Source organism: Myceligenerans cantabricum (assembly GCF_054777735.1).
In genome coordinates this window covers 1-57671 of the sequence record NZ_BAAHAJ010000013.1, presented here as the reverse complement: position 1 = coordinate 57671, position 57671 = coordinate 1, and the positions used below count along the sequence as shown (strand labels likewise).

Below are 57671 nucleotides of genomic sequence, written 5' to 3'. Positions count from 1 at the left end.
GGATCACCGTGCTGCGCAAACGCCCTGCGTTCCGCGAGGTGTTCCGCGCATTCGATCCCGTAGCGGTCGCCGCGTTCGCCGAGCAGGACGTGGAGCGGCTGCTCACCGATGCCCGCATCATCCGGAACCGGATGAAGATCGAGGCGACGGTGGCGAACGCGAAGGCGCTCGTCGCGCTGCACGCCGATGGCCGCACCCTCGACGAGCTGTTCTGGTCGTTCGCGCCCGACGGCGCCCGCGAGCGCCCGCCCCGGTGGACGGACGTCCCGTCCCAGACCGCGGAGTCGAAGGCGCTGAGCAAGGCCCTGAAGAAGGAGGGCTTCCGCTTCGTCGGCCCGACGACGATGTACGCCGCCATGCAGGCCTGCGGCCTCGTGGACGATCACCTGGCGACCTGCCCGGTGGTGGTCGAGCGAGCCGCCGGCCCCGCTGCCGTCAGTCCGCCCGCTCCTGCCCGCTCAGCTTCTGGATCGACGTCATGACCTCTTCGGTGAGCTCGCGCCGCGCCTTCGCGGGCTTCGTCCCTGCCTCGATCTGGCGCGACGGGTCGATCGGCGTCCCGAAGTGCACCTCCACCCGGCCCAGCCGCGGCATCTTGCCGATCGGCTTCACCTTGTCGGTCCCCCGCAACCCCACCGGGATCACCAGTGCCTTCCCGTGGAGCGCCAGCCAGGCCGCGCCGGTGTGCCCCTTGTGCAGCTTGCCGTCCCGGGACCGCGTCCCCTCCGGGTAGATCCCGAAGGCCCCGCCGCGCTGGAGCACGTCGAGCGCGTCGTCCAGCGACCGCTGGCCGGCGCGCGGGTCGTCGCGGTCCACCGGGATGTTCCCCATCTTCGTGAAGAACCACCGGGACAGCGCACCCTTGAGCCCTTTCCCCGTCCAGTACTCCTTCTTCGCCAGGAAGGTCACGTGCCGGGGCGTGGTGATCGGGATGAGGAGCGAGTCGATGAACGACAGGTGGTTGCTCGCGATGATGACCGGCCCACGACGCGGGATGTTCTCGAGCCCGGTCACGCGCGGGCGCAGCAGCACCAACGCCGCGATCGACAGGATGAGTTTCAGTACCCGGTACGTCACGACCACATTGTGCCCTGCGGACCCGGATCCCCAGACATCGGGCGATCCCGTCAACAGCCGGCAACACTCCGTCCAGGCCTCGTCAGCGTGCGGTCACCAGGTAGTCGTCCGCGTCGTCGTCCCAGGCCAGGTCGACCGCGCCGGCCACCTGCGCGGCCTTCGCGAACTGCAGGAACCCCCGGTAGCCGAGCGCCTTCTCGGAGAAGTCCGGCCGTTCCTTGCGCACCGCGTTCTTCAGGCCGGACAGCACGGCGTTCCCACCCGCCCCCTGCACCACGGACCGCAGCAGCGTGAACGCGTCGTCGGCGTCCCCCGCCTCGGGGAGGGAGATCTCGGGGTCCCCCTTCGAGGGCCCGTCGGACAGCACCACGAACTCCCGGTCCGCCAGGAACCGCAGGAACTCGCCGAACGTCCGGAACCCGTAGTCGGACTCGCTGAACGTCGGGTCCTTCCGCACCAGGGTCCGCTTGAGCATCGAAGCGGTCACGGAGTCGGACGACGACGCCTGCATGTCCTTGAGCGTCTGCGCCACCCGCACCTCCATGGTGGGCGACTCGGTGGTCGGCTCGTCGTCGCTGTCGTCCTCCGGGCCGGCTGCCGGCTCGGCGGGCTCCGGCGGGGGCGTCTCCTTGGCCTTCCGCTTCTTGGCCGACGACGTCGCGGTGACCTTCCCCGTCTCGGCGACCTCCTGCTTCGGGCTGTCCGCGGGCTGTGCGCTCGTGGCGGACCCGGCCGGGGGCCGCCGCCGGGCACGGGACTTGGGCGCCTTCGGCGCATGGTCCTCGTCCGGGACGTCGACGCCCTCCAGGCGGTCGTAGAAGAGGAACTCGTCGCAGGCGGCCGGCAGCAGGCGGGACGTGGACTTCTCCACGCCCACCCCGATGACGCGCTTGTTCAGCTCGCGGAGCTTGTGGACCAGCGGGGAGAAGTCGCTGTCGCCCGTGCACATGACGAACGTGGAGATGTAGTCGCGCTCGAAGGCCATCTCGATGGTGTCCACGACCATCTTGATGTCCGCGGCGTTCTTCCGGGAGGCACCCATGCGTTGCGGCATCTCGATCAGTTCGACCTGGTGCCGCGTCAGCGCGCGGCGGTCCTCGTCGAAGTACGACCAGTCCGCGTACGCGCGGCGCACCACGACCCGCCCGCGCACGGCGAGCGCATCGGCGATGGGGCCGAAGTCGAACTGCATGCCGCCCAGGTGCTCCCGGGCGCCGAGCGCCAGGTTCTCGTAGTCGATGAAGACTGCGAGGCGCTCTTCGTTGTCCATGACAACCACCCTACGGGCTACCGCTGACATTGCCGCTGCGCCGAGGTGTGACGACGGTCCGACCCCCGCGCACGACACCCGGCCAGACCTGCCCGTGACCTCGACCCGGCCCCGCCGCCCACCACCCGCGCTCCGCGGCGAACCGCCCCGCCGGACCGGATGTCTCAGCAAGTGAGCACAATTCGGATCGCATCGCGGGCATGTGTGACGATGAAGGCCGTCCATCAAGAGCGGTCGAGAGTCCTGGCTCGTCGACACCGCAGCAACCTGCCACGCCGCACCCGGCGTCCGGACAAGGTGCTAACGCCAGGCGCGATGGGAGCATCATCCATGACTGTCGAGACGCCGCACCCGAGCCGGCCGACGATCTCCTTCGAGCTCATGCCGCCGCGTCGCCCCCACCGCGCGCCGAAGTTCTGGGAGACCGCGCGGCGGCTCGTCGCGACGCAGCCCGACTTCATCTCCGTCACCTACGGCGCGGGCGGCGGCGACCGCGCCACCGCGCGCGACGTCGTGAGCAAGCTGCTGGAGGGCACCCCCGTGCTGCCGGTAGCCCACCTGACCTGCGTCGGCGCGTCCCGTGAGGACGTGTCCGAGGTGATCGGCGACTTCTTCGACGCCGGCGTCCGCACCTTCCTCGCCCTGCGCGGCGACCCACCCAAGGACCAGCCCGACTGGCGTCCCCCGGACGACGGCGTGCACTCCAGCATCGAGCTCGTCCGTCTCCTGCGGGACATCGAGGAGCAGCGCTGCGCCGCGAGCCCGGCGACGGCGATGCGAGGTGCGGCCAAACCGCTCACCATCGCGGTGGCGACGTTCCCGAACGGCAACGCCGACGCCGGCACCACGCGGCAGCAGGAGGTGGCCCGCCTGCTGGAGAAGCAGGAGGCGGGCGCGTCCTTCGCGATCACGCAGCTGTTCTACGAGGCCGATTCGTACACGGGTTTCGTGGAGGCGGCACGGAGGGCCGGCGTCACGATCCCGATCCTGGCGGGGATCATTCCCGCCACCGATCCGCGCCGCCTGCGGCGCGTGGAGGAGCTGACCGGCGTCGTGCCGCCGCCCGACCTGCTCGCGCGGCTCGACGGGCTGCGGCTCGACGACGGCTCGCCCGACACCGAGGCCCAGCACGCCCTCGGCACCGAACGCTCGGTGCGCCTCGCCGAGGCGGTCCTCCAATCCGGCGCACCCGGCATCCACGTGTACACGTTCAACAAGCACCGCCCCGCGCTGGACCTGCTGTCCGGCGTGGGCCTCACGACCGCCTCTGCCTGACGGTCGCGCGGGCGCCTGACGGTCCCGCGACCACGCCGAGGTCCCGCCTCCCCGGAGGCATGTTCACCCATCCAGAGCGGCCGAGAGACCTGGCTCGACGACGCCGCAGCAACCACCCCCGTCCCGGGGGCACGGTGCTCAAAGCCAGGTGCGATGGAGCTCAGATGACTGACAAGACCCTGCCTGACTTCCCGCGTGCCACGGTGCTCGGCTACCCCCGGATCGGGCGGCGGCGCGAGCTCAAACGTGCTCTGGAGTCGTACTGGGCGGGTACGACGACGGCGGACGACCTGGAGCGGACGTCCCACGACCTGCGCCTCGCCACGGTGCGCCGCCTGGTGGACCTGGGTCTGGACCCGGCCGCGGGCGCGGTCCCGAACTCTTTCTCCCGCTACGACCAGGTCCTGGACATCACGACCACCCTGGGTGCGGTCCCGTCCCGTTTCCAGACCGCGGGCAGCTTCTCCGCGGCGGAACCCGCTGCCTCGGCGTCCGGGGCCCGGGGGGTGTCCGGTGAGGTGTACTTCGCGCTGGCGCGGGGGACGAGCGATCAGCCGCCCCTCGAGCTGACCAAGTGGTTCGACACGAACTACCACTACCTCGTGCCCGAGATCGGGCCGGAGACGCCGATCGGCTTCGCCGACGACCGGATCGTCCGCGAGTTCACCGAGGCGGCCCGCCCGACCGACGGCGGCGCGCCCGTCGTCACGCGCCCGGTCGTCGTCGGCCCGGTGACGTACCTGCTGCTCAGCAAGCCGGAGGACGGCTCGCCGGAGAACTTCTCCCCGCTCGACCGGCTGGACGACGTCGTCGCCGCCTACCGCGACCTGCTCGCCGCGCTGGCCGCCGCCGGTGCGCCATGGGTGCAGCTCGACGAGCCCGCGCTCGTCAGCGACCTGATCGGCGTCCCGTTCGACCAGGTGTCCGACGCCGTTCTCCGGGCGTACGCCACCCTCACCGCCCCGGCCGCCGGGGCGGAGCGCCCGCAGATCCTTGTCGCGGCGCCGTTCGGCGACCTGCGGCGCGAGTCCGGCGACGGGCTGGAGCTGCTCGCCGGGACCAGTGTCGAGGCGATCGGGGTGGACCTGGTGCGCGGCGCCGCGCCGTCGGGCAGCCTCGCCGGCCTTGCGTCGAAGACCCTGGTCGCGGGCGTGATCGACGGTCACAACATCTGGCGCGCCGACCTCGCCGCCCGCCTCGGCCTCCTGCGGTCCCTGCGCGGGACGGGCGCCGGAGCGATCGCCGTCGGCACGTCCACGTCCCTGCTGCACGTGCCGCACGACGTCGAGGACGAGCCGCGGCTGGACCCCGCGCTGGCCGGGTGGCTGGCGTTCGCCGACCAGAAGGTCGGTGAGGTGGTCACGCTCGCACGCGGGCTGCACGAGGGCCGCGAGGCGGTGGCGTCGCAGCTCGCCGAGGCGACCGCGGCGGTCACGGGCCGGGCGGACGCGGCCGGCGTCGTCGTGGCCGAGGTACGGGAGCGGCTCGCACGGTTGTCCGACGGCGACTTCGCGCGCGCGCCGTACGCCGACCGGGCGGCCGCGCAGCGGACCCGGCTGAACCTGCCGCCCCTGCCGACCACGACCATCGGTTCGTTCCCGCAGACCACGGAGATCCGCACCACCCGCGCCGCCTGGACCCGCGGCGACCTCCCCGACGCCGACTACCAGGAGCGGATCCGCGCGGAGATCGCCCGGGTCGTCGCGTTGCAGGAGGAGCTGGGCCTCGACGTGCTCGTGCACGGCGAGCCGGAGCGCAACGACATGGTGCAGTACTTCGCCGAGCAGCTCGCCGGGTTCGCGACGACCGTGCACGGCTGGGTGCAGTCCTACGGGTCGCGCTGCGTGCGCCCGCCGATCCTGTGGGGCGACGTGTCCCGGCCGGAGCCGATCACGGTCCCGTGGACGCAGTACGCGTCATCGCTCACGACGAAGCCGGTCAAGGGCATGCTGACCGGCCCGGTCACGATCCTGGCCTGGTCGTTCGTGCGGGACGACCAGCCGCTGGCCGACACGGCGAACCAGGTCGCGCTCGCCCTGCGCGACGAGGTCACCGATCTGGAGGCGGCCGGGATCGCCATCGTGCAGGTGGACGAGGCCGCCCTGCGTGAGCTGCTGCCGCTGGACGCCGCGGCGCAGCCGGCCTACCTCGACTGGTCGGTGCGGTCGTTCCGGCTGACGACGTCGGGCGCCGCGCCGTCCACGCAGGTGCACACCCACCTGTGCTACTCGGAGTTCGGCGACGTCGTCGGGGCGATCGACGACCTCGACGCGGACGTCACGTCCGTCGAGGCGGCGCGGTCGCGCATGGAGATCGTGCCGGGGCTCGCCTCGGCCGGGTACGCACGCGGCATCGGCCCGGGGGTGTGGGACATCCACAGCCCGCGCGTCCCGTCCGACGGCGAGGTCTGCGACCTGCTGAAGCTCGCCGTGGCGGAGATCGACCCGCGGCTGCTGTGGGTGAACCCGGACTGCGGTCTGAAGACCCGCGGCTACCCGGAGACGAAGGCATCGCTGACCAACCTGGTCGCGGCGGCGCACGAGGTGCGCGCGTCCCTCTGACCCCCCCCGGCAGCCATCACGTCCACAGGATGACGTAGAGATCGCGCGGGCAGGACGTGGCGAGGTGAGGTAGGTGCAGGTGCTCACGTAGGGCCGTGGGGAGCGCCCCCTGGCGCCTACCTGGGCACTCGCCCCTACCTCGCCTCGCCGTCGTTACCCCGTGATCGCTCAGGCGCTCAGGCGCTCAGGCGGGATGTATCGGGCGCCGGAAGGTCGCACACGGCAGCGGGGCGCAGCCCGGCAGGATCAGGCTGCGAGGGCGATCCTCACCGTCAGCGTTCGGTGGCGCCCATCATCGGGAGGCCGAACGACACGCAGATCAGGAGGACGCCGCCCACGAACGCGACCGCGGCACCCATGTCCTCGGCCTCGGCGCCGTAGGCTCCGACACCGATCAGGGCGAGGCCGCCCACGAACAGGGCGAAGCACACGATCACGCGGACCAGGAGGGCCGCCGTCGGCTCCTGCTTGTCCCGGTGGGCAACCTGGAAGTTCGTCATGGCCCCAGCCTAAGAGATCTCAGGGGTGGTCGGTGTCGCCTGGTGCTCCCGCGCGCCAGTACGCTGTCCCCACAACTGAATCTACGGCCCGGGCCTCGACACGTGCGTCGCCCGGACCGTGCCGCAGGAGTCGCGACGGGAGAGTCCGGCACGTGGCGCCGTCGCCGGAAGCGGACGACGACGCCGGAGTCGGCGCCGAAGGAGCAAATCCTCCCCAGGAATCTCTCAGGCCCCCTGTACCGTCGCGGCGAGGCAACTCTGGAAAGCGAGCCCCCACGCGGCCCGGTCACAGCCGGGCCACGAGGACTCCACCGACGGTGCAAGCCGGACCCTGTCCCGCGAGGGCGGCGGACCGGCAAAACTCTCAGGTCGACGCCCGCCCCGCACAGGGGCAGGGTGTCCGATGACAGAGCGGGGAGGGACCCAGCTCTGTCCCTCACGCCCTCGGACCGCAGGAGCCCGCCCGTGAACCAGCACCACCCGGCCCCGGCGGTCTTCGCCGACCGGCACCTCGGCCCCCGTGGCGACGAGACGGCCGCGATGCTCGACCAGCTCGGCTACGACCACGTGGACGCCCTCGTCGAGGCCGCCGTCCCCAAGTCGATCCGTACCGAGCGCCCGCTCGGCATCCCCGCGGCCCGCAGCGAGGCCGCGGTCCTCGCCCACCTGCGCGACATCGCGGGCAAGAACCGGTTGAACCGCCAGATGATCGGGCAGGGCTTCTACGACACGCACACCCCGGCGGTCATCCGCCGCAACGTGCTCGAGTCCCCCGCCTGGTACACGGCCTACACGCCCTACCAGCCGGAGATCAGCCAGGGACGCCTCGAGGCCCTTCTCAACTTCCAGCAGGCGGTCGAGGACCTCACGGGCCTGGAGATCGCCAACGCGTCGCTGCTCGACGAGGCGACCGCCGTCGCCGAGGCCGTCGCCCTGATGTGGCGGGCGTCGCGCGCCAAGGCGGGCTACGTCGTCCTCGACGCCGACCTCTTCGGCCAGTCCCTCTCGATCGCGCGCGGCCGCGCCGAGGCGATCGGTCTCCCGGTCGTCGTCGCCGACCTGAGCGACGGCCTCCGGGCCGGCCTGGACGCGTCGGTGCCCGACGGCGGCACCCTGCCCGAGGGCGACCTCGTCGGCGTCGTCGTCCAGCAGGTGGGTGCGAGCGGCCGCGTCCTCGACGCGCGCGACGTCGTCGCCGAGGCCAAGGAGTCGGGTGCCCTTGTCACGGTCGCCACGGATCTCCTCGCCCTCACCCTCCTGGTCAGTCCCGGCGAGCTCGGTGCCGACATCTCGGTCGGCTCCGCGCAGCGCTTCGGCGTCCCCCTCTTCTACGGCGGCCCGCACGCCGCCTACATGGCGGTCCGCAAGGGCCTGGAACGTCAGCTCCCGGGCCGCCTGGTCGGCGTCTCGGTCGACGCCGACGGCGCCCCGGGCTACCGCCTGGCCCTGGCCACCCGCGAGCAGCACATCCGCCGCGAGCGCGCCACGTCGAACATCTGCACGGCCCAGGCCCTCCTCGCCGTCGTGGCGAGCATGTACGCGGTGTACCACGGCCCGCAGGGTCTCCGGGCGATCGCGGAGCGAGTCCGGGGCCACGCGGTCACGATCGCCGGGACGCTTCGCGCGGCGGGCGTCGAGATCGAGCACGAGACGTTCTTCGACACCGTCCGCGCGGTCGTGCCGGGCAGGGCCGCCGAGCTCGCCTCCGCGGCGGCGGAGGCAGGCTACAACCTCCACGTGGCGGACCCGGACCACCTCCAGCTCGCCTGCGACGAGACGACGACCGCGGCGGACACCGACGCCGTCACCCGCGTCCTCCTCAGCGCCCTGGGCGGGGACGCGCCCGCGGAGTCCGGGAGCCCGCGCACGGACCTGCCCGTTCCCGGGGCGGAGAACCCCTGGGAGCCCGCGACCGGGTTCGAGCACGACGTCCCGGAACTTCCCGCCGGGCTCGGCCGGACGACGTCGTACCTCGACCACCCGGTCTTCCGCACGCACCGCTCCGAGACCAGCATGATGCGGTACCTGCGGCGCCTCTCCGACAAGGACCTCGCCCTCGACCGCACCATGATCCCGCTCGGCTCCTGCACGATGAAGCTCAACGCGGCGGTGGAGATGGAGGCCATCTCCTGGCCGGAGTTCGCGAACATCCACCCGTACGCCCCGGCCGACCAGACCGCCGGCTACGAGGAGCTCATCTCGGGCCTCGAGTCCCAGCTCGCCGACCTCACCGGCTACGCCGCCGTCTCGGTCCAGCCCAACGCAGGATCCCAGGGCGAGTTCGCCGGCCTGCTCGCGATCAAGGACTACCACCGGTCCCGCGGCGAGCAGGCCCGCGACATCGTGCTGATCCCGGCGTCCGCGCACGGCACGAACGCGGCGTCGGCGGCGCTGGCGGGCCTGCGCGTGGTCGTCGTGAAGACGGCCGACGACGGCGAGGTCCTCCTCGACGACCTGCGCGCCAAGCTGGAGCAGCACCGCCCGCAGGTCGCGGCGATCATGATCACGTACCCGTCCACGCACGGCGTCTACGAGGAGCACGTGCGTGAGGTCTGCGACCTGGTGCACGACGCCGGCGGCCAGGTGTACATCGACGGCGCCAACCTGAACGCGCTGGTGGGCCTGGCCCGGCCGGGCGAGTTCGGTGGCGACGTGTCGCACCTGAACCTGCACAAGACGTTCTGCATCCCGCACGGCGGCGGGGGCCCCGGCGTCGGTCCGGTGGGCGTGGCGGAGCACCTGGTCCCGTTCCTGCCGGGGAACCCGGTGGCGCCGTCGGACAGCACCGGCGACGGGCCCGGCGGCACGCCGATCAGCGGCACGAACCACGGTTCGGCCGGCATCCTGCCGATCTCGTACGCCTACCTGGCCCTGATGGGCCCGGACGGGCTGACCGAGGCGACCAAGGCCGCGGTGCTCACCGCGAACTACGTGTCGTCCCGGCTCGCGGACCACTTCCCCACGCTCTACACGGGCCCGAACGGCCTCGTGGCGCACGAGTGCATCCTCGACCTGCGCGACCTCACCGCGCGGACGGGTGTGACCGCGGCCGACGTCGCCAAGCGCCTGCAGGACTACGGGTTCCACGCGCCCACGCTCGCGTTCCCGGTGGCGGGGACGCTCATGGTGGAGCCCACCGAGTCGGAGGACCTGACGGAGCTGGACCGGTTCGTGGACGCGATGATCGCGATCCGCGCGGAGATCGACGACGTCGCCGCGGGCCGCTGGACCGTCGAGGACTCGCCGCTGCGGGGCGCCCCGCACACGGCAGCGTCGGTCACCGCGACCGAGTGGGACAAGCCGTACTCCCGCGAGACGGCCGCGTACCCGCTGCCGGGCCTCCGGCACGACAAGTACTGGCCGCCGGTGCGGCGCATCGACGACGCGCACGGCGACCGCAACCTGGTGTGCTCCTGCCCGCCGGTCGAGGCCTTCGAGAACTGACCACCCCCGCGCGGCTCGTGACGGCCCGGGCCACCGGTGGTCCGGCCCGTCGCGACCTGGCACTCCGCGAAGAGGAGAGATGGATGTCCGACAAGAAGACCCCCCTGCACGACGAGCACGTCGCGCTCGGCGCGAACCTGACAGGGTTCGGCGGCTGGCTGATGCCGCTGCGCTACACCTCGGACCTGGCGGAGCACCGCGCCGTGCGCGAGGCCGCCGGGCTGTTCGACCTGTCCCACATGGGTGACGTCACCGTGCACGGGCCGGACGCCGCAGCGTTCCTGGACCATGCGCTGGTCGGCGCGATCTCGCAGGTCAAACACCTGCGCGCCCGCTACTCGATGATCTGCGCCGACGACGGCGGCGTGCTGGACGACCTGATCGTCTACCGCACGGGCGACTCCGAGTACTTCGTCGTGGCGAACGCCGCCAACACCGACGTCGTGCTCGGCGAGCTGGAGCGACGGGCGGACGGGTTCGACGTCGAGGTGCGGCTCGTCCCGACCGCGCTGCTCGCGGTGCAGGGCCCGCGCGCGGAGGAGATCCTGCGGGCCACCGCCGGGTTCGAGGAGGACCCCGAGGCGTCCGGCGGCGTCACGCTGGAGAACCTGAGGTACTACGCGTGCGCGCCGATGAGGTTCCGGGGCGAGGCCGTCGTCGTCGGCCGCACCGGGTACACCGGCGAGGACGGGTTCGAGATCTGGGTCTCCCCCGAGCGCGCCGTCGAGCTGTGGCGGGCGCTGCTCGCCGCGGGCGAGCCGTGCGGGCTGGTGCCCGCCGGGCTGTCGGCGCGCGACTCGCTGCGTCTCGAGGCCGGGATGCCGCTGTACGGGCACGAGCTCGACACGACGACGACGCCCTTCGAGGCCGGCATGGGCCGCGTGGTGCGCCTGGACAAGGAGACCGCGGACGGCGAGCCGCTGCCGTTCGTCGGGCGGGACGCGCTCGTGTCGCGCAAGGCCGCGCAGCCGGCGCGGGTGCTGGTCGGCCTGCGCGGTGAGGGCCGCCGCCCCGCCCGCGCGGGCTACGACGTCGTGCGGCGCACCACCGACGGGTCCGCCGGAGCGAGGCTCGGTGCGGTGACGTCCGGCCTGCCGTCGCCCACGCTCGGCTACCCGGTCGCGATGGCGTACGTGACCCCGGAGGTGTCCGCCGAGGGCACCGAGCTGGCGGTGGACGTGCGAGGCCGGGCCGAACCGTTCGTGGTCGTGCCGCTCCCGTTCTACCGTCGTGCCCGGCAAGACGACCGCTGAGCGCACGGTGCCGGCAGGGCTCGAACGTCGGCACCTCACCAGTACCCGCCCGGCGGCCCCCCTTTCGACCTACCTGTAGTGAGGAGTTCTTGTGGCTGACTATCCTGCCGCGCTGAAGTACACGAAGGAACACGAGTGGGTGGACGGCGAGTCCCCCGCGACGGTCGGCATCACGCCGTATGCCGCCGAGGCGCTCGGCGACGTCGTCTTCGTCGAGCTGCCCGAGGCCGGCGCGACGATCGCGCACGGCGACGTGATCGGCGAGATCGAGTCCACGAAGTCCGTCTCGGAGCTGTACGCGCCGGTGAGCGGGACGATCACCGAGGTGAACCAGGCCGTCGTCGACGAGCCGGAGCTGCTGAACTCGGCGCCGTTCGCCGCGGGGTGGCTCTTCAAGGTCGACGTCACCGAGGAGGGCGAGCTGCTCACCTCCGAGCAGTACGCCGAGCACGCGGGCCTCTGAGCCCTCGGACGCAGCGCGGGGCCTCCCGCGACGACCGGACCGGACCCGGCCCGTCGTCGCGGGAGGCCTTATGTCGAACCAGCGGTACCAGGTAACCTCTTTTGTTGCGGAAAGGTCACGGTTCCAGATTCCCCCTCAGAACCGCGTCACGATCCGTGGCGTGCGGCGTCTCTCTCTGTAGCAGCTCCCGTTGAAGGCCGTGACCCCAGACATGGCCGCTGCACAGAAGGAGAGCACATGAGCACCGTTATGGCCGACCACCCCGCCCTGACCCGTCGTGAGCGGGTCGTGCTCGAAGGCCTGATGAACAAGGAGGAGACGCTCGAGCAGATCGCCGAGACGCTCTTCGTCACGCGCAACACGGTGAAGTCACAGGTGCGCAGCCTCTACCGCAAGCTCGGCGTGTCCAGCCGGGCCGCCGCCGTGGAGCGCGCGGAGCGCCTGGGGCTGACCGTCTGAGCCCCCCTCTCTCTACGACGGCGTCCGCGCACCCAGGGCGGACGCCGTCGTGCGGGATCACCGGCCGTGTCAGGATGCTCCGCATGGCTGCTCCGATCCTGGTGGTCGCCGCCGCACTGGTGGACGACCTCGAACGTCCCGCGCACCTGCTCGCCGCCCGCCGGACCCGCCCGGCGATACTGGCCGGCCGCTGGGAGTTCCCCGGCGGCAAGGTGGACGCCGGCGAGACGCCCGTCCAGGCCCTGCACCGTGAGCTGCGCGAGGAGCTCGGCATCACCGCCGAGCTCGGCGACGAGCTCTCCGGGCCCGGCGACGACGCCAGCTGGCCCCTGACCGACCGTTACCGGATGCGCCTGTGGCTCGCGCGGATCACCACGGGCAGCCCGGAACCCCTCGAGGACCACGACGAGCTGCGCTGGCTCGCGACCGCACAACTCCACGACGTCGACTGGATCGAGGGCGACCTGCCGATCGTGACCGCCCTCGAGGAACGCTTCCGCGGCCGCGCGAGCGAGTAGCGCTCGCCTCCCGGACGGGGCGCCGCTGCCCCGCCGAAGGCCAGGGGTGGCCCCGGAGGCCGGTGACGGCGTCGCTCAGGCGACAGGGACCGGCCGGGCCCGCCGGGCGGCCGCGATCCGGTGGCCGAGCGGCACGAACGCACCGTCCATGAGCACGGGCACGACGTCGGTCGAGTCCACGTCCGCCGCGATCGTCACGTCCTCGTCGAAGCCGGTCTCGACCAGCTCCCGTCCGCTCGCGGAGCCCCGCAGCAGGTCGAGGTGGCGTGACGTGCCCTGCCAGAGCCCCGCCGCGGCGCGCGTCTCGGCCGACGGCCGGATGACGTCGTCGGACAGCATCCCCATCAGTCGCGACGCGATCGCGCCGGCGCCCAGCTGGTCCTCCAGCGCCGGGCGGATCGCGCCGTCGGGCCAGTGCTCGCCGGCGGGCACCAGGACGACGTCGTGCGCCGGGTGGGCGTTCAGGTGCGCGGCGGCCAGCCCCGCGACGGCGGTCGCGTTGCGGAGGCAGCCGACGATCATCAGCGCGCCCCGGCTGCCGATCGTCTGGGCGATCATCGATCCGTTCGGCGAGGGCAGCACCACCCGCTCCGCGTTCAGGCCGCGCAGCGACGCGGGGGACAGGCTGATGCCCTCCTCGACGCGCGGGCCGGCGAGCACGGCGCGCATGGTGCGGGCCAGCCGCGCCGCCCCCGCCGTGTCGTGGTACGGGAAGGGGTAGACGCCGGCGCCGGACTCGCAGGCGACCGTGACGCCGGTCGAGAACGACAGGACGTCGATCACCACGACGAGGGATCTGCGCGCATCGGAATCGGTCAGTGCGCGTGCGCCCGAGAGCCCCCAGTCAGTGCGGACCCGGGCGGGGCGCTGGTCGTGTGGTGAAGCGGTCACGCACGCATCGTAGAGCCTCGGAGAGGGCTTCAGATACGCCCTGCGACGAATTCGCCCACGATCGGACGGCGAGTTGGTCAATGTTGCCGCCGACGGCGTCGAGCCGAGCGCCGAGCCGCTGTCTCAGGCCCGGTCCGCGAGGGCGTGCGGGGGTGCCTCCGCACGATGCGCGACGGCGAGCTCACGGCGTCATGTCGCGAGCGGCCTCGACCATCTCGTCCACCACGGCACGGACCGCCGGGCTGGGCTCGTGGCGCCCGACCCGGTGCCGCACCACGAGCCGGCGGGACCCGAGGCCGGTGAGGCGGACCACGGTGATCCCCTCGGGCACGTCCTCCTCCTGCAGCGCGAGTCCGGGCAGCATCGCGACGCCCTGATCGGCGGCGACGAGCGCGAGGGCCGTGTCGAAGTCGTAGTACGCGTGCCGGGTGGCGATCTCGGTGCCGAGCGTGCGGGCGAGGCGGCGCAGGGCGCGGTCCGCGGCGGTGCCGGCGAGCGGCCCGACCCAGGGCAGGCCCGGCAGCTCGTCGAGCCGTTCGGGTGCGGCCATGCCTGGCGGCACGACGATGCACCACGACTCCTCGAGCAGCGGGATCTCGTGGACGCCACGGGGAGCGGGGCCATCCATGTCCACGTCGCGCTCGAGGATGATGACGTCGAGGTCACCCGCCCGGAGCCGTCGCGCGGACTCGACCGGATCGTGCTCGTTGACGTTGACGTCGATCCCGGGGAACTTCTCCGCCAGCGGCGCGAGCATGGGTGCGACCACGGCGCGGATCGCGGTCTGGAACGAGCCGATCATCACCCGGCCGGTGACCTCCTCCCCCAGCGCGGCGATCGCCTGGCGGGCCTCGATCAGCTCCGACTCGATCCGTTCGCCCGCCTCGGCGAGGACTCGTCCGGCGGGCGTGAGCGTGACACCGCGGGGGCCGCGGTGGAGGACGGTGATGTCTTCCTCGGCCTCGAGCCGGGCGATCTGCTGCGACACCGCGGACGGTGTGACCCGGAGCAGGTCCGCGGCGGCGAGGACCCCGCCGGCGCGGTGTACTGCCAGGAGGAAAGCGAGTCTGCGAGGGTCGGCGGCCATGTAGTGATGCTACACCCCGGAGTCCACAAACATTCGATTGTGCTGAAGGTGCATCGGGGTCCAGGATAGTGCTGCGGCACCGACCGGAGGACCTCTCCGATCGGCTGATACCGCTGGCTCACACGTACCCGCCAGTCGGCGTTCAGCTCCGCTCCCCGGCGTCTCTCGCGTGGGGACAAGTCCGCCATTTTCGAATCGATTCGGGAGGTGCTCTGTGCTCTCACTCATGACTGTCGTCACAGCCTTTGGCTGGGTCGGCGCTGTTGCTGGACTCGTTGCTTACGCCATGGTGAGCACGGGGAAATGGCGGCCGGACTCGATCGCCTTCCAGGCGACCAACATGGGCGCTGCGACGATCCTCATGGGGGTCGCCGCGCTCAACGGTGTGTGGCCCGCGGCGGCGTCGAACATCGCCGCCGTCGTGATCGGCGCGAACGCCCTGTACATGGTCACCCGCTCGCGCGAGCGTGGCCGCCGGGCCCGCGACTCGGCCTCGGACGTCTCCGCCCTGCCCGTCGCGCAGGCGACGGCCGTGCTCCAGTCGACGTTCCGCTGACCGCGGCACCCGTCTCACCACGCCCCAGCGGACAGGTGACCGGTCCCGTCACGACCGGCCCGGCACGTGATCGGTCCGTCGTCGAGTGGTCGGCCGTTGGAACGGCCGACCACTCGACGACGGACCGGTCACTCGTCCGCTCGGCGCGGCCGTCCCGGTCGGGCCGAGGGTGACGTCGACCACCACCGCGCGGTGGTCGGAGAGCGTCATGTCCAGCGCGCGGGACTCTCCCGCCGGGCGGACGGCGTCGTCGGCGTCGTCGAGCAGTACGTGGTCGATCTGGAAGCGCGGCTCGCCGACCGGGAACGAGCGGGACACGGCCAACGGCCGCCAGCCGGTCACCGACGCCGGTTCCGCGTCGCGCAGGTTCAGGTCGCCCATCAGCACGAGCGGCCGGGGCGCACCGGCGAGGGCGTCCCGCAGCCACGGGAGCTGGGCCCACGCGTTGCCCAGCCGCGCGCTGAGGTGGGTCGCGCACACGGTGATGCCGCCCGACGGCGTCTCCACCTCGGCCGCGAGCGCCGCGCGGGGTTCGTCGATGCCCAGCTGCACCGGCCCGACCCACCGGCTCGCCATCGGCAGCCGCCACCTGCGCCACGCCCGCACGGAAAACCGCGAGGCCAGGGCGATGCCGTACGCGGGGTACCGCTCGTGCCCCCGCGCCCGCCACCGCAGGCCGGGCGCACTCATCCAGCCGGCCACGGTAGGCACGTAGCGATGCTCGACGGCCCCCATCGCCTCCGCGCAGATCCGCGCCTGGTCCGCGAACCCGCTGCGCGGCTGGAACCTGTCGACCTCCTGCAACGCGAGGACGTCCGGATCGAGGGCGCGCACGGCGTCGGCGAGCCGCTCCCGGTCGCACCGGCCGTCCGGACCGAGTCCGTGCTGGATGTTGAACGTGACGAGGCGCATCGGGCACATCGTGCCGTGGTCCGACGACGAACGCCCGCCGGGGGCGTGTGCCCCGCCGGGTCCGGCGTCGCCGGACCTCGTCTCACAGCGTCTTGTGCCACGCCGCGATGCGGTCCACCGCCTCGGTGACGACGGCGGGCGCGGACGCGAACGACAGCCGCACCCAGTCCCGGCCGCGGACCCCGTCGAAGTCCGAGCCCGGCGTGATCGCGACGTTCGCCTCGGCGAGCAGCCGTTCGCAGTAGGTGACCGAGTCGAGGCCGAAGCCGGCGATGTTCCCGTAGAAGTAGAACGCCCCGTCCGCCGGGGCCACCGGGTCCCAGCCGAGCTCCGCCTGGCGGTCCAGCAGCAGGGCACGCGAGTCGGCGTAACGGGCGACGTTCTCGGTGGCGGCCGCGTACCCCTCCGGGGAGAACGCCGCGATCCCGGCCTGCTGCGCGAGCGCGGGCGGCGACAGCGCCACGTTCCCGGCCAGCGCGCCGACGGGCGCGACCAGCTCCTCGGGCAGCACGAGCCAGCCGAGGCGCCATCCGGTCATCGCCCAGTACTTGGAGAACGAGTTCACGACGACGGCGCCCTGCTCCGCGTACCGCGCGGCCGTGGCCTGCGTGACCTCGCCGGAGTACGCGATGCCGTGGTAGATCTCGTCGCTGATCAGGCGGACCTCGTGCGCGGCGCACCACTCGGCGACGGCGTCCAGCTCGTCCGGTGTGATCATCGTGCCGGTGGGGTTGGCCGGGCTCGCGACCATGAGGCCGTCGAGACCGCCACCGTAGTACGCCTCCATGAGCTGGGAGACCGTCGGCTGGTAACGGGTCTCGGGCCCGCAGTCGAGCTCGATCACCTCGCAGCCGAGCGCGGACAGGATGTTCTTGTACGCGGGGTAGCCGGGGCGGGCGAGCGCCACGCGGTCGCCGACGTCGAACGCGGCGAGGAACGCGAGGAGGAACCCGCCGCTCGAGCCGGTGGTGACGGCGATGCGCGCGGGGTCGACGTCGACGTCGTACCACCGCCGGTAGTGCGCGGCGATCTCCTCGCGGAGGGCCGGGACGCCGAGCGCCTCGGTGTAACCGATGTCGCCGGTGCGCAGCACCTCGGCGGCACGTTCGCGGACGACCTCGGACGCGCCGGTGGCCGGCTCGCCCGCGCAGAGGTTCAGCACGTCCTCACCGGCGGCACGCCGCGCGTTCGCGGCGGCGAGGACCTCCATGACGGCGAACGGGGGCACGGCGGAGCGGCGAGAGACCTTCATGAGGGCAATGATGCCTGCTCGACGGCGAGTCAGGTGGACAGCGAGTCAGGTGGGCGGTGGGCCGTGCCACCGGTGCTGCGCGTCACGCGGCCGGTCTGCCGCCCCGGCGGGACGTGGTGAGGCCGGCGAGCAGCCTGCGCCACCACGGACGGGGTCGGGCCACCTCGCCGTCCGGGTCCCGGGGCGTCGCCCCGGCCCCGACGTACCCCCGGAACCAGCGCGCCGTCTCGCGCCACACCACCTCGCGGACCGGTGCCACCGAGAGGACGACGTCGTGCAGCGCGCCGTCCAGCCGCACCAGCGTGGTCACCGGACCGAGGTTCGGGACCCGCCGCGCCACGCCGATGACGTCCAGCACCGTGTCGGTGCGCCGCGTGTCGTCGGTCCATCGGGTCGGGATGCTGGACCGCGCGGAGAGCAGGGTCAGCACCGGCGCGTCGATCGCCAGCCCGCGTGCCACCTGCTCGTGCCCCTTGAGGATGGCGGCCATCCAGGCCTGTGTCGGGGGTCGGCCGTGGTCGGCCCGCCAGACGCCGTCGTAGGTCCATTCGCCGTCGAGGTTGGCGGAGGTCGCCCGCGAGTACAGGCCGCGGTCGTAGTAGATGATCGGTCTGCGCGGGTTGATGGCGGCGGCCGCCCGCAGCCCGGGCTCCAGGACCCGTCGGCCCGCCTCTCGCCCCTGCAGCTCGAGCCACGGTGAGTTGAGCACGAGGCCGGCCGCCCGGCCGGGAGAACGCGATGCCCAGAGGCTGAGGATCAGCCCGCCGGCGGAGTGGCCCATGAGGAGCAGCCGCCGGCCCCCGTGGGCCGCACCCGGGCCCCCGGCACCCGCGCCCGTGCCGCCCTGGATCTCCGCGAGCGCCGTCTCGATGTCCTCGTCGTAGGTCTCCAGGTCGGTGACGTAGTTGAGCGTCTGCCCGTCACGGATGGATCGTCCGTACTTGCGCAGGTCGAGGGCATGGAAGCGGACGCCGAGCTCTTCCCAGAAGTCGGCGAGGTGGGACTGGAAGAAGTAGTCGTTCCACCCGTGCACGTACAGCAGGTCGACGCCGGCGTCGGTGCTGCCGGGCTGGACCCGCCGGACGAGTGTGGCCACCACCTCGCCCTCCTCGTCCGGTTTGAGGTCCAGGGTGAGCTGCTCGAAGCCGTCGAGCACGTCGGGCGTCCACATGGGGCGAATCTAGCTCCCGCGGGAGGGCCGGCGGAGGGCCGCCCACTCACCGGGGTAGTCGTCGAGCCAGCCCCGGAACGTGCGGCCGGGGCGCCCGGCGAGCCGGGCGACGGCGTCTCCCGGCTCCTCGAAGACGCCGCCGGCGACGGCGGCGCAGCAGGAGATCCAGCTGTCGAGGTCGTGGACCCAGGGCACGGGGGTGGCGTAGGTGTCCCGGGCCGACGTCGGCTCGTAGCGCACCTCCCGCCCGACGACGGCCGACAGCGTCCGGGCCACGTCCATCCCGCTGAGCGCGCCGGGTCCGGTGATCCGGTAGGTGACGCCGTCGTGGGCGTGGAGGCGTTCGTCCAGGAGGACGGCGATGGCGGCGTCGGCGACGTCGGCGTGCGAGACGGCGGCGATCCGGCCGTCTCCCGCGGGGGCGCGGAGCGCGTCGTCGTGCACGGCGCGGACGAGGGTGGCGAACTGGACCGACACCTGGAGCACCGTCCAGGTCGCGCCGGAGGCGCGCACCGCTTCCTCGACGCGCCAGTGCCTGCGGGCGTAGGTGGCGAGCGACTGCGGGCCGGCACCGATCTGGGACAGGTGCACGATGCGCCGCACGCCGTGGCCGGTGGCGGCCTGGACGAGCCCGACTGGGTCGGGGGCGGTGGCGCCGATACCGGCGATCACCAGGGTGTCGGCGCCGTCGAAGGCGACCTCGAGCCGGCGTGCGGTGGGGGTGTGGCCGAGGACGACGGTCTCGGCCTCGGGGAGCCCAGCGCCGCCGGGCAGGCGAGGTGCCCGGGCCTGGTCCTGCACGACGAGCCGCTGTTCCGTCGCCTCGGCGGCGAGCCGGAACGCGAGCTGGGTACCGACGGTCCCGTCGGCACCCGCAAGGACGACTGCTCCACCTGCCATGCCTTCGAGCGTATGCCGAGCCGGCGAACCGTCCGCCCCGGATCGGCGCAAGCCCCGCGCAGTCTGTGCGCAATCATGGACCGGGCGGCTTCGCGCAGTCGTGGACCGGGCCTCGCGCGGGGACGCCCGGAGCGGCCCTCCTGCGAGCGGGCAGGGAAGGGCCCGCGGGTTCGGAGGCCGTGCGCCTCCGCACCGCGCTGGACGATGGCGCGATACCCGCGGGCCCCGGTGGTCGCGTGGTATTCGCCACCAGTCCCGTGCGCCGTGCTAGCCCGGCGCGTTGACGTTCGCGTCGCGCGACTGCCTGTCACGCCGCTTCCCCGGAGTCCGCTCCGGTCACGTGGCCGTCGGCCCGTGCCCGTGCTTCCTCCTTCGTCAGCGGCGTGTCAGCGCGCGACCACCTCACAGGTCCCGAGTGTCTTCACGTCTCGGATCACCTCCCTTCTTGTGTACGAGGAACCTACGACTCGCCGGGGCCGGCACCCAAGGCATTTTTCGATCGGCGAACACGGGACGACGCCGGCAACGATCAGTTCCGCCCGCCACCGTCGTCCTCCCTGTATGACCTCGCCGTTCACCGTGGCCTCTGCCGTGATCTCCGCGGACGGAACCATCATCGCCATGGACCGAACCGGCCCGGAGGGTCTGCCCGTCGTCGTCGTGGTCGACGGCGTCCTCGCACACCGGCCGCCCGCAACCCTCACCATGGCCCGCCGGCTCGCCGCCCCCACCTCCGCCGGCGGCCCCGGCCGCGGCGGCCCCGGCGACACCGGTGCCGTCGTACCGATCGCCTGCGTCCGCTACGACCGGCGCGGCCGTGGCACCAGCGGGTTCACCCCTCCGTACGACGTCGGGCGCGAGATCGAGGACCTCGCCGCCGTGCTGGACGCGTCCGGACCTGCCACCCTGCTCGGCCTGTCCACGGGCGCGTTCGTCGCGCTGCGCGCAGCGGCGGACCTCGGCAGGCGCGTGACCTCCGTCGTCGTCCACAGGCCGGTGCACGATCCCGCCACCGCCGGCCTCGACGCCTGGCGTCATGTCGTCGCCGCGGTCGAGTCGTGCGTGGCCGAGGGCGACCCGGGCGCGGCCGTCGAGCTCTTCCTCGACGTCACCGGCCTGCCGCCCGAGTGCATCGACGGGATGCGTCGCCGCCCCACCTGGAGCGACCTGGAGCAGCACGCCCCGACGATCGCGCACGACGGCCGGCTGATGACGGAGGCCGCGACGCAGCCGTCCGCCCGCCCGGAGCCCGACCAGCGCGTGCTCGTGGTGCGCGACGCCGACCCGGCCGCCCTGATCGACGCGGCCCGTCACATCACGACGACCACCCCCGACCCCGTCCGCGAGCGCTGAGTGCACGCCGGTGGCCGGGCCAGCGCCTGCTGGCCCGGCCACCGGCGTGCGCTCAGCGGGCTGCGGGGCGCGCGGGATGACGTGCGGTGACGGCCGTCAAAGGGGCTTGTGGGCCTTGACGAAGATGCGGGGCGCCTCCGCGACCAGCTCCGCGCCCGCCGCGAAGCTCATGTGCAGCCCTCGCAGACCTGCCTCGTGCGCGGCGATCGCCCCGGGCCCGAGCTGGGCCAGGTCCGGGACCTGCCACGGCACGGTCTTCAGGTACCAGAGCACGGCCGCGAGGCTCTTGAACGTCCGCACGCCCGCGTGGTGCTCCGCAGTCGTGACCTCGAGGCCCTCGGCGCTGAGGCCGTCGGACAGCACGTCGATGGTCATGCTGTCCGGGTCCCAGCCCAGCGGGAGGCCGAGCGCGGCGTTGATCGCGAGCCCGTCGCTCGTGTCGAACTGCTCGGTGACGAAGGTGCCGCCCGGCTGCAGCAGCCGGGCCACCTCGTGCGCGTTGATCAGACCGCAGCGGCTGATCACCGTGGCGAAGTGGCCGTCGAAGAACGGCAGCACCAGCTCGTCCGCCCAGACCTCGTCCACCTTCTGCACGTTCACGCGCAGCGGTTCGAGCTTGCGGCGGGCAGTCAGGAAGGCGGGCCCGGTGCTGGTCGCAGCCGATCCTTCGGGCAAGGGGCCGAGCGCGGCGAAGGCCTCGCCGTCGCTGGTGCCGATGTCGAGCACACCGTGCGACGACCCGGACACCGCGGCGCGAGCCTCGGCCTCGTAGTCCCACGGCTGCACATCGACGGTGATGGCATCGCCGACAGGCGAGTCCTGGTAGTCGGTCGGCATGGTGGCAGGGGTGACCGGGGTCGCGGGAGCGTTGCGGGCCCAGGCGACGTGCTCTTCGAACGGCGCATCAGGCGCCGGAGCTGGGGCGATCGAGACGTCAAGCATGGGGGGATTGTGGCGCAAAATAGCCGCGACGTCCTAAATACGCCCCCTGACCAGCCCGCGCACCCCATCCGCAGCCCCTCCGGGGAGAGGGCGTGGGGACTCCGCTCCGCCCCCCGCGCAACAAAAGCGGGGCGGGGTAGATACCGGTGACCCGGACCTACCCCGCCCCGAACGCAACGTGCGCGAGGGGGGAGTTGAACCCCCACGCCCTTTCGGGCACACGGACCTGAACCGTGCGCGTCTGCCTATTCCGCCACTCGCGCGTGCTGGAAGAGATTAGCACGCTCACCGGGCCGGCTCCGAACGGTATATGCGCCGGTTCTGGTTCCGCCGCACCCCGTCCTCCGGTAGCGTGCGGGTTCGCCCGTCTTCTCCCGACTGGCAGTGCCGAGGCTCACAGCACAGGATCAAGAAGATCCGCAGGACTTCCACACAGATGCCGTCTGTCGTGACCTGCCGGTCTATACGATCTATGTAGTCTGCCCAGGCGCAGGCCGGGAAGGAGGTGGCATGGGCGCCCTGGATCGCTTCGAGAAGAGCGTGGAGCGCATGATGAACAACGCGTTCGCCAAGGTGGGACGCGGTGAGGTGAAGCCCGTCGAGCTGGCGAGCCGGCTCAGGCGGGAGCTCGACGACCGTGCTGCGGTGGTGGGGCGAGACCGAACCGTCGCACCGAACGAGTTCACGATCGAGCTGTCGCCGGACGACTTCGCCCAGATCGAGGCGTGGGGTGCACAGACCCTCGCCGACGAGCTGGCGTCGAACGTGACGGCGTATGCCGCGACGCAGCACTACGCGTTCGTCGGGCCCGTGAGCGTGACCTTCGACGAGGTCTTCGAACTCGTGCCCGGCCGGTTCAACGTGCGCTCACGCAGCGTGCAGGGCAACGTCGCTCCGGCGACGTCCGGCTCACCGAGCGCGCGGCACCCGCTGATCGACATCGACGGGCAGCGTTACCTGCTGACCGGTCCGGTGACGGTGATCGGGCGTGACGCCGAGGCCGACATCGTCGTGGACGACCCCGGCGTCTCCCGCCGCCACCTGGAGATCCGTGTCACGCCCGACGGTGTGATCGCCTCCGACATGGGCTCCACGAACGGGCTGTACGTGGAGGGCCACCAGGTCCCCGCCGCCACGCTGCTCGACGGCAACACCATGACGATCGGCCGTACCCGGATCATGTTCTGGTCGGGCAGTGCCGGCGCCGAGAACGAGGACTGGTGATCGACCCCTCATGAGCGAGCTGACGTTCACCCTGCTGCGGCTGGGTTATTTGGTGCTGCTGTGGGTGTTCGTGCTCTCGGCCGTCGCCGTGCTGCGGCGCGACCTCGCGGGTCCGCGGACGGGCCGCAAGCGCCGCCGCAAGCCGGAGGCGGCCCCCGCCGGAGGCGGCCCCGGACCCGGCGCGGGCCCCCCACCGGGGCCGGCGCCCTCGCCGGTGGGCGGCGTAGCCGCCGTCCGCACCGGCACACCCACCCGCCTGGTCGTGGTCGCGGGCCCACTGACCGGCACGACGATCCCGCTCACGCAGTCGGGGATCCTCATCGGCCGCGCGCCGAGCTGCACCCTCGTGCTCGACGACGACTACTCGTCGTCGCGCCACGCCCGCATCTACCCGCAGGGGAACCAGTGGTACGTCGAGGATCTCGGTTCCACCAACGGGACTTACATGAACGATCAGCGCATCCAGGGGACTGTCCCGCTTCCCGCGGGGGTAGGCGTCCAGATCGGCCAGTCCGTCGTCGAGCTCCAGGGATGACCATCACGTGACCGTGCATCTGCGGTATGCCGCGCGTTCCGACGTCGGCCTCGTCCGCTCCAACAACCAGGACTCCGCGTACGCGGGCCCGAACCTCCTCGTGGTGGCCGACGGCATGGGCGGCCACGCGGGTGGTGACGTCGCCTCGGCCCTCACCATCGCCGCCCTGACGCCGCTGGACCACGCCGACCACAGTACCGACCGGCTCCTGACCGATCTGGAGCAGTCGGTCGACCGTGCGCGGCAGGACCTCATCTCGGCCACGACGACCGACCCCGACCTGGCCGGCATGGGCACGACGGTGACAGCGCTCCTGCGCAGCGGCAACACGCTCGCGATGGCGCACCTGGGGGACTCCCGCGCCTATCTCCTGCGCGACGGGCTGCTCAGCCAGGTCACCATCGACCACACCTTCGTCCAGCACCTGGTCGACACCGGCCGCATCTCGCCGGACGAGGCCGAGACCCACCCGCAGCGCAACGTCGTCATGCGGGTGCTCGGCGACTTCGACCTGGACCTCACCCCGGACATGTCGGTCCGTGAGGCGATCCCCGGCGACCGGTGGATGCTCTGCTCGGACGGCCTGTCGGGCTTCGTCGCCCTCGAGGAGCTCACCGAGCTGCTCGGCACCGTCGCCGACCCTGCCGAGGCCTCCGAACGCCTCGTCTCGATGGCCATGCGCGAGGGCTCCACCGACAACATCTCGGTCGTCGTGGCCGACGTCGTCGACGCCGAGACCGAACCCTTCCCTCCGCCGGACCCCGAGATCGTCGGCGCGGCCGAGCTGCGCGGCGTGACCGCCGCCGTCGGCCCCGGCACGATCATCCACCCGAGCGGCCCCGCGCCCGGCGCCGGACCCGACGGGCCCCAGCCCGAGGCCGGCGTCGTCGGGCTGGCCGTGCTGCCCGACGACGACCCCCGCCTGGCGGAGGCGCTCGAGCACGCGGTGAACGGCTCCGAGGACGGCGCCTACCGGCCCGAGATCCTGCCGGACCGGGACGACGACGAGAGCGAGAACGCCGCCGAGGCGACACCACGCAAGAGGCGCCCCTGGATCACCGTGCTCGGGGCCCTGCTGCTCATCGGCGGCCTCGGGGTCGCCGGCTGGGCCGGGTACCGCTGGACGCAGACGCAGTACTACGTGGGCGAGGCCGACGGCCAGGTCGCGGTCTTCCGCGGCATCCCCGCCACGGCCGGGCCGTTCTCCCTGTCGACGCCGGTCGAGCTGACCGGGACCCAGGTGGCCGAGCTGCCCGGGTACATCGCCGACAGCATCGAGGGCACCATCCGCGCCTCGTCGCGCGAGGACGCGCACGAGCGCGCGGTCCGCCTCATCGACCAGGCGGAGGAGATCCAGCAGGCGGAGGAGGACGAAGAGGCCGACGCGGAGCCGACGCCGCAGGACGAGGAGAGCGCGGGCACCGGTTCCGACCGCTCCCGCGATTCCGACAGCTCGAGCAAGGACTCGGACTCGGACTCGGCGGGCTCCGACAGCAAGGATTCCGCTGCCGGCGACAAGGACAGCACGGACTCGAAATCTGAGAAGGACGGGGGGCGGAACGGATGAGTGGGATCTCCGAGAAGACCCCCACAGGTGTCCAGAACGCGCTCCAGCCCGAGGAGAACGCTCCCGGCAGGGCCGCCGAGGCCGTGCTGCTCGTGCTAGCTCTCACGCTCGGCCTCGGCGGCCTTGCCATGGTGGGCTACTCGCTGGACGGCGAGCTGCCCGACGGCTTCTGGACGAACACGCTGGTCCTCTCCGCACTCTCGCTCACCGCCCACATCGTGCTGCGGATCCGGGCACCGTACGCGGACCAGGTGATCCTGCCCGCGGTGATGCTGCTCAACACCATGAGCCTCGCGATGATCACCCGGCTCGAGCTCGCCGAGATGGAGGGCGCGAACGCCGAGCGGCACCTGATGTGGACGTCGCTGAGCATGGTCGTGGCCTGCATCCTGCTCTTCTTCCTGCGCGACCACCGGGTCCTGCGCAAGTACACCTACACGGCCATGCTCGTGGCCCTGGTACTCGTCGTGCTGCCGCTCATCCCCGGCCTGGGCAGGGAGATCAACGGCGCACGGATCTGGATCCACCTCGGCGGCTTCTCCCTGCAGCCCGCCGAGTTCGCCAAGATCCTCTTCGCCGTCTTCTTCGCGGGCTACCTCGTGACGAACCGCGACACGCTCGCGCTGGCCGGCAAGAAGGTGCTCGGCCTGCAGCTCCCCCGGCTCCGCGACCTCGGCCCGATCCTCGTGGTCTGGGCCGTGTCGCTGATGGTGCTCGTCGGCCAAAAGGACCTGGGAACGTCGCTCCTGTTCTTCGGCCTGTTCGTCGGGATGCTCTACCTCGCCACCGAGCGGGGCGGATGGGTCGCGATCGGTATGTCGATGTTCGTCGTCGGCGCCTTCGCGGCCTGGACGATGTTCGGCCACGTGCAGGCGCGCGTCCGCATCTGGCTCGACCCCCTGGACGCCGAGCTCTACGACGCCGTGGGCGGCTCGTACCAGGTGGTCCAGGGCATGTTCGGGATGGCCTACGGCGGCATGTTCGGCGCCGGCTGGGGTGAGGGCTACTCCCGGTTCATCTCCTTCGCGTTCTCGGACATGATCTACGCGGCCCTCGGCGAGGAGCTCGGCCTCACGGGCCTCCTGGGGATCCTGCTGGTCTACCTCGTGATCGTGCAGCGCGGCCTGCGCAACGCGATCGGCGTGCGGGACGGCTTCGGCAAGCTGCTCGCCGGCGGTCTGGCGTTCGTCATGGCGCTGCAGGTGTTCGTCGTCGTCGGCGGCATCACGCGCGTCATCCCGCTGACCGGTCTGACACTGCCCTTCATGGCTCAGGGCGGGTCGTCGCTGCTCGCGAACTGGCTCGTCATCGCGCTGCTGCTGCGCACCTCCGACGCCGCCCGCCGCCCCTCCGCACTGCCGACCCGCGGCCAGCTCGCAGGTCCTGCCCCCGCCACCGCGGGACAGCCCAGCTCAGACGGCGCGATCGAGGTGGGCCCGGGCGCGAGCCGGGCCGACCGCGACGCGGCGCGCCAGAGCATGCCGCTGCCGAGCGACGAGGCGACCCAGATGAATCCCGCGATCCGCGAGGACGGAGGTGACCAGGCGTGAACACGACCCTGCGCCGCATGTCCATGGTGGTCATGGCGATGTTCCTCGTCCTCATGGTGTCGACCACCTGGATCCAGTACGTCCAGGCCGGCGACCTCAACTCCGACGGGCGCAACGTCCGCAAGACGTACCGCGACCTCGGGGCCGCGCGCGGACCGATCGTCGTCGGCGACGAGAACGTCGTCATCTCCGTGCCGGTGGACGACAACTACGGCCGCCAGCGCGTGTATGCCGACAAGAGCGAGGGGGTCGCGAAGATGTACGCGCCGATCACCGGGTTCTTCGCGGTGAACGGCAACACCGCCGGCCTGGAGCGCAGCGCGAGCGACTACCTCTCGGGACGCGCCGACTCGCTCTGGCTGGACCAGCTGCAGAACCTCATCACCGGCCAGGAGGCCGCGGGATCGTCGGTGGACACCACCATCGACCCCAAGATCCAGCAGGCCGCGTGGGAGGCGCTCGGGGAGTACACGGGAGCCGCCGTCGCGATCGAGCCGAAGACCGGCGCCATCAAGGCGATGGTCTCCAAGCCCTCGTACGACCCGAACACGCTGGCCGTGCACAGCGGCGAGGCGAACACCACCTACGAGAACCTCGCGAACTCGTACCCGCAGATCAACACGAGCGACGGCTCCGAGCAGTACAGCCCGTACTCGCTGCTCACCAACCGCACGATCAACGCGACCTACCCGCCCGGTTCGACGTTCAAGGTCTTCACGTCGGCCGCGGCGATCGAGAGCGGTGAGTTCAACCCGGACACGATGGTGCCGGCGCCGAACGGGTACAAGCTGTCGAACACCGAGACCACGATCAACAACTTCGGCGGGTACGAGTGCGTGGCCGGCCAGTCCGAGATCACGCTCGCGGACGCGCTGCGCACATCCTGCAACTCGGCCTACCTGTGGCTCGGCGGAGAGGTCGGCGCCGAGGGCATGGCCGACATGTTCCACGACTTCCGCTTCGACGAGCGGCTCGAGGTGCCCATCGGCACGTCGGCCGGCAGCTACCCCGGCCTCGAGAACGAGGACGACGACTCGGCACCGCGGATCGAGCTCACCGGTATGGGGCAGGGCGACGTTCGCCTGACCCCGCTGCAGGTCGCCATGCTGACCGCGACCGTGGCGAACGGCGGCACCGAGATGGAGCCGTACCTCATCGAGCGCATCCGCGACAGCGACCTCGAGGTGGTCGAGCAGACCAACCCGAGCACGCTGGCCACCCCCATCTCCTCCTCCACCGCCGACGCCCTCACCGCGATGATGGTCGACGTGGTCGAGGACGGGTCCGGGACCAACGCTCAGATCCCCGGCGTCTCCGTCGCCGGCAAGACGGGGACCGCCGAGAACGGCGGGAACCGCCAGCCGACGCTCTGGTTCACCGGGTTCGCCCCGGCGGACGACCCGGAGATCGCGATCGCGGTCGTGCTCGAGAACGGTGGCAGCTCCACCGAGGACACCGCCTCGGGCACGCTCGCCGCCCCGATCGCCAAGCGGATCCTCGAGGCGGCGATCAACTGATGCGACCTGTCGAAGGCGTGCTGGTCGGCGAGCGCTACCGTTTGGTGCGCCGCCTGGCCATCGGCGGTATGGGCGAGGTCTGGGTCGCCTTCGACGAAAAGCTCACTCGCGAGGTCGCCATCAAGGTGCTGCGCGAGGAATACACCGGGAACGAGGACTTCCTCCGCCGTCTGCGCACGGAGGCGCGCAACTCCTCGACCCTGCTGCATCCCAACATCGCCCAGATGTATGACTACGGCGAGGAGGACGGCGCCGGGTATCTCGTCATGGAGCTCGTGCTCGGCGAGCCCCTCGCCGACCTGCTCGAGCGCGAGCCGGTGCTGTCGCCCCAGCGCCTCCTGCCGCTGCTCGCGCAGACCGCGCGCGGGCTCCAGGCCGCCCACGGGGCCGGCGTCGTGCACCGCGACGTCAAGCCCGGGAACATCCTGCTGGAGCACTCCGGCCTGGTGAAGATCACCGACTTCGGTGTCTCCGTGGCGCAGAACCAGGTGCCGATGACCGCCACCGGCATGGTGATGGGCACCGCCCAGTACCTCTCGCCCGAGCAGGCGGTAGGTCAGTCGGCGACGGGTGCCTCGGACATCTACGCCCTCGGCGTCGTCGCCTACGAGGCGTCCGCCGGGCGGCGCCCGTTCACCGGCAGGAGCCCGGTCGACATCGCGATCGCCCACGTCAACGCCGCTGTCCCGCCGCTGCCGTCGTCGGTACATCCCGGGATGGCCGAGCTGATCATGCAGATGCTGGAGAAGGACCCGGCGCAGCGGTTCGCCTCGGCCGAGACGCTCGCGCGCGAGATGGAGGCCCTCGCGGAGGAGATCTCCGCGGACCCGTTCGGCACGCGCCGGGTCTCGTCGGGCCCCTGGTCGGTCGAGCAGCCCGACTCCGGGCCCTCGCGGCACTCGAACGGCAGCGGCCGGCGGGGTCACGGGCGGGGCGGGTCGCGACCCGCCATCCGGTCCCGCAGCGAGGCGCGGCGTGCCGCGCAGGGCGACGTGCGGTCGCACGCGCCGCAGGGCGGATCGCCCGCGCCGGGCGGCCAGTTCACGGCCACGGCGACCCCGCAGTCGGCCCCTGCCGTCCCTCCGGAGGGGCAGAACCCGTGGAGCCCGACGACGCCGGGCAACCAGCCGCGCCCGCACCGGGCCGGCGCGCCGGCCTCCGGGGTCCCGGAGTACGACCTGCACGGTCACGAGCCCGTCGGCCACGACGTGGCCGACGCCGGGGCGCAGGGCCGGTCGGTCGGTCGGCACGGGAGCCCTGTCGAGGACCCGGTCGCGAGCGCGCGTCCCGCGACCGGATATCTTCCCAGCGCGGTCTCGCCGGCGAACGGAACGTCCCGGACCTACCCGTCCCGGCGGGAGGTGCGGGCGGAACGGTCCGGCCGGTCGAGCCGGAAAGGCGGTATGGCCACGAGCATCGCCCACTGGGCGGCGGAGTTCGAGGACCGCCTCGGGATCCGGATTCCCTGGCCGCTGGTCGCCCTGGGTGCGCTGCTGGGCGCCGTCATCCTCGTCCTGGTGCTGACCACCGGGGGAGACGGGGGTAGCGAATCCGCACCGTTGGGTGATAGTTCCTACGGAACGACGGACGCATTGCTGAGTCCTGGCACCACGGCCACGGCCGCGAACTCTGGGATGATGCTCCTTGACGAGCCGCTGGCCGCTCCGCGGACGGCCGAACCTTCGAAGGACGTATAAGTGGTTGACAACACGCCCCGGGTGCTCGCCGGCCGCTATGAGGTCGGGGAGCTGGTCGGCCGTGGCGGCATGGCCGAGGTGCATGTCGGCCACGACACCCGCCTCGGTCGCACCGTCGCGATCAAGGTGCTGCGCCCCGACCTCGCCGACGACCCGTCCTTCCTGGCCCGCTTCCGCCGTGAGGCGCAGTCGGCGGCCGCGCTGAACCACCCCGCGATCGTCGCCGTCTACGACACCGGCGAGGACCGTGCCAAGGACGGGGGCGGCAGGGAGATCACCGTCCCGTTCATCGTCATGGAGTACGTCGAGGGCCACACCGTCCGCGACATCCTGACGGACGGGTCGGCCGTGCCGATCGAGGAGGCCGTCGAGATCACCACGGGCGTGCTGTCCGCGCTCGAGTACTCGCACCGTGCCGGGATCGTGCACCGCGACATCAAGCCCGCGAACGTCATGATCACACCGACCGGCGCGGTCAAGGTGATGGACTTCGGCATCGCCCGCGCCATGGCCGACTCCGCGGCGACGATGACGGCGACGAACGCCGTCATCGGCACCGCGCAGTACCTCTCGCCGGAGCAGGCCCGCGGTGAGACCGTGGACTCCCGCTCCGACCTGTACTCCACCGGCTGCCTGCTGTTCGAGCTGCTCACCGGGCGCCCGCCGTTCCAGGGCGACTCGCCCGTGGCCGTGGCCTACCAGCACGTGGGGCAGGAGCCGCAGCGGCCGAGCGAGATCGCCGTCGACGTGCCCGAGGTGCTCGACCGCATCACGCTCCAGTCCCTGGTCAAGGACCGCGAGCACCGGTACTCCAGCGCCGCCGAGTTCCGCGCCGACCTGGAGGCCGCGCTGCGCGGCGGCCAGGTCTCGGCGCCGATGGTGGGCGCGATGGCGGCCGGCGGCCAGACGACGCAGATGATGTCGCCCGCCTACGGTACCCAGCAGATGTCGCCCCCGTACGGCACCCAGCAGTGGGGCGGCCCGCCCACCGCCGGGCAGCCTCCGGTCCAGACGCCCGGCCGGGGGTATCCGTCCGGGCCGATGGGTCCCGGTCAGGACGACAACAAGACGGACAGCAGGAAGACCCTCATCTGGACGCTCGTCGCCATCGCGATCGCGGCTCTGGCGGCGATCCTGATCGCCGTCATGGTGAACAACGGCAACGACGAACCGAACGAGCCGGCGGCGCAGACGGCGACCGTCCCGCAGATCGAGGCCGGCGTGAGCTACGCCAACGCGTGCACGACGATCGAGGACGCCGGCTTCACGTGCGCGAAGGACACGGAGGAGGGCTCCGACCAGGGGACCGACAAGACCACGGGTGTCACGAGCCCGGCGGCGGGCGAGACGCTCGAGGTGGACGAGACCGTCACCATCTACGTCTCGGGCGGTCCGAGCGAGGTCAGCGTGCCGAACCTGCAGGGCAAGACGGAGGACCAGGTCCGAGCCGAGCTCGAGGCAGTAGGCCTCAAGATGGGCGAGCCACAGAAGGAGAACAGCACGCAGTACGAGGCCGGCCAGGCACTCCGTTCGGAGCCCGGCGGCGGGACCACCGTCAAGGCGGGCGCCACGGTCACCGTGTGGTTCGCCTCGGGAACGGTCACCCTCGACGACATGACGGGCTGGAGCGAGGAGCAGGTGGAGGCCAGGCTCAAGGAACTCGACCTGAGCTCCGATCGCCGGACCGAGCAGACGGACGCGGTCCCCGAGGGCACGATCAGCAAGACGGAGCCCGGCCCCGGGGACATCAGCACCGATACCCGCGTGACGTACTACGTCGCGCAGCCGCTCGCGAAGACCAAGGTCCCCGAGAACATCGTCGGCATGACGCTGGAGGATGCGATCGAGGCCTGCGGGGGTGCCCAGCTCAACTGCAGCGAGGACAACGTCGAGTACGGCGAGAACGCGTCGTACGAGCCCGGTCAGGTCTTCAACACGGACCCGGCCCCGGGCCTGGAGGTCGAGACCGGCGCGGTGGTCACGCTCTACGTGGTCAAGGAAGCCGAGCCGAGCACGGACCCCTCCGGCGGCGGCATCCTCGGCGACGGCTGACCGTCGAGGGAGTCCGGCGCGGCCGGCCCGCCAAGGCCGCTGAGCAGAGCCAGGGCCGCTGAGCAGAGACGGGATCCCGCGGCGGACGGCGGTGCCCCCACTCCCGCGGCGCTATCCCGCGACGAGCGGTGCCATCCCCGCCGAACGCTCGACCGCGCCGGCCAGGCCGCAGCACTCCAGCCAGTTGGCGAGCAGGCGGTGGCCCCCCTCGGTGAGCACCGACTCCGGGTGGAACTGCACGCCGTGCAGCGGGAGCTCGCGGTGCTGCAGGCCCATGACCACCCCGGACTCCGTGGTGCAGGTGACCTCGAGCTCGTCCGGCACGCTCTCCGGCGTGGCCGCGAGGGAGTGGTAGCGGGTCGCCGTGAACGGTGACGGCAGCCCTGCGAGGACCGAACCTTCCGTGCCCGCGCCACCACGGCCGCCGTCGGACACGAAGACCTCGCTCGTCTTGCCGTGCATGAGCTCCGGGGCGTGCGTGACGGTCGCGCCGTAGACCTCGGCGAGTGCCTGGTGCCCGAGGCACACCCCGAGCATCGGCGTGCGGGAGCGTGCGCAGGCGCGGATCACGGCCTCGGACGCGCCGGCCTCGGCGGGGGTGCCGGGGCCGGGGGACACGAGCACGCCGTCGTACGGCGTCCCCGAGTCGTCGAGGAACACTCCCTCGGCGTTCGCGGCGGGCACGGCGTCGTTGCGGACGACGACGGTGTCGGCGCCGATCTGGTTCAGGTAGCCGACGATCGTGTAGACGAAGGAGTCGTAGTTGTCGACGACGAGGATGCGCGTCATGCGGGACAGACTACGGGCTCCGGCGCCGGCTACTCCCCGACGGTGGTGTCGTTGAACGGCATGTAGTCGCTCAGCCACGGGAACAGGTACTCGAAGCAGACCGCGAGCAGGATGATCCCGAGCCCCACGCACAGCAGCGCGCGGGCCCAGCCCGGGCCGGGGAGAATGTTCCACAGTGCGGCGTACATCAGCGCGTCATCCCTCTTCCAGGAGTTCCTTCGGCGTGCCCTCGGAGACCGGGGCCCAGTAGTCCAGCTCGCCGTGCACGATGTACCGCTCGGCGGCGGAGAACATCGGGTGGCACGACGTCAGCGTGATGAACCGCTTGGTGAGCTCCGGCAGGGGCTCGCCCGGCAGGACGCCCGGTACCGCCGAGATCACCTCGACGTTCTGCGGGAGCACGATGTCCGACGAGGTGACCTTGTAGACGTACCAGGTGTCCTCGGTGCGGACCACGACCGCGTCGCCGCCCTTGAGCTCGTGGATCTTGTTGTACGGCTTGCCGTAGGTGGTGCGGTGGGCGGCGGTCGCGAAGTTGCCGAGGGCGCCCGGCATCGCGGTGTTCTCGTAGTGCCCGATGCCGATCGTGTCGAGCACGGTGGCCTTGTCGGTGCCCTCGGCGATCGGCTTGAGGTAGTCGTCGCCCCAGCGTGGCACGTAGAGCTGCCCGAACGTCTCGCCGACGGGCGGCTCGTCGAGCACGGGCGGGGCGTCCCGGTGCTCGGTCGCGACGGGGACCTCGGGACCGGCGTCCTCCGGTTCCTCCCAGCCCATGTCGGCGACGATCTGGTCCTGAGCCCGGTTGCCCTCGACGTCGGTCCACCACAGCTGCCACACCACGAACAGGCCGAGCAGGACGCCGGAGGTCACGAGGAGCTCGCCGAACACGCCGACGACGGCCGCGGCACCCCCGCCGCGGCGGCGCGTGTCGGGCGCGTGCCGCCGACGCGGCGCGTCAGGTGGGGCAGGAGTCGGGAAGAGTGCTGCTGAGGTGGGTGTGCGGTTCACGCGAAGACGTCCGTTCCTTCCGGCACCCGGGCGTAGCGGAGCTCGCCGGTCGACTGAGATGCGGGCACGTCGACCTGCTCGTGCGTCTGGACTCCCCAGCCCAGATGCACCCACTCGACATAGGCCCGGTAGTTCTGCACGCCCTCATCGTCCTCCAGAGCCTGGGAGAGCGCCTCCGGATCCCCGATGACGGTGACCTCGTAGGGCGGGGAGAACACCTTGCCGTGCAGCAGAAGGATATTGCCTGAACAGCGGAACGCGGACGTCGACGTGACACGCTCACCCTGCAGGGTCATCGCCTCGGCACCCCCCGTCCACAGGGCGTTGATGACCGTCTGCAGGTCCTGCTGGTGCACCACCAGGTCGTTGGGCTGGGGGTTCCCGGGGGCGGTGTCCAGGGCCGATGCCGGGGCGTCGTCCAGGGTGACCGTCAGACCGGGGCCGGTCACGGCGGACGACCCCGCGGCCACGCCTTCGCGCTCGGCGAGCTGCGGCGCGACCCGGGGCACGGTGCGCCCGGTCCGCTCGCTCATGGTCAGCGAGTTGATCTCACGGTTCAGCGCGGAGGCGCGGTCGGACAGCTCGCCGACACGCGAGGACTCGGCCTCCACCAGGGCGGCGATGTCCTGTGGCTGGCGTGAACCGGCCTGGAGCGCGTGACGCCCGCTGGCCACGAACAGCAGGCCGGCGAGCGCGAGCACGCCGCCCACGACGAGCCACGAGCGCACGCGCGCACCAGTGACCTCCGTGCCCCGGATCCTTCCGATCACGGGAAACCTCCTGTCGACGTCACCGTTCGCTCGGCTCGACCACTACGCTAGTCCACGAGAACGCCACCGTCCGACCCTTACGCGCCGATGCCGGGTCGGTACCCGTCCGGACAGGAGCCCACGAGCGTGCCCGAGTCGAAGCCCCGTAAGAAGAAGGCCGTCGCCCCGCAGACCGTCGACGCCCCCGTCGCGAAGCCGAAGGAGAGCCCGCGGTGGTTGGCACCGGTGATGGTGGGCCTGATGGTCCTCGGCCTCGCCTGGATCGTGACGTTCTACCTGACGAGCTCCGGTCTGGGCCTGCCCGTCCCGCAGCTCGGTCAGTGGAACCTCGCGATCGGGTTCGGCCTGATCATCATCGGGTTCGGCCTGACGACGCGCTGGCGCTGACCCCCGGTCGGACTTTTCCACAACGCCCGACAGACTTTCCCACAGCTGTGGGTAAAGCTGTGGAAAAGTCCCGAGGTGGGGCCCGGTACCCGGGTCCGAGGGCGCAGCGTGGCGCCCTGTGGACAACCGGGACCTGCCCTCAGACCTGAGTCGCCGAGATGGCCGGCCGCAGGATGAGTTCGTACTTCGCGACGGCCGCCAGGACCAGGAGCAGAAGCACTCCCGCCGGTGCGACGACGCCGACGACGCGCTGGGCGCGCCTCGGCGCGAACGCGAAGGCGGCGCCGACGGCGAGCCCGGTGACCAGGCCGCCGAGGTGGCCCTGCCACGCCACGTGCGGGATGACGAACCCGAGCACGGCGTTGATCGCGATCAGTACCCACATCTGCACCGCGCTGCGCCCCATCCGGCGCAGCACCGGGATCGCCGCGCCGAACAGGCCGAAGACCATGCCCGACGCACCGACGACCGGCACGTACCACGCGCTCTGCTCGTCCAGGGGCGACCCGAAGGCGGTCAGCAGGACGCCGGCCGAGCCGCCCACCGCGGACACGAAGCAGAGCGCGGCGAACCGCGCCCGGCCGAGCAAGGGCTCCATGAACTGCCCCATGATCCACAGGGCGTACATGTTGAACAGCAGGTGCAGCGGCGGGATCGTCGAGGAGTGCACGAACGCCGCCGTCACGAAGCGCCACGGCTCGAAGTAGCCGCCCACCGGCCAGAACCACAGCAGCTGGGTCCACGCCGACCCCGGGATCACCTGGATGATCCAGCTCACCACGCAGAGCACGATGATGCCGTAGGTGATCACGGGCCGGCCCGCGCGCACGGTGCCGCCCATGACGGTCGTCTGACGCGGAACTCGCTTCGCCGCCTCCTTCACACAATCCACACACTGGATGCCGACCGCGGCCTGTCGCTGGCACTCCGGGCAGGCGGGACGGCCGCAGCGCTGGCAGCGGACGTAGGAAGGACGGTCAGGATGTCGCGCGCAGACCGGGGGGCCGGGCGGCGCGTCCGGGGTCGCGCTTGCCTCGTCGTCGGCGATGACTCAGCCCTCCGGTCAGTCTTCGATCGCGACGGAGGAGATGGTGATGTCCTCGACCGGCCGGTCACCCGGACGGGTCGGGGTCTTGTTGATGGCGTCGACGACCTCGCGCGACGCGTCGTCGGCCACCTTCCCGAAGATGGTGTGCTTGCCGTTGAGCCACGGCGTCTCGGCGGTGCTGATGAAGAACTGGGAACCGTTGGTGCCCTCGGCCTCGCCGGTCACGGGGTTGCGGCGCTTACCCGCGTTGGCCATGGCGAGCAGGTACTTCTCGTTGAACTCGAACTTCTCGGGGTGGATCTCGTCGTCGAACGTGTAGCCGGGGCCACCGGTCCCGGTGCCCAGGGGGCAGCCGCCCTGGATCATGAAGTCGTCGATGACCCGGTGGAAGATGAGGCCGTCGTAGAAGGGGTCCTTCCGCTCCTCGCCCGTGCGAGGGTCGGTCCAGGCCTTCTCACCGCGCGCAAGCTCGACGAAGTTGCGAACCGTCTTCGGAGCGTAGTCACCGAACAGCTCGAGGCGAATGTCACCGGCGGAGGTGTGCAAGGTTGCGAACATGCCCCCAATCTTTCCACGTCAGGCGAGTGTCCGGCCTCGCCACGCGCGGCATGCGATGGCAGAGTGGGTGCTACATACCAGATCGTTGGACGGCAGACATCCCGGGAGGTTCCATTCCATGGGACGCAAGATCACCGTTGACCAGCAGGTCGACACGGAGAAGCTGAAGCAGCAGGCGGCGGCGGCCGCCGCTCTGCTGAGCGAACGGGGTGCGAAGGCTGCCCACCAGGCGGGAGCACTCGCCGGGCAGGCGAAGGACCAAGCCATCCACGCCAAGGACTGGGCACAACCCCGGGTGAGCGAACTGCGTCACTGGGCCCAGCCGCGCGCAGAGAGGGCATGGCGGGACAGCCTGCAGGCGGCCGCACCGCGGGTGCAGCAGGCTGCGGACAAGGCCGCCCCTCTCATCGACTCGGCACACCACAAGATCGTCGACGAACTGCTGCCGCGCGCCGTCGCGGCAGCGAACCAGGCCGCGGCCCACGCGGCCGAGGTGCAGCACCGGGCCGAGGCGGCGGGTGCACCGCCGCTGACCGGCAAGGCCGCCAAGGCGGCAAAGAAGGCAGCCGCTGCCGCGGAGAAGGCGTCGGCCCTGGCCGCCGCTGCCGCCGCCAAGCAGGCGGCCAAGGAGTCGAAGTCCGGCTCCACCGGCAAGCGCTGGGTCTGGGCCGCGGTCGGGGTCGGTGCGGTGGCCGCCGGCTACGTCTTCTGGAAGCGGGCTCAGCCGCAGAGCGACCCGTGGGCCGAGCCGTGGGAGCAGTCGTCCGCGGCGGACTACTCCGGGCCGACAGGAGTGGCCGACGCCAAGCAGAAGGTCAGCTCGGCGGCCGAGACGGCGGTGACCAAGGGTCGTGAGGTCGCGGATGCGGCCGGCAAGAAGGCCACGGCAGCCGCCGGGAAGGCGACGTCCGTGGCGAGGTCCGCCGCGGACAAGGCCGGCTCGGCGGCCCGCGCGGGCGCACAGAAGGTCTCGGAGGCCGCACCCTGGACGGCCGCCGGTGCAGCCGCTACTGCTGCGGACACCCCGGCGGCCGACGAGAACGGCACGCCGCAGCCCGCCGAGGACGGCACGACGGCGGCCGCCGCAGAGACCGAACCGGTCGACGCCGTGCCGCAGGCGGCCGACCCGGCCGTGGAGGCGGACTCGGCGTCCGCCTCGGACTCCAAGGATCAGGACGACGACTCCTACGCGTTCGACGAGTTCAACGACTCGGCGGGCTCGGCGGGCAAGCCGGCCTGATCCAGCAGGAACGGCTGAGGCCGAGCCGGCACCCAGGGTGCCGGCTCGGCCTCAGTGGTTTCCGGGGGAGGACGTGGCGACGGTGACCTCACCGGCACCGCGCCGCCCCCGCGCGGCTCAACCGTCGGCCAGGGCGGCGACCACGCCGGCGCGGCTCTCGTCCTCGCTGGCGAGGACGCCGCCGTTGGCGACGATGTCGGGCGTGATCTCGCTGAAGACCATACGCACGTCCTGACGACGGGCGCCAAGGATCTCGACGGCGCTGTCGGCCACGGCCTGGGCGAAGTCTCGACGCTGCTCGACGGTACGGCCATGCAGCAGCTCGACGGTGATGTTGGGCATGTCTGTCCTCCGGTGGCGGCGGCCGCTCCGACCTCGAATCCGTTCACGGGTGCGACCTTGGTTCATTGACATGAACCAAGGTACTCGCACGGACGCAGTGCTGTCCATGATTTCCACCCACCAGTTCACACTCTTGACAGGGGTTCAGCAGGCTGATTTGGTGTGCGAACCACCTCCACCTCTCAGGAGTCGCCATGAATCGCACGGCCGTCGTCCGTCGCGCAAGCCTGTCCGGACTCGCAGCCGCCGGCCTCGTCGTCTTCGGGTCGACGTCGGCGACGGCCCACGTGACGATCACTCCGTCCACCACAGCGGCGGGCGCCACGGCCGTCCTGCGGGTCGAGCTCCCGCACGGGTGCGACGGATCGCCGACCACGGCGATCTCCATCCGCGTGCCCGACGAGGCCACCGACGTGTCCGCTGTCGGCACGGACCGCTGGACGGTCGAGAAGGCCCCGGACGGCCTGACCTACACGACCGACGAGCCGCTCCCGGACGGGGAGCACGACGACGAGATCGAGTTCTCCGTGCGCCTGCCCGACGAGGCCGGCGCAGCGCTCGTCTTCCCGGTCGTCCAGCGGTGCGAGGAAGGAGAGGTGGCCTGGACCGAGGTCGCCGAGCACGCGGAGAGCCACGACACGCTCGAGCGGCCCGCTCCGGTCCTCGTCGTGACCTCCGCGGGCACCGAGCCGGAGAGCACGACCGCCGCCCCCGAGCCGACGCCCACGGTCTCGGCCCCCGAGCCGACGCCTGCGACCGCCGCCCCTGAGGCAGCGAGCGCGACCGCGGGCGCCCCGGAGCGCGACCCGCTGATCGCCTACGGCGTGACCGGCGTCCTGGTCGCAGGCGGCCTGACGGGTGGTGCGCTCCTGCTGCGGCGCCTTCGCCGCCGGTGATGCGCCGGGGCGCCGGGAGGCGCGCCGGCAGCGGGCTGCTCCTGTTCGCCGTCATCTGCGCTCTCCTCCTCGGCCCGGCGAACAGTGCCGCGGCCCACGCGACCCTCCTGAGCACCGACCCGGCAGAGGGTGCGGTGCTCGACGCCGCTCCCGAGCGGGTCACGTTCACCTTCAACGAGTCCGTGATCGGCGTCCCGGCCGGGGTCAAGGTGTTCGACGCGACCGGGGAGGAGGTGGCCTCCTCGGCGTCGGTCCGCAGGTCGCAGCTCGTCGTCGACCTCGACGAAGACGTCGCGGACGGCACGCTGGTGGTCGTGTGGCGGCTCGTGTCCGAGGACGGCCACCCCATCGGTGGCTCCCTGAGCTTCTCCGTCGGCGCCCCCAGTGACATGGTCGACGTACCGACGACCAGCGCGGACGCCCGCACCGACGCGCCGCTCGCACTCGGCCTGGTCCGCGGGCTGGGCTACGTCGGCCTCCTGCTGGCCGCCGGGACGGCGGCCTTCTCGGTCCTGTTCCTCCCCCGGGACCGCTGGGCCGACGGCTCGCGCGCCCGGCTCCGTCCGGTCGCCCGCGCGGCGGCCTGCGCCGCCGCTCTCGGGTGGTGGCTTGCGGTGCCGCTGGTCGCGCTCTACCAGCTCGGCCTGCCTGCCTCGGCGGTGACGCAGGGCTCCACCTGGTCGTCGCTCGCGCCCGCCGAGTACGTCGTGCCCGCCGGAGTGGTGGCAGGTCTCGCGCTGGCCGCCGGATCACTCTCGGCCGCCGCCGCCCCCGACCGGACCAGGACCACCCTGGTGCTCGCCGGCTGCGTCCTGGCGGTCACCGCGCCGGCGTTCACCGGGCACACGCGGGCCGCCACGCCCGAGGCGCTGGTGATCGGCGTGGACGTGCTGCACCTGGCCGCGGGAGCCCTGTGGCTCGGCGGCCTGGTGGCGATCGCCCTCGTGCTCAAGAGCCTCGCACGCGACGGCCACGGCGCCGTCGTCCTCGGCTCCTTCTCGACCTGGGCCGCCGGGCTCCTGACAGTGCTCGTGCTCGCCGGAACGTTCCTGGCCTGGAGGATCGCCGGAACCTGGGAGGCGCTCCTCGACTCCGGCTACGGAAGCCTCCTCCTCGTCAAGATCCTCGCCACGCTGGTCGTGATCGCCGTCGCCGCGTGGAACCGGTTCTCCCTGGTGCCGCGTCTCCGGACGGCTCGTCGCCGCGACCGGGGAAGCCCGGCCAGGCTGCTGGTCCGCGCGACGGCCGTCGAGGCAGGCGTGCTGGTCGTGGTCCTGCTCGTCACCGGCTTCCTGGTGGACCGCCGGCCCGAGAGCGACACGGCCACCACCTCGGTCGGAGCGACGCCCGACGGCGCCCGCGAGTCGGTCCAGCTCGACGACATCTCGGCACAGGTCGTCCTGGATCCGCTGGGCGTCGGCCCGGCCACCCTCACCGTCACCCTGACCGACGCGGCCGGGGCACCGACGGAGGGCTTCGAGGCTCCGCAGCTCAGCCTGACCTCCGACGAGGTCGACCTCGGAGTGGTCGAGGTCAGCTCACTCGGTCCGGGCATCTATGCCGGCGACGTCGTGGTGCCGACCGCGGGCACGTGGACGGTGCAGCTTTCGCTCCGCACCACGGAGTTCGACAACCCGGTCGAGACCGTCACGTTCGAGGTTCCCTGACCGGGACCGCAAACCGTCGGGACGAGGGCTCCCCGGACAAGGGCGTGGGCCCGGAGGATCGAGATCCTCCGGGCCCACGCCGCTCTTGCTGCTATCGCACTCTGACCGTCACCCGCGCCTCCGCCGGCAGCACCAGGTCGCTGCCGAGGTAGGACACCGTGAGCGTCAGATCACGACCCTTGGGCCTGCGCACCTCGAAGCGGGCCAGGCCGTCCTCGACCGTCCCGACGAGCGTCTGGCCGTCCTGGACCGCCACCCGCACCTCCCCGGTCACCGGGACGTCGTGCTGCGCGGTGAGCGACACGTCGACCACCGCCTGCCTGCCCTTGCCCTTCGTCGCCGAGATCTCCATGGTGGGCACCACCTTCTCGACCACGACCCGGACCTTCGAGGAGGACGGCCGGTGATCGGCGTCACCCTTGTAGCGGAGAGTCAGGTCGTGCGTGCCCGGCACGAGCGTCCCGGCCGGCAGGACGAGGGTTCCCCGACCGTCCGAGATCCTGGCCTTCGCGAGCGTCGTGCCGCTGTCGCGCAGCTTCACCACGCCCGTGGCCGTGTCCGGTGACACCGCCACCGAGACCGTGCCGGCCGTGCCGTACGTGATCGGCAGGGCGACTCCGGCCACCGCCGTCACCGCGGGCGACTTCACCGTGACGGTCACCGTGGCCGGCGCGGAGAGATCTTCCCCGTCGTCGGCCCGATAGGTGAAGACGTCCTTGCCGGAGAACCCGTCGTCCGAGGTGTAGGTGAACGAACCGTCCGCCTCGAGCGTCACCGTGCCGTTGGCGGGCTGGGTGACCCCGGTCGCGGTCAGGACGTTGCCGTCGGCGTCGGTGTCGTTGGCGAGCACACCCGGCGCCGGCAGCGTCAGCGGTTCCCCGCCCACGGCCGCCCAGGCGTCGTCGGCCGCCACCGGAGCCGTGTTGACCGGCGGCTGCTCACCTTCCTCCACGGTGATCGTCACGGTCGTCGCCGCGGACGTCGCCGTGCCGTCGGATGCCTGGTAGGTGAACGTGTCCGTCCCCGCGAACCCGCTGTCGGGCGTGTAGGTGAAGGAACCATCGGCACCCATGACGACGTCGCCGTCTGCCGGCTGGCTGAGGCCTGTCGCCGTCAGGTCGTCGCCGTCGGCGTCGGTGTCGTTCGCCAGGATCCCTGGCGCGTCCACCGTCAGCGGCTCGTCCTCGACGGTGCCGTAGGCGTCTGCGGCACCCACCGGGGCCGCGTTGGCCGCCGGGCCGGCATGCAGCTCGCCGACCTGCTCGGCGGTCAGCTCGTAGCCGAACATCCGGAACTCGTCGACCAGCCCGTTCCAGCGGGCGTCCGGCCAGCTGGTTCCGCCGATGAGGTTGGTCGTCGTCTGGCCGCCCACCCCGACGTCACCGATGTCGAGGGTGAAGTCGTCGCGGGTGGCCTGGAGCTCGCCGTCGAAGTAGATCTTCCCGACCGCACCGCTCTGGGTGAACACCACGTGCGTCCACTCGTCGAGCGGCAGGTCGTTACCCTGACCGAGGACCAGCCGTTCCTGGGCGCTGCCCGGGGTGCCGGGCGCCTTGAACGTCGCGGCGAAACCTGTGGCGCCGCTGGTCTGGGTGTTCGACTGCAGCAGGAAGAACGTGTCCGTGCTGCTGCCGATCTGCAGCAGCGGGACCCAGGTGGGCAGTGCGTCCGGGCGAGCCCAGAGCGACACGCTGAACTGGTCGTCCATCCCCGCCTCGATGTTGTCGGGCAGCTCGACCTGGTTGCCCGTCCCCGACGCACCGCCGGGCAGGTCGATCCCCGCGCCGAAGCGCCCGTCAGCGGTCCAGCCCGACGACCCGGAGAGCGTCGCCGCCCCGACCGAGCTGTCCAGGCCGGTGTTGGCCGCGGACGTGCCCTGCCCCTCGTCGAACGCGTAGTGGATGGGCGTCCCCTCGCCGGGCGGCGGCCGCTCGACCGTGTGCTGCACGGTCTGCGCCGAGTCGCGCCACCCGTCGTCGGCGAGGAAGCGGACCTCCACGTCGTGGTCACCGGGCGCCAGGGCGACGTCGGTGAACGACACCACACCGTCGACCACGTCGGCCTGCCCGCCGACGCGGGACCCGTCGACCCACAGCTCCGCGACACCCGCAGGTGCCTCGTCCGTCTCGTCCGCCATCGCCGCCGAGACCGTGACCGGCTCGGCGAACGGCGACGGGGAGACCGGCTCGACCGTGACCGAGGTGGTCGTGGCGAGCGCGCTGCCGTCGGCGTACAGGGCAGCGATGTCGGCGTCGCCGAGCGTCGAGGAATAGACGCGGACGTCGTCCATCAGGCCGTCGTAGGCCGGGTCCGGGAAGCCGTTGCGCCCCAGCCAGTTGTTGGCCGTCGGCCCGATGTCGGACATGTCGATCGTCAGGTCGTCGCGGGACGCGATCGGCTCGCCGTTGAGATAGAGCGTGCCGCTCGCACCCTGCCGGGTGAACGCGACGTGGTTCCACTCGTCGACTGCCACGTCACGGGTCGGCGTGGCGTAGACCCGTTCCTGCAGCGCCGCGCCCTTGGCCTTGAACGTGGCCGCGAGCCCGGTACCTCCCGGTGCGGCGTTGGTCTGCATCTGGATCTGGAAGAAGCTGCCCGCGTCCGCGAGACCGTCCCCGACGTGGAACAGGCCGATCCAGTCCGACTTCGCGTCGGGTCGCACCCAGAACGAGGTGGTGAAGTCCTCCTCGTCCCGGAGCAGGTCGTCCGGCAGGTCCACCGCGTTGTCGTTGGGCCCGCCGGTGAGGTCGACGGCGCCACCGTGCACGCCGTTCTCGCTCCACCCGGTCGCACCCGTCAGCGTCGCCGCGCCCACGGACACGTCCGTACCGCTGTTGGCGGCACTGGTTCCCGAGCCCTCCTCGAACTCGTAGTGCACCGGGACGTCGGAGGCACCCGGATCGGAGCCCACGACCACCAGGTCGTCGATCATGACGCCCGCCCCGGAGTCCCCGGCGGTGATGGTCAGGTCCTGCGACCGGGCCCCGGCGACGAAGGTCCCGACGTACTTCCCGAACGCGTCCTGCGACGACAGCTCCGATCCTGCCGTCAGGGTCGTCGACAGGTCACCGACCGAGAGGTCGGCGGTGCCGGGTGCGGTGCCGGCGGACCGGCTGTCGCGGGCGTAGCGCAGCGAGATGCGGTACTCACGGTCCGGGTCCAGGCCCTTGAGCGTCCGGGTCAGGCTGCCCTCGCTGCCCACGCCGAGGTGGTAGCCGGTGAGGCCGAGGCCACCCTGGCTGGACGCGGCGGCGCGGACGAGCTGGACCTCGCTGTCGACCTCCCACGGGGACATCCGGCCGTTGCCCGGCTCGACGTCCACGACGGCCGGCGGGTTGGCCGAGCGCCACTCGGCGGGCAGCCGCGGGTACTCGAGCTGGTCCACCAGGTGCGGGGCACGGGCGTCCATCTCGACCGTCGGGTCGATCTGGACGATGTCGGCCACGGACGGCGTGCCGTCCTCGTCGAAGACGAAGAGCATGTACGCGCCGGGCGGGGCATACGTGCCGTCAACCGGGGTCTCGATGGTGAGGGCGCCGTCGTTCTCGGCGAACGCGAGGTCCTGGAAGTTCTGGTCGTTGTTGAACCCGTGCGTCACCGACCCGTTGCGGACCAGGGTGACCCGGGAGACCTCGCCGTCGGTCTGCACGTCGAACGTGCCGTCGTAGCCGACCTTCTTCGGGACGCCCGTGATCTCCGGGCGCACCGCGGCCTCGTCGCCGTCGAACAGGTACGCCGGGGAGTAGAACTCCACGTCCGTGTAGTTGCGCGGGCCCGGAGTACCGCCGCCGCCCACCATCAGGCGGCCGTCCGGCAGGAGCAGCGCGGTCGAGTGGTACAGGCGGGCGTGCTCGTAGGGCACCTCCACCGTCGTCCACTCACCGGTGTCGGGGTTCCAGATCTCGGCGGTGGTGACGTAGCCACCGTTGCCGTTGTTGTCCCGCGAGCCGCCGGTGACGATCACGTTGCCGTCGGGCAGCACGGTGGAGGTGGCCCAGTGCCGCTGGTACTGCATCGGCTCGGTCGCCTCGACCACGGGCGCGTCGGTGCCCCCGGTGATGTCGACGGTGAAGCCGGCGCGGGCGCCGTCCGGGCCGCCGCCGTTGGCCCACCAGCCGCCGCCGACCTGCAGGATCTTGCCGGGGCGGTACATGGTCGCCGTCGACGTGGCGCCGACCGGGTTGCCGAGACCGCCCTGGTTCGCGATGTCCGTGGGCAGGGTGCCCCGGAGCGTGACCGCACCGTCGCCCGAGGGGTCGAGCTCGTACATCTGGGTGCCGGTGATGTTGAAGACGTTGCCGTTGCCCGGCGCGACGAACGCGCGCGGGTACCACCAGCGGTTCTCGTCGGGCCCGTTGCCGTTGCCGCCGTCGCCGTACGCCGCCGCGCTGGTGGCGCCGTCCAGGAGCCGCCAGGAGCTGCCCTCGTCGGGCGTGTAGATCTCGGGGGTCAGGACGCCGGGGCCGCCGGGACCGCCCTTGAGGCTGCCGCCCTGCACGACGACCGAGCCGTCCGACAGGGTGGTCCCCGTGGGGTACCAGCGCGGGAAGTTCATCGGAGCCTCGTTGCGCAGGCCCTGGTTGGTCGTGTAGCTGGTGACGCCGAGCGACGCGTCGTTGGGCGCGTTGCCGCCCAGGCCGTCGTCACCGCCGACCGTCATCGTGGCCCGCCGGTGCGGCATCTGGACCTGCATCGAGCAGAACAGGTCGGTGTACGTCGAGTTCGAGACGATGCCCGCGCCGACGTTGGCGGCCGTCCGTTCCTCGGTGGGGTCCCAGACGTCGATCTCCATCTGGCCCCCCTGGGTGACGCACGAGTTGCCGCCGAAGTCGTAGGGCGTGTTGTCGGTGCAGCCGGAGGAGACGCTGCCGAAGGACTGGACCTTGCCGTCGGACGTCAGCGCCGCGTTGATCGGCACCAGCGGCCAGGGGGTGACCCCGCTCCAGGAGCCCTGCTCCGCCTTGTCCGGCGGCGAGCAGTCGGCCTCCAGGAGACCCGCGGAGTACGCCAGGCCGTTCTTCATCTGGGTGCGGATCGGGGCCTCGGCGTACGCCGTGCCCTCGTGGCCCATACCCGAGTACCAGGACCGGCCGGCGTCGATCTCCTGGCACCAGGTGATCGGGTGGTCGGTGCCGTTGTTGCCGCCGCCGTACGACGACTCGTCGGCGTTGAGGAGCGTGCGTACGTCGGGGGCCGGGTTGACCAGCCAGTCGTACCACTCGTCGCTGCGTGTGAAGTCGGGCGGCAGACCCTGGGTCAGCGGGTGCGAGGCGTCCTCGACCACGACCCGGCCCGGGCGCACCGCGGGGTTCTCGGGGTGTCCCTCGGACATCGCCCCGACGAGCCGGGCGTAGAACGGGTTCACGTCGTGCTCGCTCTGCCCGACCGACCAGCCGGCGTAGTGCATGCCCATGTATCCGCCGCCGCCGCGGATGTAGGACTCCAGCGCGGCGCGCTGGGCCACGTCGAACAGCACGCCGCCGGTCTGGGCGAAGACCACCGTGTCCTTGGTGGCGAGGTTCTCCGTGGTGAACGCGCCGGCGTCGTCCGTCTCCTGGATCTCGACCGGCTGGGAGTACTCGGTACCCAGCTGCTCGGCGAGGTCGCGCACGGCCTGGCGGGCCTGGACGTGCGAGGCGTGGAAGTTGGGCTTGTAGAACAGCAGGACCTGCAGGACGCCGTCGTCGACGGAGCCTGCCGCGGCCTGCGCCGACGACGCCGGTGCCGGTGCGGCCTGCGCGACGGCGCCCCCGAGGGGCACCGCCAGCAGTGCGGCCAGCAGGGCCGCCAGGTGGGCGGGTGATCGGTGGAAGCGGCGCGCTCCGCGCCGCCGTTCAGGTCTGCGTAGGAGGTTCATCGTTGATCCCTTTCACGCTCGTGCATGGACATGAGGGCAGCCCGAGCAGCCGATCCCCCTACGGGGCCGGCTGCCCAGACCCGACTCTGGGTCTTCCTGCTCTCCTGCTTCTCCCCTGTCCCGGATCAGCGCCTGTGGTGCGCGCTCACCGGAGTTCTGTCACCGGAGCTCGGCGATCACCGTCTTGAGCTCCGTGTAGTCCTCGAGGCCGAACGACCCCAGCTCACGACCCCAGCCGGACTGCTTGAAGCCGCCCCGCGGGAGGGTGACGTCGTCCGCGTGCCAGGTGTTGAGCCAGACCGTGCCGGCCCGCAGCCTGCTCCCGACCCGGTGGGCCGTGCTGAGATCGCGCGACCACACGCCTGCCGCCAGCCCGTAGACCGTGTTGTTGGCCGCCGCGACGACCTCGTCCTCGGTGTCGAACGGGATCGCGGTGATGACGGGACCGAAGATCTCGTCGGTCTGCACGGCCATCCGCTCGGTGACACCGGTGATGAGGGTCGGGGAGAAGAAGAATCCGTGGTCGGCGGCCGGGTCGGGACTGCCCGCGGCGAGCGTGGCGCCGTCGGCGACCGCCCCGCGGACGTAGCCCATGACCTTCTCGTGCTGCTCCTGGGAGACCAGCGGCCCCATCGTCGTCGCGGGGTCGAAGGCGTCGCCGACCTTGATGGCCTTGGCCGCGGCGGCAACGCCCTCGATCACCTGGTCGAACACCTCACGCTGGACGTAGAGGCGCGAGCCGTTGACGCAGCACTGGCCCTCGTTGAAGTAGCCCGCCAGAGCGGCGCCGGCGATCGCGGCGTCGAGGTCGGCGTCGGCGAAGATGATGTTGGGCGCCTTGCCGCCGAGCTCCAGCGACACCTTCTTGAGGTTCTTCGAGGCGCCGGCGGCGATCTTCTTGCCGACCTCGGTGCTGCCGGTGAAGGCCACCTTGTCGACGTCCGCGTGGTCGACCAGGGCGGCTCCCGCGTCCCCGAACCCGGGCAGGACGTTGACCACACCGGCCGGGACACCGGCCTCGAGCAGCAGCTCGCCGAGCCGGAGCGCGGTGAGCGGGGTCTGCTCGGCCGGCTTGAGCACCACGGTGTTGCCCGCCGTGATCGCCGGGACGATCTTGAAGGCGGCCATCGTGAGCGGGAAGTTCCACGGCACGATGCCGGCGACGACGCCGATGGCCTCACGGCGGGTGTAGGCGTGGAAGTCGCGGCCCGGCACCGACATGGGGATCGTGGTGCCCTCCATCTTGGTGGCCCAGCCGGCGAAGTAGCGGAACAGCTCGGCGGCCACGCCGACGTCGCCCCGGGCGGACGCGAGGCTCTTGCCGTTGTCGAGCGACTCGAGCTGCGCGAACTCCTCGGTGCGCTCCTCGATCAGGTCGCCGATGCGCCACAGCAGGTGCGAGCGGTCGCGCGGGGACATCTTCGACCACGGGGAGCCGTCCTCGAAAGCCTGGCGCGCGGCCGCGACCGCACGGTCGGCGTCGACCGCCGAGGCCTGGGCGACCTGGACGAGGACCTCCTCGGTCGCGGGATTCACCGTGGCGAAGGTCTGGCCGTCCTTGGCGTCCACCCACTCGCCGTCGATCAGCAGCTGCCGGGGCGAGGAGAGGAACGAGGAGACGGCGGGCAGGAGGTGGGAGTTCTCGGACATGGAGAGCCTTCCGTGGTTTCGGTGTTCGGGGTCGGGGAGAGGGCCGGGTCGGCGCAGAGGCACTACTTGATGATCAGCACCTTCGACCGGTCGAGGGTGAGCGCGACGGCGGCGACGATGATCGCGCCGTAGAGGATCTGCTCGTAGGCCGACGGGACGCCGACGATCGGCAGGCCGACACGGAGCAGCGTCACGACGAGCGCTCCGGCCAGACTGCGCCACAGCGAGCCGTGCCCGCCAGTGATCGCCGTGCCGCCCACCACGATGGCCGCCACTGCCGGGAGCAGCAGGTTGTCCGCCATGGTCGGGCTGCCGCTGAAGTTCCGGGAGACGAGCATGACCGCGGCCAGGCCGGCGCACGCGCCGGACACGGTGAAGGCGGCGATCTTCACGAGGTCGACAGGCGCGCCGCCCAGCCGGGCCGCCGCCTCGGAGTATCCGGTGGCCCGGATCCAGCTCTCGAGAGGCGTGAGCCGGAGGGCCAGCGACACGACCACGACGACGACCAGCGCGACGACGAAGGCCATCGGCACCACGCCGCCGACGTAGAGCGTGAGCCAGTTGGTGGCTTCCCGGTCGACCACCCGGATCGGGCCGGCGTCCGAGATCACCAGGGCGATCGCGCTGAAGATGCTCAGTCCGCCGAGGGTGACGATGAACGACGGGATGCGGAGCAGCACGTGGGCGACGCCCTGCAGCGCCCCGATCGCGCCGGTGACCGCGATGATCGCGAGCATGGTCAGCCCGCCGAGGTCGGGCAGCCACAGCGCGAAGAAGACCGTGGCCAGCGAGCAGAGCGCGGCGATCGAGAGGTCGATGCCCCCGCACAGCACCACCAGGGTGGCGCCGGCCGCGAGGACGACCAGCGGCGCCGACGTCTGGATCGCGGCCGTGAGGCTGCTGAGGGTCATGAAGCCGGGGTCCGCGACGGTCAGCGCCGCCAGCAGCACGACGAGCGCGATGACCGGCATGAACGACGTGAGTCGCTGCCCCACGGTGGGGCGGGCGTTGATGGCCGGGTCGGTGGCCGGCGTGGTGAGGACAGGCGTGGACATGCTCAGACCATCTCCTTGACGAGGTCGAGCGGGGTCGGCTTGTCCCCCGCAGGGGCGGCGACCTCCGTGGTCGCGCGGCCATCGCTCATCACGACGATCCGGTCGGACATGCCGATCGCCTCCTCGAGGCTGTCGGCCAGCAGCACGGTGGCCACGCCGCTGCCGGCGAGCTCACGCATCAGGCGGTACACCTCCGAGCGCGCCCCGATGTCGAGGCCGCGGGTGGGATGGTCGAGCAGCAGCAGCCGGACGTCGCCGCTCACCAGCCAGCGGGCCAGGACCACCTTCTGCTGGTTGCCGCCCGACAGGCGCTGGATCGCGGTGCCCCGGTGCGGGGTGCGGATCGAGAGCCGCTCGATCCACCGGTCCACGAGCGTCGCCTGCTTCCCGGGCCGGATCAGAGGGCCGGTGCAGCGGGACTGCTGCTTGGTGAACGTCATGTTGTCGGCGACAGACATCGGGCCGACCATTCCCTCGGTCTTGCGCTCGGCCGGGACATATCCGACGCCGGCGGCGCACGCCGCACGAGTGCCGGACAGGTCGAGCTTCTGGCCGTCGAGGACGACCTCGCCGGCCGTGGTGGGCTCGGCGCCGAAGAGCGCCCGGCACACGTCCTCGCGGCCGGAGCCGTGGACACCGACGATTCCGACGATCTCTCCCGCGTGCACGTCGAGGTCGACGTCGCTGAAGGTCTTGCCGGACAGGCCGCGCACGGCGAGGCGGGGCTCGCGGTGCTCACCGGACGGCTCGGCGGCCGCCCCATGGTAGTGGTCGTCCGACCCGGTCGAGCCGATCATCATCCGGTGCAGCTCGGCCGGGGCCGCGCCCGCTGCGGACACCTCGCCCACCGACAGGCCACCCCGCATGACCGCGACGCGGTCGCAGACGTCGAGCACCTCGTCGAGCCGGTGCGAGACGAAGACGACGGACGCGAACTCGCGCAGCCGGCGCACCTGGGTGAAGAGGGTCTCGATCTCCTTCGACTCCAGCACCGAGGTGGGCTCGTCGAGGATGATCACCGGCGGGTGGGACGTGCGCTCCTCGATGCGCAGCACCTTGGCGATCTCGACCATCTGCCGCTCGGCGAAGCTCAGGGTGTCGGTCCGGGCGAGCGGGTCGATGTGCGACCCGATCTTGTCCAGCTGTTCCTGCGCGAGCCGGCGCATCGTGCTCCAGCGGTAGATGCCGCGGCGTACGCCCAGGCCCTCGCTGCCGAGCACGATGTTCTCGGCCGCGGTGAGGTTGGGAACCAGCGACTGCTCCTGGAACACCATGCCGAGGCCGTGGTCGGCGGCGTCGACGACGCTCCTGAGCCGGACCTTCTCCCCACGCACCCAGATCTCGCCGGCATCGGGCTTCACGAGTCCGACCAGCGCCTTGAGCAGCGTGGACTTTCCGGCCCCGTTCTCGCCGGCCAGGCCCAGCACCTCGTGCTGGCGCACGACCAGGTCGACGCCGTCGAGGGCCTTGACGCCCGGGTAGTGCTTGACCAGACCGCGCACCTCGAGCGCGTGCACGGGTGCCGACGCTCGTGACTCGGACTGGGTCTGCAGGTTCGTGGTCACTTCGTCACCTGGTTCCTACGACGCTGGGGGATGACGGCCGCCGCGACGGCCGCGACGACGATGAGGCCCTGGACACCGCCCTGCCAGTAGGGGCTCACCCCGATCTGGACGAGACCGTTGGTCAGGACCGTCACCAGCAGGACCCCGACCGCGGAGTGGAGGATGCCGCCGCGGCCGCCGATGAGCAGCGTGCCGCCGACCACCGCGGCAGCGATGGAGGAGAAGTCGTAGCCCCGGCCTGCCTGGACGAGGCCTGCGCCGAGCTGGCTGGTGACCATCACGCCGGCGAGACCGTAGAACGCACCGGCCATCGTGAAGACCGCCACCTTGAACGGCGCGACCCGCACCCCGGAGAGTGCCAGCACCTCCTCGGCACCGCCGATCGCGAAGGCGTACCGGCCCAGGCGCGAGTAACGCTGCACCAGCCAGCCGGCCAGTACACAGGCGAAGGCGATCCAGGTCAGGTGGGCCAGACCGAGGAACCGCTCGACGGCCCAGCCCTCCAGCATCGCGTCGGAGATGTTGGGCTGCACGCCCGCGAACATCAGCGTGGCCACGCCCAGACCCACGGCGGAGACGCCGAGGGTCGTCATGAACGACGGCACCTTGAGCCACACCAGGGCGAGACCGCTGAGGCAGCCGAGACCGGCCCCGAGGAGGACGGCGACGACCACCCCGAGGAGCCCGAGGTCGTTGTCGTTACGGTTGTTGGCGACCAGGAGGGAGACCGCGATCGCAGACGCTCCCATGATTCCGGGGGCGGAGAGGTCGATCGACCCCATCATCAGCACGAAGCTGATACCGCAGGTCACAACGGCGAGGACGGCCGCCGCGTCCAGGACGTTCTGCACGTTGGAGATCGTCCGGAACCCTGGGCTGAGCACGGCGAAGACTCCGAAGATGACGACCAGCGCCATCAGGGGACCGGTGTCCCTGAGCGACACCCCCCGCCGAGGCTGGGGGCGTTGCGCGATCACGACCTCGGTGTCGGCGGGGGGTGCCATGGTCACGAGATCGCGCCCTGCGAGCGGCTGAAGAGGTTGTCGCAGGCGAAGTCGGACTCGTCGGTCTCCGGGGAGACGAAGTCGGCGACGTTGTCCTGCTCGATGAGGAACTGCTCGGCGAACCAGGCGCGGTCCTCGTCGGCGATGTCCTCGGCAGCCAGCTCACCGGTGGCGACACAGTATCCGATGGCCAGGCCGATGCCGCCCTGCCACGGGCCGTCGCTGGAGACGGTGGCCGTCATGGCGCCGTCCTCGATCGCGGTGAGCGCGTCCGGCACGGCGTCGATACCGACCACCGCGACGTCCGTCCGGCCGGCCTGCTGCAGTGCCTCGAGCGCGCCGAGCGCCATGTCGTCGTTGGCGGCCCAGATGCCCTTGATGTCCTCGTCGTGCTTGGTGAGCAGCGTCTTGGTCACCTCCAGGGCCTCCGCGCGGGAGAAGTTGGCGGTCTGGTCGTCGAGCAGCTCGACGTCCGGGTTGGCCGTCAGCGACTCCTCGAGCCCTGCGAACCGGTCCTTGGCGGCGCCGGTGTCCAGGATGCCCTGCAGGGCGACGATGCCGCCCGAGCCACCGATCGCCTCGGCCAGCGCGTCGCCGATCTGCTTGCCGGACTCCACGCCGTTGTAGGTGATGTGGGACAGCCAGGTGTCGTAGTCGGAGACGGCGAGGTCGGCCGGCTTGTTCCACTGGGTGACGAGGTAGGCGCCTGCTTCCTCGGCGCCCTCGACGATCGGCGGGGTGTCCGAGTCGCCGTTCGGCAGGACGTTCATGACCAGGCACTCGGTGTCGCCCGCGAGCAGCTGGCTGATCTGCTCCTGCTGGCGGGTCGAGTCGCCGTCGTAGGTGAGCCGCTCCTGGGAGAGGCCGACCTGCTCGGCGAACGCGTCGCCGCCGGTCAGCCATGCGGCCTCGTAGGGGTTGGACTCGTTGCGCACCTGGCCGACCAGGGTCACGTCGGCGGGGTCGCACGCACCGGTCGCGGCGTCGTCGCCGCCCCCGACAGCCGTTTCGGTGCAGCCCGCGAGGGTGGCGGCGGCCAGGGCGACGCCGAGGACGGCGGCCGTGGGTCGAGAGGTGAACTTCATTGTCGTTCCTCGATTTCGTTCGGTGCCGGGGTCCGGCGGTGGGACTGATGTTGAGAGAAGGCAGGGTCAGCGGGCCATCCAGCCGCCGTCGACGGCCAGGACGTGCCCGTTGACGTAGTCGGCGGCGGGGGAGCTGAGGAACACGGCGGCTCCGGCGATGTCCTCGGCGGTGCCCCAGCGACCGGCCGGGATACGTTCGAGGATGGAGCGTGAGCGGTCCGCGTCTTCGCGGAGCGCGGTGGTGTTGTCGGTGGCCATGTAGCCCGGCGCGATGGCGTTGACCTGGACGCCGTGGGGCCCCCATTCGTTGGCCAGGGCCTTGGTGACCCCGGCGATGCCGTGCTTGCTGGCGGCGTACGACACCACCCGCAGGCCGCCCTGGAAGGACAGCAGGCTGGCGATGCTGACGATCTTCCCGTGGCCGCGTTCGACCATCGGCCGCCCGAGCTGCTGGGTGAGGAAGAAGGCCCCGTTGAGGTTGACGTCGAGCACGCGCTGCCAGGAGTCGCGGCCGACGGCGACGGAGTCCTCGCGGTCGATGATCCCGGCGTTGTTGATCATGACGTCGATCTGGCGCGAGCCGTTGAGCTCGGCGCTGACCCGTGCGACCGCGTCGAGGTCGCTCACGTCGAGGTCGACGAGGTCGACGCCGACGCCGAGGTCGGCGATCCGGTCGCGGGTGGCGACCTGGTTGCCCGGCCTGCCCAGCAGGACGACGTCCGCCCCCGCACGAGCGAGGCCGAGCGCGATCGCCTGCCCGAGGCCGCGGCCCGCGCCCGTCACCGCGGCGCACCGGCCGGTCAGGTCGAAGGGCGAGCGTGTCGCGGTCACCGGGCCGTCGGCCGGGGCCGTCGTCACAGGTCCTCCAGCGCCACGGGGCTCAGGTCGGTGTAGGTGTTGTTCTCGCCGGCCATCGCCCAGATGAAGGCGTACGACCCGGTGCCGGCTCCGGAGTGGATCGACCACGGCGGCGAGATGACGGCCTCGCGGTTCCGGAGCACCAGGTGGCGGGTGGCGCCGGGCTTGCCCATGAAGTGGAAGACGCGGTCCTGCTCGTCGAGGTCGACGTAGCAGTAGATCTCGGTGCGGCGGCTGTGCAGGTGCGGCGGGAACGTGTTCCAGACCGAACCGCCGGCCACGACGGTCACACCGAACTGGAGGACGGAGGTCTCGACCTCCTGGCCCCAGGCGTAGCGGAAGAGATTGCGCTCGTTGGCCGCTTCCGTCGAGCCGAGCGTGACCGGTTCCACCTCGCTGTGGCTGAGGGCCCGGGTCGGGTAGGTGGCGTGCGCCGGTGCGGACACGAAGTAGAAGGCCGCCTCGGCCCCGGTGAAGGACACCTCGCTGCCTCGGCCGACGTAGAGACCGTCGAGGTGCTCGAGCTCGAACTTCTCGCCGTCGACGACGACGTGGCCGGCGGCACCGACGTTGATGACGCCGAGCTCGCGACGCTCGAGGTGAGATTCGGTGCCCAGCACCTCGGCCCAGGCCGGCAGGCCGACCTGTCCGGCACCGGGAACCGCTCCGCCGACGACCATCCGGTCGTCGTGGGTGTACGTACCCCGGACCTCGCCACTCACGAAGAGGTCTGCGACGAGGAAGTTCTCTCGCAGGTCCGCCGTAGTAGCCGTCTCCGCAACGGACGGCGATGTCGAATATCGAACCTGGATCACGAAGCCACCTTTCGTCTGTGAACTGTGTTCGTAGATGTGAACTGAGCATGACCCTAGCCTCGACTCCCCGCTTTGGTCAAGGGGTCGAAGTCTGTCCATGTATGCGAACTCGGAGTAGCATGGTATTCACCCCGGGGAAGCCCTCGGTGCGCCGCAGAAGGACAAGAGGAGAGTGTTCATGCCGCTTCAGAAAGAGCTCCAGAGGGAGACCGCCGGCGCCGGTGACGCCGGGCCGGTCAAGTCCGCGGCCCGTGCCCTGGACCTGCTGGACGACATCGCGGCCAACGGCCCCGGAACCCAGCTACAGCTCTCGACGCGCCTGGACATCCCCAAGAGCAGCCTCCACGCGCTGCTGCGGACCATGACCGATCGCGGCTGGCTGCAGACCGACCCGACCGGGAGCGTCTACCAGCTCGGCATCCACTCGCTCGTCGTGAGCTCGGCCTACCTCGACGGCGACCCGGTGCTGGCACGCGCCACCGCTGTGCTCGACGAGGTCGCCGCGGCGACCGAGGAGACGGTCCACCTCGGACGCCTCGACGGCGCCGACGTCATCTACACCGCCAAGCGCGAGTCGGTGCACCCGCTGCGCATGCACTCCGCCGTCGGGCGCCGGCTGCCCGCGTACGCCACCTCGCTGGGGCGCGCCCTGCTCGCCCAGGTACCGGCCGAGTCGCGGCGTGACCTGGTGCCGGAGTCGATCTCCGCGATCACGTCACGCACGATCACCGACAAGGAGGCCGTGCTCGAGATCATCGACCGCGCGGCCCACCAGGGCTACGCCACCGAGAGCGAGGAGTCGTGCCTCGGCGTGCGCTGCTTCGGCGTCGCGCTCCCGTTCGGCCACCGCTCCGTGGACGCCATGAGTGTCGCGGTGCCGATCAGCCGGCTCCGCGACGGGCGGGAGGATCTCATCATCGAGACCCTGCTCAGCGTGCAGTCACGACTGGCGGCCGTGCACGAGAACAGCATGGTGCGCTGAGCTCGCCGCGACGTCGGGCCAGGCGGGAGGGCGTGCTCGGACGAGCATCCCGACCACGACCCCTCACTCCTGGGTCGACGCGGTGACCAGCCAGGCCGTGATCAGCACGATCACGACCATCAGCCACGTCTCGCGGGTCGTGCTGCGCGCCAGCATCCCGCCCGCCCGGCGCGAGCGTCCCGCATGCCGCACCACGGTGCCGCGCCTGGCCGTGAGCCTGGGCACGACGCGAAAGTGGTTGTACGCGCCGATCGCACCGACCACGGCGACCACCGCGACCTTGGCCAGCAGGAGCACGCCCCAACGCGTCTCCCAGAGCTGCGCCGGACGGTCGAGGACGGCGGCCGTCAGCATGATCCCGGCCAGGCCGACCACCGCGACCGACACGGCCGCGAGCACGGAGAAGCGGGCCCCCATCACCGCGGCGTCGAGGTCACGGCCGGCCTTGCGGCGCACGCGCAGCACGATCCCCAGCACGACGACACCACCCACCCAGGTCGCCGCGGCCCCGAGATGTGCCACGTCCGCGGTCACGACGAGCCATCGTGGTTCGACGGTGTTGCTGTGGCCGCCGAAGACCTGTCCGGCACCCACGAGCAAGGCACCCAGCACTGCGAGCCCCGAGCCCCGCAGTGTGCGCCCAATACCCGTCAGCAGCGCGATGCCACCGGCAGCCTGCAGGCCGACCTCCCAGAGCGTCGTGCTGGTGAGCGACCCGCTGATCGCGGACGGTGAGACGGCTGCCGCAAGGTCACCGTGCGCCACGAGCACCGACCTTGCCATGACGCGCAGGACGATGCCGCCGAGGACCAGCGCCCCCGACCACCGGACGACTCGGAGCACGACGGGCAGGTCCTGATCGTCGCGGCCCCGCAGCACGAGACCGGCGAAGGCCAGGCCGCCCGCGGCGACCAGACCGCCCCAGAGCGCGGCCGCACCGCCGAGGCGGGCAACCACCTCCGCAGCGTTGCTTGCGGGACCGGCGATCGCGCTCTGGTCGCGGTCCATGTCGTGGCGCGTCTCGCGCTCGGATCCCTGTTCAGGGTCTTGGTCGGAGCCGTGATTCCTCCCGCTGCCGCCGGTGCCGGCCTCTCCGTCGTCAGCTTCTCCGGGTCCGGTCGGGGGAGAGGCGGGTTCCCCGCCGGCGACGGTGAAGCTGAAGGTGCCCTCCAGCGGATGACCGTCCTGAGCGGCAACGGTCCAGCTCACGGTGAAGTCGCCGTCGGGCAACGGCTCGGACGGCTTCGCCACCAGGACGGCGCCGTCCTCGGCTGGCATGACGTCGACCGGGACGGTACCTGACGGCCCGTCGACCACGATCCCTTCGCCGAGCACGCTCACCGGGAGCGTGAACCGCAGGAGGACCTCCTCCGGCGCACCGTCGGACACGGCACCGTCGGCGGGTTCCGACGATTCGAGCTCCGTATGAGCGAACGCAGAGGGCGAGGCCCACAGCACGAGCAGAAGCGCAGCACATGCTGCGCCCACGAGCCTGGTCGCGGCACGCGCGCCGGCAGTCGATCGGCACATGACAAGCTCCTTGACGTCGCGACCTGAGGGGTCACCGTAGCGATCGGAACGCGCGCGGGGCCATGCCTTCACCGATGGATCGTGGGGGACGCCCATCCGGATCGGGCAGTGTTCCGAACCTTGGGTGTACCTACCCAGGCGATGTCTGGTCGCCGGTTTTCAGGAGGACACGTTATGCGTACGACACGACTTGCGATGGCTGCGACGGCTGCGGCCCTGGTGGGCCTGCCGCTGGCGGCAGGATCTGCCGTCGCGGACGACCACGGCAGCCACGAGCTCACCGCCGAGCTCACCCAGCTCAACGACTCGGGAGCCTCGGGCACCGCCTGGGCCCTGGTCGAGGGCACCCAGGTCCAGGTCAAGGTCGAGACCCAGGGACTGCTGGACGGCGCGCCGCACGCCCAGCACATCCACATCGGCGGGCAGAACGTGTGCCCCGACAACGGCCAGGAAGGCAGCGGCTTCCAAGGCGCGCTCCAGGTCAGCGATGCAGCCGACCAGTACGGCGGCGTCGCGGTCTCACTGACCACCGACCCGGG

Annotated in this window: 49 protein-coding genes, 1 tRNA gene and 3 riboswitches (1 of these 53 running past the window's edge); of the genes, 23 read left to right on the top strand and 27 right to left on the bottom strand. The window is 71.7% G+C overall.

What is annotated here, in order from left to right; translation table 11 throughout:
- Positions 1-482: the 3' portion of a DNA-3-methyladenine glycosylase I gene (locus tag ACYU96_RS17490; protein ID WP_460756383.1), read on the top strand. The gene continues 190 nt to the left of window position 1, outside the view; the window shows 482 of its 672 coding nt (coding positions 191-672); its start codon lies beyond the left edge, outside the window; its stop codon occupies positions 480-482.
- Here the strand turns inward: ACYU96_RS17490 and ACYU96_RS17485 are convergent.
- Positions 436-1077, bottom strand: a complete 642-nt coding sequence (locus ACYU96_RS17485; RefSeq protein ID WP_460756380.1) for a lysophospholipid acyltransferase family protein — start codon at positions 1075-1077, stop codon at positions 436-438. The two genes, ACYU96_RS17490 and ACYU96_RS17485, sit on opposite strands and share 47 nt — an antisense overlap.
- A gap of 82 nt (positions 1078-1159) precedes the next feature.
- Complete coding sequence (locus tag ACYU96_RS17480) at positions 1160-2347, bottom strand: NYN domain-containing protein (RefSeq protein ID WP_460756377.1); 1188 nt, start codon at positions 2345-2347, stop codon at positions 1160-1162.
- A gap of 218 nt (positions 2348-2565) precedes the next feature.
- A riboswitch (SAM riboswitch) is annotated at positions 2566-2669 on the top strand.
- 8 nt (positions 2670-2677) lie between these two features.
- Between ACYU96_RS17480 and ACYU96_RS17475 the strand changes: the two genes are divergently transcribed.
- On the top strand, positions 2678-3622 hold the full coding sequence (locus tag ACYU96_RS17475) for a methylenetetrahydrofolate reductase (RefSeq protein ID WP_460756374.1): 945 nt from the start codon (positions 2678-2680) through the stop codon (positions 3620-3622).
- Between the two features lie 64 nt (positions 3623-3686).
- Positions 3687-3793: riboswitch (SAM riboswitch) on the top strand.
- Positions 3787-6183, top strand: coding sequence for a 5-methyltetrahydropteroyltriglutamate--homocysteine S-methyltransferase (metE, locus tag ACYU96_RS17470; protein WP_460756371.1), 2397 nt, complete (start codon positions 3787-3789; stop codon positions 6181-6183). Its footprint overlaps the riboswitch before it by 7 nt.
- 272 nt (positions 6184-6455) lie before the next feature.
- Here metE and ACYU96_RS17465 read toward each other — a convergent pair whose 3' ends face one another.
- Positions 6456-6683 carry a hypothetical protein gene (locus ACYU96_RS17465; RefSeq protein ID WP_460756369.1) on the bottom strand — a complete coding sequence of 76 codons (228 nt, stop codon included), beginning with the start codon at positions 6681-6683 and terminating at the stop codon, positions 6456-6458.
- Between the two features lie 126 nt (positions 6684-6809).
- A riboswitch (glycine riboswitch) is annotated at positions 6810-6935 on the top strand.
- A gap of 213 nt (positions 6936-7148) precedes the next feature.
- On the opposite strand from ACYU96_RS17465, the gene gcvP reads away from it, so the two are divergent.
- The 5 genes from gcvP to ACYU96_RS17440 all read left to right on the top strand — a co-directional run bounded on the left by gcvP (position 7149) and on the right by ACYU96_RS17440 (position 12820).
- Positions 7149-10127, top strand: coding sequence for an aminomethyl-transferring glycine dehydrogenase (gene gcvP, locus ACYU96_RS17460; protein ID WP_460756366.1), 2979 nt, complete (start codon positions 7149-7151; stop codon positions 10125-10127).
- Between the two features lie 83 nt (positions 10128-10210).
- The gene (gcvT, locus tag ACYU96_RS17455; RefSeq protein WP_460756363.1) at positions 10211-11380 is read left to right on the top strand and encodes a glycine cleavage system aminomethyltransferase GcvT; all 1170 of its coding nucleotides are present in this window, start codon (positions 10211-10213) and stop codon (positions 11378-11380) included.
- A gap of 91 nt (positions 11381-11471) precedes the next feature.
- A complete protein-coding gene (gcvH, locus tag ACYU96_RS17450; protein ID WP_460756361.1) occupies positions 11472-11843 on the top strand; it encodes a glycine cleavage system protein GcvH in 372 nt (123 codons plus the stop codon).
- 237 nt (positions 11844-12080) lie between these two features.
- Positions 12081-12302: a LuxR C-terminal-related transcriptional regulator gene (locus tag ACYU96_RS17445; RefSeq protein ID WP_460756358.1), complete on the top strand. Its 222-nt coding sequence runs from the start codon at positions 12081-12083 to the stop codon at positions 12300-12302.
- An 83-nt stretch (positions 12303-12385) separates the two neighbouring features.
- Positions 12386-12820: a (deoxy)nucleoside triphosphate pyrophosphohydrolase gene (locus ACYU96_RS17440; protein WP_460756356.1), complete on the top strand. Its 435-nt coding sequence runs from the start codon at positions 12386-12388 to the stop codon at positions 12818-12820.
- Between the two features lie 75 nt (positions 12821-12895).
- Here ACYU96_RS17440 and ACYU96_RS17435 read toward each other — a convergent pair whose 3' ends face one another.
- Together ACYU96_RS17435 and ACYU96_RS17430 are read right to left on the bottom strand one after the other, a co-directional pair.
- Positions 12896-13711: a 2-phosphosulfolactate phosphatase gene (locus ACYU96_RS17435; protein WP_460756353.1), complete on the bottom strand. Its 816-nt coding sequence runs from the start codon at positions 13709-13711 to the stop codon at positions 12896-12898.
- Between the two features lie 181 nt (positions 13712-13892).
- Complete coding sequence (locus ACYU96_RS17430; protein WP_460756351.1) at positions 13893-14798, bottom strand: LysR family transcriptional regulator; 906 nt, start codon at positions 14796-14798, stop codon at positions 13893-13895.
- Positions 14799-15024: 226 nt separating this feature from the next.
- Here ACYU96_RS17430 and ACYU96_RS17425 point away from each other — a divergent pair, with 226 nt between their 5' ends.
- A complete protein-coding gene (locus ACYU96_RS17425; RefSeq protein WP_460756348.1) occupies positions 15025-15354 on the top strand; it encodes a CBU_0592 family membrane protein in 330 nt (109 codons plus the stop codon).
- Positions 15355-15402: 48 nt separating this feature from the next.
- On the opposite strand, the gene ACYU96_RS17420 is transcribed toward ACYU96_RS17425, so the two are convergent.
- From ACYU96_RS17420 to ACYU96_RS17405, 4 genes are all read right to left on the bottom strand, one after another.
- Positions 15403-16266 (bottom strand): endonuclease/exonuclease/phosphatase family protein, encoded by an 864-nt coding sequence (locus ACYU96_RS17420; protein WP_460756347.1) that lies wholly within the window; start codon positions 16264-16266, stop codon positions 15403-15405.
- 82 nt (positions 16267-16348) lie between these two features.
- Positions 16349-17518, bottom strand: a complete 1170-nt coding sequence (locus ACYU96_RS17415) for a pyridoxal phosphate-dependent aminotransferase (protein ID WP_460756344.1) — start codon at positions 17516-17518, stop codon at positions 16349-16351.
- 82 nt (positions 17519-17600) lie between these two features.
- Positions 17601-18689 (bottom strand): alpha/beta hydrolase, encoded by a 1089-nt coding sequence (locus tag ACYU96_RS17410; protein ID WP_460756342.1) that lies wholly within the window; start codon positions 18687-18689, stop codon positions 17601-17603.
- 9 nt (positions 18690-18698) lie between these two features.
- The gene (locus ACYU96_RS17405) at positions 18699-19589 is read right to left on the bottom strand and encodes an NAD(P)H-binding protein (protein WP_460756339.1); all 891 of its coding nucleotides are present in this window, start codon (positions 19587-19589) and stop codon (positions 18699-18701) included.
- A 621-nt stretch (positions 19590-20210) separates the two neighbouring features.
- Between ACYU96_RS17405 and ACYU96_RS17400 the strand changes: the two genes are divergently transcribed.
- Positions 20211-20942: an alpha/beta fold hydrolase gene (locus tag ACYU96_RS17400; protein ID WP_460756336.1), complete on the top strand. Its 732-nt coding sequence runs from the start codon at positions 20211-20213 to the stop codon at positions 20940-20942.
- A gap of 96 nt (positions 20943-21038) precedes the next feature.
- Here the strand turns inward: ACYU96_RS17400 and ACYU96_RS17395 are convergent, their stop codons facing one another.
- Entirely contained in the window at positions 21039-21884 is an 846-nt protein-coding gene (locus tag ACYU96_RS17395) for a class I SAM-dependent methyltransferase (RefSeq protein WP_460756334.1), read from the bottom strand.
- Between the two features lie 179 nt (positions 21885-22063).
- Positions 22064-22147 (bottom strand) — tRNA-Leu (locus ACYU96_RS17390).
- Between the two features lie 247 nt (positions 22148-22394).
- Here ACYU96_RS17390 and ACYU96_RS17385 point away from each other — a divergent pair.
- Genes ACYU96_RS17385 through pknB form a run of 7 tightly spaced genes read left to right on the top strand, consistent with a single transcriptional unit; the run spans position 22395 to position 32026 of the window.
- Positions 22395-23108, top strand: a complete 714-nt coding sequence (locus tag ACYU96_RS17385; protein WP_123816171.1) for an FhaA domain-containing protein — start codon at positions 22395-22397, stop codon at positions 23106-23108.
- A 10-nt stretch (positions 23109-23118) separates the two neighbouring features.
- Positions 23119-23643, top strand: a complete 525-nt coding sequence (locus ACYU96_RS17380) for an FHA domain-containing protein FhaB/FipA (RefSeq protein ID WP_460756331.1) — start codon at positions 23119-23121, stop codon at positions 23641-23643.
- Positions 23644-23650: 7 nt separating this feature from the next.
- Entirely contained in the window at positions 23651-25210 is a 1560-nt protein-coding gene (locus ACYU96_RS17375; protein ID WP_460756328.1) for a PP2C family protein-serine/threonine phosphatase, read from the top strand.
- The gene (locus ACYU96_RS17370; RefSeq protein WP_460756326.1) at positions 25207-26760 is read left to right on the top strand and encodes an FtsW/RodA/SpoVE family cell cycle protein; all 1554 of its coding nucleotides are present in this window, start codon (positions 25207-25209) and stop codon (positions 26758-26760) included. Before ACYU96_RS17375 ends, ACYU96_RS17370 begins: the two co-directional genes overlap by 4 nt.
- Complete coding sequence (locus ACYU96_RS17365; RefSeq protein ID WP_460756324.1) at positions 26757-28277, top strand: peptidoglycan D,D-transpeptidase FtsI family protein; 1521 nt, start codon at positions 26757-26759, stop codon at positions 28275-28277. The genes ACYU96_RS17370 and ACYU96_RS17365 overlap by 4 nt, the downstream gene beginning before the upstream one ends.
- A complete protein-coding gene (locus ACYU96_RS17360; protein ID WP_460756321.1) occupies positions 28277-29974 on the top strand; it encodes a serine/threonine-protein kinase in 1698 nt (565 codons plus the stop codon). The genes ACYU96_RS17365 and ACYU96_RS17360 overlap by 1 nt, the downstream gene beginning before the upstream one ends.
- A complete protein-coding gene (pknB, locus tag ACYU96_RS17355; RefSeq protein WP_460756319.1) occupies positions 29975-32026 on the top strand; it encodes a Stk1 family PASTA domain-containing Ser/Thr kinase in 2052 nt (683 codons plus the stop codon).
- Between the two features lie 111 nt (positions 32027-32137).
- Here pknB and ACYU96_RS17350 read toward each other — a convergent pair whose 3' ends face one another.
- From ACYU96_RS17350 to ACYU96_RS17335, 4 genes are read right to left on the bottom strand one after another with little or no spacing between them, the layout of a single operon-like run.
- A complete protein-coding gene (locus tag ACYU96_RS17350) occupies positions 32138-32815 on the bottom strand; it encodes an aminodeoxychorismate/anthranilate synthase component II (protein ID WP_460756316.1) in 678 nt (225 codons plus the stop codon).
- A gap of 29 nt (positions 32816-32844) precedes the next feature.
- A complete protein-coding gene (locus tag ACYU96_RS17345) occupies positions 32845-33003 on the bottom strand; it encodes a hypothetical protein (protein ID WP_460756314.1) in 159 nt (52 codons plus the stop codon).
- A 7-nt stretch (positions 33004-33010) separates the two neighbouring features.
- Complete coding sequence (locus ACYU96_RS17340) at positions 33011-33823, bottom strand: class E sortase (protein WP_460756311.1); 813 nt, start codon at positions 33821-33823, stop codon at positions 33011-33013.
- A complete protein-coding gene (locus tag ACYU96_RS17335) occupies positions 33820-34593 on the bottom strand; it encodes a DUF881 domain-containing protein (protein WP_460756309.1) in 774 nt (257 codons plus the stop codon). The genes ACYU96_RS17340 and ACYU96_RS17335 overlap by 4 nt, the downstream gene beginning before the upstream one ends.
- 126 nt (positions 34594-34719) lie before the next feature.
- On the opposite strand from ACYU96_RS17335, the gene ACYU96_RS17330 reads away from it, so the two are divergent.
- A complete protein-coding gene (locus ACYU96_RS17330) occupies positions 34720-34980 on the top strand; it encodes a cell division protein CrgA (protein ID WP_460756307.1) in 261 nt (86 codons plus the stop codon).
- 139 nt (positions 34981-35119) lie between these two features.
- Here ACYU96_RS17330 and ACYU96_RS17325 read toward each other — a convergent pair whose 3' ends face one another.
- Entirely contained in the window at positions 35120-35821 is a 702-nt protein-coding gene (locus tag ACYU96_RS17325; protein WP_460756304.1) for a rhomboid family intramembrane serine protease, read from the bottom strand.
- A 222-nt stretch (positions 35822-36043) separates the two neighbouring features.
- Entirely contained in the window at positions 36044-36586 is a 543-nt protein-coding gene (locus ACYU96_RS17320) for a peptidylprolyl isomerase (RefSeq protein ID WP_460756302.1), read from the bottom strand.
- Between the two features lie 118 nt (positions 36587-36704).
- Here ACYU96_RS17320 and ACYU96_RS17315 point away from each other — a divergent pair, with 118 nt between their 5' ends.
- A complete protein-coding gene (locus ACYU96_RS17315; RefSeq protein WP_460756299.1) occupies positions 36705-37826 on the top strand; it encodes a hypothetical protein in 1122 nt (373 codons plus the stop codon).
- A 117-nt stretch (positions 37827-37943) separates the two neighbouring features.
- Here the strand turns inward: ACYU96_RS17315 and ACYU96_RS17310 are convergent, their stop codons facing one another.
- Complete coding sequence (locus ACYU96_RS17310) at positions 37944-38168, bottom strand: tautomerase family protein (protein ID WP_460756297.1); 225 nt, start codon at positions 38166-38168, stop codon at positions 37944-37946.
- Positions 38169-38362: 194 nt separating this feature from the next.
- Between ACYU96_RS17310 and ACYU96_RS17305 the strand changes: the two genes are divergently transcribed.
- Positions 38363-39064 carry a YcnI family copper-binding membrane protein gene (locus ACYU96_RS17305; protein ID WP_460756294.1) on the top strand — a complete coding sequence of 234 codons (702 nt, stop codon included), beginning with the start codon at positions 38363-38365 and terminating at the stop codon, positions 39062-39064.
- Positions 39064-40731: a copper resistance CopC/CopD family protein gene (locus ACYU96_RS17300; protein ID WP_460756292.1), complete on the top strand. Its 1668-nt coding sequence runs from the start codon at positions 39064-39066 to the stop codon at positions 40729-40731. The genes ACYU96_RS17305 and ACYU96_RS17300 overlap by 1 nt, the downstream gene beginning before the upstream one ends.
- Before the next feature lie 91 nt (positions 40732-40822).
- On the opposite strand, the gene ACYU96_RS17295 is transcribed toward ACYU96_RS17300, so the two are convergent.
- The 8 genes from ACYU96_RS17295 to kduI all read right to left on the bottom strand — a co-directional run bounded on the left by ACYU96_RS17295 (position 40823) and on the right by kduI (position 54620).
- The gene (locus ACYU96_RS17295) at positions 40823-46588 is read right to left on the bottom strand and encodes a LamG-like jellyroll fold domain-containing protein (protein ID WP_460756289.1); all 5766 of its coding nucleotides are present in this window, start codon (positions 46586-46588) and stop codon (positions 40823-40825) included.
- A 159-nt stretch (positions 46589-46747) separates the two neighbouring features.
- Positions 46748-48238: an aldehyde dehydrogenase family protein gene (locus ACYU96_RS17290; protein ID WP_460756287.1), complete on the bottom strand. Its 1491-nt coding sequence runs from the start codon at positions 48236-48238 to the stop codon at positions 46748-46750.
- Positions 48239-48300: 62 nt separating this feature from the next.
- Positions 48301-49293: an ABC transporter permease gene (locus tag ACYU96_RS17285; RefSeq protein ID WP_460756284.1), complete on the bottom strand. Its 993-nt coding sequence runs from the start codon at positions 49291-49293 to the stop codon at positions 48301-48303.
- Between the two features lie 2 nt (positions 49294-49295).
- Positions 49296-50858, bottom strand: a complete 1563-nt coding sequence (locus ACYU96_RS17280; protein ID WP_460756281.1) for a sugar ABC transporter ATP-binding protein — start codon at positions 50856-50858, stop codon at positions 49296-49298.
- Complete coding sequence (locus ACYU96_RS17275; RefSeq protein WP_460757044.1) at positions 50855-51862, bottom strand: ABC transporter permease; 1008 nt, start codon at positions 51860-51862, stop codon at positions 50855-50857. The genes ACYU96_RS17280 and ACYU96_RS17275 overlap by 4 nt, the downstream gene beginning before the upstream one ends.
- A gap of 2 nt (positions 51863-51864) precedes the next feature.
- Positions 51865-52947 (bottom strand): sugar ABC transporter substrate-binding protein, encoded by a 1083-nt coding sequence (locus tag ACYU96_RS17270; RefSeq protein WP_460756279.1) that lies wholly within the window; start codon positions 52945-52947, stop codon positions 51865-51867.
- A gap of 66 nt (positions 52948-53013) precedes the next feature.
- Positions 53014-53805 (bottom strand): SDR family oxidoreductase, encoded by a 792-nt coding sequence (locus ACYU96_RS17265; protein WP_460756276.1) that lies wholly within the window; start codon positions 53803-53805, stop codon positions 53014-53016.
- The gene (gene kduI / locus ACYU96_RS17260) at positions 53802-54620 is read right to left on the bottom strand and encodes a 5-dehydro-4-deoxy-D-glucuronate isomerase (protein WP_460756273.1); all 819 of its coding nucleotides are present in this window, start codon (positions 54618-54620) and stop codon (positions 53802-53804) included. The genes ACYU96_RS17265 and kduI overlap by 4 nt, the downstream gene beginning before the upstream one ends.
- A 178-nt stretch (positions 54621-54798) precedes the next feature.
- Here kduI and ACYU96_RS17255 point away from each other — a divergent pair, with 178 nt between their 5' ends.
- Positions 54799-55602: an IclR family transcriptional regulator gene (locus ACYU96_RS17255; protein WP_460756271.1), complete on the top strand. Its 804-nt coding sequence runs from the start codon at positions 54799-54801 to the stop codon at positions 55600-55602.
- 63 nt (positions 55603-55665) lie between these two features.
- Here the strand turns inward: ACYU96_RS17255 and ACYU96_RS17250 are convergent, their stop codons facing one another.
- Positions 55666-57132: a copper resistance CopC/CopD family protein gene (locus tag ACYU96_RS17250; RefSeq protein ID WP_460756269.1), complete on the bottom strand. Its 1467-nt coding sequence runs from the start codon at positions 57130-57132 to the stop codon at positions 55666-55668.
- 174 nt (positions 57133-57306) lie between these two features.
- Here ACYU96_RS17250 and ACYU96_RS17245 point away from each other — a divergent pair.
- The coding region (locus ACYU96_RS17245; RefSeq protein ID WP_460755914.1) for a CHRD domain-containing protein at positions 57307-57671 on the top strand (365 nt) is incomplete at its 3' end.

Bases quoted from the DNA above. Each gene is read 5' to 3' on its own strand.
- ACYU96_RS17415 (WP_460756344.1), bottom strand. From the start codon at position 17,518: ATGAAGGTCTCTCGCCGCTCCGCCGTGCCCCCGTTCGCCGTCATGGAG.
- ACYU96_RS17480 (WP_460756377.1), bottom strand. From the start codon at position 2,347: ATGGACAACGAAGAGCGCCTCGCAGTCTTCATCGACTACGAGAACCTG.
- ACYU96_RS17290 (WP_460756287.1), bottom strand. From the start codon at position 48,238: ATGTCCGAGAACTCCCACCTCCTGCCCGCCGTCTCCTCGTTCCTCTCC.
- ACYU96_RS17350 (WP_460756316.1), bottom strand. From the start codon at position 32,815: ATGACGCGCATCCTCGTCGTCGACAACTACGACTCCTTCGTCTACACG.
- ACYU96_RS17305 (WP_460756294.1), top strand. From the start codon at position 38,363: ATGAATCGCACGGCCGTCGTCCGTCGCGCAAGCCTGTCCGGACTCGCA.
- ACYU96_RS17425 (WP_460756348.1), top strand. From the start codon at position 15,025: ATGACTGTCGTCACAGCCTTTGGCTGGGTCGGCGCTGTTGCTGGACTC.
- ACYU96_RS17475 (WP_460756374.1), top strand. From the start codon at position 2,678: ATGACTGTCGAGACGCCGCACCCGAGCCGGCCGACGATCTCCTTCGAG.
- ACYU96_RS17310 (WP_460756297.1), bottom strand. From the start codon at position 38,168: ATGCCCAACATCACCGTCGAGCTGCTGCATGGCCGTACCGTCGAGCAG.
- ACYU96_RS17400 (WP_460756336.1), top strand. From the start codon at position 20,211: ATGGACCGAACCGGCCCGGAGGGTCTGCCCGTCGTCGTCGTGGTCGAC.
- ACYU96_RS17295 (WP_460756289.1), bottom strand. From the start codon at position 46,588: ATGAACCTCCTACGCAGACCTGAACGGCGGCGCGGAGCGCGCCGCTTC.
- ACYU96_RS17300 (WP_460756292.1), top strand. From the start codon at position 39,064: ATGCGCCGGGGCGCCGGGAGGCGCGCCGGCAGCGGGCTGCTCCTGTTC.
- ACYU96_RS17250 (WP_460756269.1), bottom strand. From the start codon at position 57,132: ATGTGCCGATCGACTGCCGGCGCGCGTGCCGCGACCAGGCTCGTGGGC.
- ACYU96_RS17315 (WP_460756299.1), top strand. From the start codon at position 36,705: ATGGGACGCAAGATCACCGTTGACCAGCAGGTCGACACGGAGAAGCTG.
- ACYU96_RS17445 (WP_460756358.1), top strand. From the start codon at position 12,081: ATGAGCACCGTTATGGCCGACCACCCCGCCCTGACCCGTCGTGAGCGG.
- ACYU96_RS17405 (WP_460756339.1), bottom strand. From the start codon at position 19,589: ATGGCAGGTGGAGCAGTCGTCCTTGCGGGTGCCGACGGGACCGTCGGT.
- ACYU96_RS17360 (WP_460756321.1), top strand. From the start codon at position 28,277: ATGCGACCTGTCGAAGGCGTGCTGGTCGGCGAGCGCTACCGTTTGGTG.
- ACYU96_RS17325 (WP_460756304.1), bottom strand. From the start codon at position 35,821: ATGGGCGGCACCGTGCGCGCGGGCCGGCCCGTGATCACCTACGGCATC.
- gcvT (WP_460756363.1), top strand. From the start codon at position 10,211: ATGTCCGACAAGAAGACCCCCCTGCACGACGAGCACGTCGCGCTCGGC.
- ACYU96_RS17380 (WP_460756331.1), top strand. From the start codon at position 23,119: ATGAGCGAGCTGACGTTCACCCTGCTGCGGCTGGGTTATTTGGTGCTG.
- ACYU96_RS17285 (WP_460756284.1), bottom strand. From the start codon at position 49,293: ATGTCCACGCCTGTCCTCACCACGCCGGCCACCGACCCGGCCATCAAC.
- ACYU96_RS17420 (WP_460756347.1), bottom strand. From the start codon at position 16,266: ATGCGCCTCGTCACGTTCAACATCCAGCACGGACTCGGTCCGGACGGC.
- ACYU96_RS17370 (WP_460756326.1), top strand. From the start codon at position 25,207: ATGAGTGGGATCTCCGAGAAGACCCCCACAGGTGTCCAGAACGCGCTC.
- ACYU96_RS17440 (WP_460756356.1), top strand. From the start codon at position 12,386: ATGGCTGCTCCGATCCTGGTGGTCGCCGCCGCACTGGTGGACGACCTC.
- ACYU96_RS17345 (WP_460756314.1), bottom strand. From the start codon at position 33,003: ATGTACGCCGCACTGTGGAACATTCTCCCCGGCCCGGGCTGGGCCCGC.
- ACYU96_RS17275 (WP_460757044.1), bottom strand. From the start codon at position 51,862: ATGGCACCCCCCGCCGACACCGAGGTCGTGATCGCGCAACGCCCCCAG.
- ACYU96_RS17410 (WP_460756342.1), bottom strand. From the start codon at position 18,689: ATGTGGACGCCCGACGTGCTCGACGGCTTCGAGCAGCTCACCCTGGAC.
- metE (WP_460756371.1), top strand. From the start codon at position 3,787: ATGACTGACAAGACCCTGCCTGACTTCCCGCGTGCCACGGTGCTCGGC.
- ACYU96_RS17430 (WP_460756351.1), bottom strand. From the start codon at position 14,798: ATGGCCGCCGACCCTCGCAGACTCGCTTTCCTCCTGGCAGTACACCGC.
- ACYU96_RS17395 (WP_460756334.1), bottom strand. From the start codon at position 21,884: ATGCTTGACGTCTCGATCGCCCCAGCTCCGGCGCCTGATGCGCCGTTC.
- ACYU96_RS17385 (WP_123816171.1), top strand. From the start codon at position 22,395: ATGGGCGCCCTGGATCGCTTCGAGAAGAGCGTGGAGCGCATGATGAAC.
- ACYU96_RS17270 (WP_460756279.1), bottom strand. From the start codon at position 52,947: ATGAAGTTCACCTCTCGACCCACGGCCGCCGTCCTCGGCGTCGCCCTG.
- ACYU96_RS17255 (WP_460756271.1), top strand. From the start codon at position 54,799: ATGCCGCTTCAGAAAGAGCTCCAGAGGGAGACCGCCGGCGCCGGTGAC.
- ACYU96_RS17320 (WP_460756302.1), bottom strand. From the start codon at position 36,586: ATGTTCGCAACCTTGCACACCTCCGCCGGTGACATTCGCCTCGAGCTG.
- ACYU96_RS17465 (WP_460756369.1), bottom strand. From the start codon at position 6,683: ATGACGAACTTCCAGGTTGCCCACCGGGACAAGCAGGAGCCGACGGCG.